General features: G+C 61.7%; 41 protein-coding genes, 1 tRNA gene, 3 rRNA genes and 1 pseudogene (1 of these 46 running past the window's edge). 33 read left to right on the top strand and 13 right to left on the bottom strand.

What is annotated here, in order from left to right; translation table 11 throughout:
• The 16 genes from WJ16_RS00225 to WJ16_RS00150 form a co-directional block, all read left to right on the top strand.
• Positions 1-460 carry the 3' portion of an LrgB family protein gene (locus WJ16_RS00225; RefSeq protein WP_069255372.1) on the top strand. The gene continues 263 nt to the left of window position 1, outside the view, so only the last 460 of its 723 coding nucleotides appear in the window; its start codon lies beyond the left edge, outside the window; the stop codon is at positions 458-460.
• A gap of 235 nt (positions 461-695) precedes the next feature.
• On the top strand, positions 696-1,232 hold the full coding sequence (gene fliL / locus WJ16_RS00220; RefSeq protein ID WP_069255371.1) for a flagellar basal body-associated protein FliL: 537 nt from the start codon (positions 696-698) through the stop codon (positions 1,230-1,232).
• Positions 1,233-1,254: 22 nt separating this feature from the next.
• A complete protein-coding gene (gene fliM / locus WJ16_RS00215) occupies positions 1,255-2,253 on the top strand; it encodes a flagellar motor switch protein FliM (RefSeq protein WP_069255370.1) in 999 nt (332 codons plus the stop codon).
• Positions 2,246-2,737, top strand: coding sequence for a flagellar motor switch protein FliN (fliN, locus tag WJ16_RS00210; protein ID WP_069255369.1), 492 nt, complete (start codon positions 2,246-2,248; stop codon positions 2,735-2,737). The genes fliM and fliN overlap by 8 nt, the downstream gene beginning before the upstream one ends.
• Positions 2,734-3,315 carry a flagellar biosynthetic protein FliO gene (fliO, locus tag WJ16_RS00205; protein WP_069255368.1) on the top strand — a complete coding sequence of 194 codons (582 nt, stop codon included), beginning with the start codon at positions 2,734-2,736 and terminating at the stop codon, positions 3,313-3,315. The genes fliN and fliO overlap by 4 nt, the downstream gene beginning before the upstream one ends.
• 36 nt (positions 3,316-3,351) lie before the next feature.
• Positions 3,352-4,113 carry a flagellar type III secretion system pore protein FliP gene (gene fliP, locus WJ16_RS00200; RefSeq protein WP_069255367.1) on the top strand — a complete coding sequence of 254 codons (762 nt, stop codon included), beginning with the start codon at positions 3,352-3,354 and terminating at the stop codon, positions 4,111-4,113.
• A gap of 20 nt (positions 4,114-4,133) precedes the next feature.
• Positions 4,134-4,406 (top strand): flagellar biosynthesis protein FliQ, encoded by a 273-nt coding sequence (gene fliQ / locus WJ16_RS00195; RefSeq protein ID WP_006491272.1) that lies wholly within the window; start codon positions 4,134-4,136, stop codon positions 4,404-4,406.
• Between the two features lie 28 nt (positions 4,407-4,434).
• Positions 4,435-5,217, top strand: a complete 783-nt coding sequence (gene fliR, locus WJ16_RS00190; RefSeq protein ID WP_069255366.1) for a flagellar biosynthetic protein FliR — start codon at positions 4,435-4,437, stop codon at positions 5,215-5,217.
• 296 nt (positions 5,218-5,513) lie between these two features.
• Complete coding sequence (locus tag WJ16_RS00185; protein WP_069257901.1) at positions 5,514-6,518, top strand: ABC transporter substrate-binding protein; 1,005 nt, start codon at positions 5,514-5,516, stop codon at positions 6,516-6,518.
• Positions 6,519-6,639: 121 nt separating this feature from the next.
• Complete coding sequence (locus WJ16_RS00180) at positions 6,640-7,437, top strand: ABC transporter ATP-binding protein (protein WP_048247995.1); 798 nt, start codon at positions 6,640-6,642, stop codon at positions 7,435-7,437.
• A 38-nt stretch (positions 7,438-7,475) separates the two neighbouring features.
• Positions 7,476-8,333 carry an ABC transporter permease gene (locus WJ16_RS00175; protein ID WP_107310438.1) on the top strand — a complete coding sequence of 286 codons (858 nt, stop codon included), beginning with the start codon at positions 7,476-7,478 and terminating at the stop codon, positions 8,331-8,333.
• Between the two features lie 88 nt (positions 8,334-8,421).
• Positions 8,422-9,789 carry a sensor histidine kinase gene (locus WJ16_RS00170; RefSeq protein WP_069257899.1) on the top strand — a complete coding sequence of 456 codons (1,368 nt, stop codon included), beginning with the start codon at positions 8,422-8,424 and terminating at the stop codon, positions 9,787-9,789.
• A gap of 12 nt (positions 9,790-9,801) precedes the next feature.
• Complete coding sequence (locus tag WJ16_RS00165; RefSeq protein WP_069255365.1) at positions 9,802-10,479, top strand: response regulator; 678 nt, start codon at positions 9,802-9,804, stop codon at positions 10,477-10,479.
• Positions 10,480-10,761: 282 nt separating this feature from the next.
• Positions 10,762-11,892: a porin gene (locus tag WJ16_RS00160; protein WP_069255364.1), complete on the top strand. Its 1,131-nt coding sequence runs from the start codon at positions 10,762-10,764 to the stop codon at positions 11,890-11,892.
• A 348-nt stretch (positions 11,893-12,240) separates the two neighbouring features.
• On the top strand, positions 12,241-14,259 hold the full coding sequence (locus WJ16_RS00155) for a site-specific DNA-methyltransferase (protein ID WP_069255363.1): 2,019 nt from the start codon (positions 12,241-12,243) through the stop codon (positions 14,257-14,259).
• Positions 14,259-17,285 carry a type III restriction-modification system endonuclease gene (locus tag WJ16_RS00150; protein ID WP_069255362.1) on the top strand — a complete coding sequence of 1,009 codons (3,027 nt, stop codon included), beginning with the start codon at positions 14,259-14,261 and terminating at the stop codon, positions 17,283-17,285. Before WJ16_RS00155 ends, WJ16_RS00150 begins: the two co-directional genes overlap by 1 nt.
• Before the next feature lie 54 nt (positions 17,286-17,339).
• Here the strand turns inward: WJ16_RS00150 and WJ16_RS00145 are convergent, their stop codons facing one another.
• From WJ16_RS00145 to egtB, 4 genes are all read right to left on the bottom strand, one after another.
• Complete coding sequence (locus WJ16_RS00145; protein ID WP_069255361.1) at positions 17,340-17,591, bottom strand: hypothetical protein; 252 nt, start codon at positions 17,589-17,591, stop codon at positions 17,340-17,342.
• Between the two features lie 37 nt (positions 17,592-17,628).
• Positions 17,629-17,919, bottom strand: coding sequence for a hypothetical protein (locus WJ16_RS00140; RefSeq protein WP_069255360.1), 291 nt, complete (start codon positions 17,917-17,919; stop codon positions 17,629-17,631).
• Positions 17,920-18,222: 303 nt separating this feature from the next.
• Entirely contained in the window at positions 18,223-19,236 is a 1,014-nt protein-coding gene (gene egtD, locus WJ16_RS00135; RefSeq protein ID WP_069255359.1) for an L-histidine N(alpha)-methyltransferase, read from the bottom strand.
• Positions 19,220-20,443, bottom strand: coding sequence for an ergothioneine biosynthesis protein EgtB (gene egtB, locus WJ16_RS00130; protein ID WP_069255358.1), 1,224 nt, complete (start codon positions 20,441-20,443; stop codon positions 19,220-19,222). Before egtB ends, egtD begins: the two co-directional genes overlap by 17 nt.
• Before the next feature lie 580 nt (positions 20,444-21,023).
• Between egtB and WJ16_RS00125 the strand changes: the two genes are divergently transcribed.
• Both WJ16_RS00125 and WJ16_RS00120 read left to right on the top strand, forming a co-directional pair.
• Positions 21,024-21,500 (top strand): carboxymuconolactone decarboxylase family protein, encoded by a 477-nt coding sequence (locus tag WJ16_RS00125; RefSeq protein ID WP_069255357.1) that lies wholly within the window; start codon positions 21,024-21,026, stop codon positions 21,498-21,500.
• Positions 21,500-22,381 (top strand): sigma-70 family RNA polymerase sigma factor, encoded by an 882-nt coding sequence (locus WJ16_RS00120; RefSeq protein WP_069255356.1) that lies wholly within the window; start codon positions 21,500-21,502, stop codon positions 22,379-22,381. The genes WJ16_RS00125 and WJ16_RS00120 overlap by 1 nt, the downstream gene beginning before the upstream one ends.
• A gap of 135 nt (positions 22,382-22,516) precedes the next feature.
• Here the strand turns inward: WJ16_RS00120 and WJ16_RS00115 are convergent, their stop codons facing one another.
• Together WJ16_RS00115 and WJ16_RS00110 are read right to left on the bottom strand one after the other, a co-directional pair.
• Positions 22,517-23,020: a DUF2628 domain-containing protein gene (locus WJ16_RS00115; protein WP_069257898.1), complete on the bottom strand. Its 504-nt coding sequence runs from the start codon at positions 23,018-23,020 to the stop codon at positions 22,517-22,519.
• 309 nt (positions 23,021-23,329) lie between these two features.
• Positions 23,330-23,406, bottom strand: a tRNA-Val gene (locus tag WJ16_RS00110).
• A 597-nt stretch (positions 23,407-24,003) separates the two neighbouring features.
• Here WJ16_RS00110 and WJ16_RS35470 point away from each other — a divergent pair.
• The 6 genes from WJ16_RS35470 (at position 24,004) to WJ16_RS00080 (ending at position 33,936) form a co-directional block, all read left to right on the top strand.
• The gene (locus WJ16_RS35470; RefSeq protein WP_236858168.1) at positions 24,004-24,156 is read left to right on the top strand and encodes a hypothetical protein; all 153 of its coding nucleotides are present in this window, start codon (positions 24,004-24,006) and stop codon (positions 24,154-24,156) included.
• A 417-nt stretch (positions 24,157-24,573) separates the two neighbouring features.
• The gene (gene tssI / locus WJ16_RS00100) at positions 24,574-27,729 is read left to right on the top strand and encodes a type VI secretion system Vgr family protein (protein WP_069255355.1); all 3,156 of its coding nucleotides are present in this window, start codon (positions 24,574-24,576) and stop codon (positions 27,727-27,729) included.
• A gap of 50 nt (positions 27,730-27,779) precedes the next feature.
• Entirely contained in the window at positions 27,780-32,525 is a 4,746-nt protein-coding gene (locus WJ16_RS00095; protein WP_069255354.1) for an RHS repeat-associated core domain-containing protein, read from the top strand.
• The gene (locus tag WJ16_RS00090; protein ID WP_335622438.1) at positions 32,522-32,887 is read left to right on the top strand and encodes a hypothetical protein; all 366 of its coding nucleotides are present in this window, start codon (positions 32,522-32,524) and stop codon (positions 32,885-32,887) included. Before WJ16_RS00095 ends, WJ16_RS00090 begins: the two co-directional genes overlap by 4 nt.
• 160 nt (positions 32,888-33,047) lie before the next feature.
• Positions 33,048-33,491 carry a hypothetical protein gene (locus WJ16_RS35465; protein WP_236858166.1) on the top strand — a complete coding sequence of 148 codons (444 nt, stop codon included), beginning with the start codon at positions 33,048-33,050 and terminating at the stop codon, positions 33,489-33,491.
• A gap of 163 nt (positions 33,492-33,654) precedes the next feature.
• A complete protein-coding gene (locus WJ16_RS00080) occupies positions 33,655-33,936 on the top strand; it encodes a hypothetical protein (RefSeq protein ID WP_069255352.1) in 282 nt (93 codons plus the stop codon).
• An 824-nt stretch (positions 33,937-34,760) separates the two neighbouring features.
• On the opposite strand, the gene WJ16_RS00075 is transcribed toward WJ16_RS00080, so the two are convergent.
• Positions 34,761-35,519: an anti-sigma factor family protein gene (locus WJ16_RS00075; protein WP_069255351.1), complete on the bottom strand. Its 759-nt coding sequence runs from the start codon at positions 35,517-35,519 to the stop codon at positions 34,761-34,763.
• Positions 35,516-36,037 carry a sigma-70 family RNA polymerase sigma factor gene (locus WJ16_RS00070; RefSeq protein WP_069255350.1) on the bottom strand — a complete coding sequence of 174 codons (522 nt, stop codon included), beginning with the start codon at positions 36,035-36,037 and terminating at the stop codon, positions 35,516-35,518. Before WJ16_RS00070 ends, WJ16_RS00075 begins: the two co-directional genes overlap by 4 nt.
• A 157-nt stretch (positions 36,038-36,194) precedes the next feature.
• Here WJ16_RS00070 and WJ16_RS00065 point away from each other — a divergent pair, with 157 nt between their 5' ends.
• The 5 genes from WJ16_RS00065 (at position 36,195) to rrf (ending at position 43,437) form a co-directional block, all read left to right on the top strand.
• Positions 36,195-37,289, top strand: a complete 1,095-nt coding sequence (locus tag WJ16_RS00065) for a catalase family peroxidase (RefSeq protein ID WP_069255349.1) — start codon at positions 36,195-36,197, stop codon at positions 37,287-37,289.
• Positions 37,289-37,819 (top strand): cytochrome b, encoded by a 531-nt coding sequence (locus WJ16_RS00060; RefSeq protein WP_069255348.1) that lies wholly within the window; start codon positions 37,289-37,291, stop codon positions 37,817-37,819. The genes WJ16_RS00065 and WJ16_RS00060 overlap by 1 nt, the downstream gene beginning before the upstream one ends.
• Positions 37,820-38,394: 575 nt before the next feature.
• Positions 38,395-39,927 (top strand): 16S ribosomal RNA (locus WJ16_RS00055).
• Positions 39,928-40,311: 384 nt separating this feature from the next.
• Positions 40,312-43,193 (top strand): 23S ribosomal RNA (locus tag WJ16_RS00050).
• A gap of 131 nt (positions 43,194-43,324) precedes the next feature.
• Positions 43,325-43,437 (top strand): 5S ribosomal RNA (gene rrf, locus WJ16_RS00045).
• Together the 16S, 23S and 5S rRNA genes form the textbook arrangement of a ribosomal RNA operon.
• 241 nt (positions 43,438-43,678) lie before the next feature.
• Here rrf and WJ16_RS00040 read toward each other — a convergent pair.
• Entirely contained in the window at positions 43,679-44,011 is a 333-nt protein-coding gene (locus WJ16_RS00040) for a hypothetical protein (RefSeq protein WP_069255347.1), read from the bottom strand.
• 216 nt (positions 44,012-44,227) lie between these two features.
• A pseudogene (locus WJ16_RS34565) lies at positions 44,228-45,124 on the bottom strand (transposase); the annotation flags it as partial.
• A gap of 403 nt (positions 45,125-45,527) precedes the next feature.
• Between WJ16_RS34565 and WJ16_RS00030 the strand changes: the two are divergent.
• The 4 genes from WJ16_RS00030 to WJ16_RS32600 are packed head-to-tail and all read left to right on the top strand — an operon-like array spanning position 45,528 to position 51,857.
• Complete coding sequence (locus WJ16_RS00030) at positions 45,528-46,664, top strand: DNA cytosine methyltransferase (RefSeq protein WP_236858164.1); 1,137 nt, start codon at positions 45,528-45,530, stop codon at positions 46,662-46,664.
• The gene (locus tag WJ16_RS00025; RefSeq protein WP_069257896.1) at positions 46,661-49,633 is read left to right on the top strand and encodes an ATP-binding protein; all 2,973 of its coding nucleotides are present in this window, start codon (positions 46,661-46,663) and stop codon (positions 49,631-49,633) included. The genes WJ16_RS00030 and WJ16_RS00025 overlap by 4 nt, the downstream gene beginning before the upstream one ends.
• Complete coding sequence (locus tag WJ16_RS34560; protein ID WP_157126700.1) at positions 49,626-51,428, top strand: response regulator receiver domain; 1,803 nt, start codon at positions 49,626-49,628, stop codon at positions 51,426-51,428. The genes WJ16_RS00025 and WJ16_RS34560 overlap by 8 nt, the downstream gene beginning before the upstream one ends.
• Positions 51,429-51,467: 39 nt before the next feature.
• Entirely contained in the window at positions 51,468-51,857 is a 390-nt protein-coding gene (locus WJ16_RS32600) for a very short patch repair endonuclease (RefSeq protein WP_236858219.1), read from the top strand.
• Between the two features lie 299 nt (positions 51,858-52,156).
• Here WJ16_RS32600 and gyrB read toward each other — a convergent pair whose 3' ends face one another.
• The 3 genes from gyrB to dnaA all read right to left on the bottom strand — a co-directional run bounded on the left by gyrB (position 52,157) and on the right by dnaA (position 57,671).
• On the bottom strand, positions 52,157-54,631 hold the full coding sequence (gene gyrB, locus WJ16_RS00015; protein WP_069255343.1) for a DNA topoisomerase (ATP-hydrolyzing) subunit B: 2,475 nt from the start codon (positions 54,629-54,631) through the stop codon (positions 52,157-52,159).
• Positions 54,632-54,824: 193 nt separating this feature from the next.
• The gene (gene dnaN / locus WJ16_RS00010) at positions 54,825-55,931 is read right to left on the bottom strand and encodes a DNA polymerase III subunit beta (protein ID WP_006756934.1); all 1,107 of its coding nucleotides are present in this window, start codon (positions 55,929-55,931) and stop codon (positions 54,825-54,827) included.
• Positions 55,932-56,099: 168 nt separating this feature from the next.
• Positions 56,100-57,671, bottom strand: a complete 1,572-nt coding sequence (dnaA, locus tag WJ16_RS00005) for a chromosomal replication initiator protein DnaA (protein WP_069255342.1) — start codon at positions 57,669-57,671, stop codon at positions 56,100-56,102.

The raw sequence follows: 57,671 nt of genomic DNA, 5'->3' as shown, positions 1-57,671 counted from the left end.
GCCGATCTACGACTATCGCGACCTGATCCGCCGCCACTGGCTGTCGCTGTCGGTGGGCGTCGCGGTCGGGATCGGCGCGGGCGTGTGCGGGTCGCTGCTGCTCGCGAAGCTGCTGCATCTGTCGCCCGAGCTGCAGCGCTCGCTGATGACGCGCTCGGTGTCGACGCCGTTCGCGCTCGCCGTGTCGGACAAGATCCACGCGCCGAAGGATCTCACCGCGCTGTTCGTGATCGCGACCGGCATCTGCGGGATGCTGCTCGGCGAACTGGTGCTCGCGCTGGTGCCGCTGCGCACGCGGCTCGCGCGCGGTGCGCTGTTCGGCGCGGCCGCCCACGGCGTGGGCACGGCGAAGGCGCGCGAGATCGGCAGCGAGGAAGGTGTCGTGTCGAGCCTCACGATGATGATCGCGGGCGTCGCGATGGTGCTGATCGCGCCGCTGCTCACGCTGTTGCCGATCTGACCGCGCGGCCGGCGCGCGGCGAGCGCCGGCGCGGCACGAAGCGAACGTGCCGCCCGCGATCGGCGCGGCCCACTCCGCCCGTTCCCGCCTGCCCGGCAGCCTTTGCGCACCCGGCATGACCGCCCGCCCCCGCCCCACTAACCTGCATCGGGCCGACACCCGGCCGACAATCGGCTGAGATAGCCGCAAATCCCCCCTCTTTTCCGCCCATCGGGCTCGGCCCGGATGCCGAACAATGCATGCTACGAGACATCACGCACGCATTCACATGGCCTCCACAACCGCAAACCCGCCCGCCGACAAGCCGGCTTCGTCCGGCAAGTTCAAGCGCATCGCGCTCCTCGCCGTCATCGCGCTGGGCGCGGCCGCCGCTGCCGCCGGCGGCATGTACGTGTTTCTGAGCAAGGCGGGCGTCGGCCATGCGAGCGCGCCCGCCGAGCCGGCGCCGCTTGCCGCGCCGGTGTTTTTCCCGCTCGACCCGCTGACCGTGAACCTGCAGTCGGACGACGGCGCGCAGCACTACCTGCGCGTCGGCCTGTCGCTGAAGCTCACCGACCCGAAGGCGCAGGAGCAACTGACCGCGCGGATGCCGGAGATCCGCAGCCGGATCCTGCTCGCGCTGTCGAACAAGCATCCCGAGGATCTCGCGACGCCGGACGGCAAACGTTCGCTCGCGAAGGAACTGCGGGAGCTGATCGAACAGCCGACGCAGCCGGGCAACCAGCGCGCGAAGGTCGACGACGTGCTGTTCACCGAGTTCGTCGTCCAGTAACGCGGCCGAGAAAGGAGCGCGTATGGGTCACCAGGAGTTCATGTCCCAGGAGGAGGTCGATGCCCTCCTCAAGGGCGTCACGGGCGAAGCCGATTCGGTCGACGAGCAGCGCGACACGTCGGGCGTGCGCCCCTACAACATCGCGACGCAGGAGCGGATCGTCCGCGGCCGGATGCCCGGTCTCGAGATCATCAACGACCGCTTCGCGCGCCTCTTGCGGATCGGCATCTTCAACTTCATGCGGCGTACGGCGGAAATCTCCGTCAGCCAGGTGAAGGTGCAGAAGTACAGCGAGTTCACCCGCAACCTGCCGATCCCGACGAACCTGAACCTGGTGCACGTGAAGCCGCTGCGCGGCACGTCGCTGTTCGTGTTCGATCCGAACCTCGTGTTCTTCGTCGTCGACAACCTGTTCGGCGGCGACGGGCGATTCCACACGCGCGTCGAAGGCCGCGACTTCACGGCCACCGAGCAGCGGATCATCGGCAAGCTGCTGAACCTCGTGTTCGAGCACTACACGAGCGCGTGGAAGAGCGTGCGGCCGCTGCAGTTCGAATTCGTGCGCTCGGAGATGCACACGCAGTTCGCGAACGTCGCGACGCCGAACGAGATCGTGATCGTCACGCAGTTCTCGATCGAGTTCGGGCCGACGGGCGGCACGCTGCACATCTGCATGCCGTATTCGATGATCGAGCCGATCCGCGACGTGCTCAGCTCGCCGATCCAGGGCGAGGCGCTCGAAGTCGACCGCCGCTGGGTGCGCGTGCTGTCGCAGCAGGTGCAGGCCGCCGAGGTCGAGCTGACCGCGAATCTCGCCGAGATCTCGTCGACGTTCGAGAAGATCCTGAACCTGCGCGCCGGCGACGTGCTGCCGCTGGAGATCGACGACACGATCGTCGCGAAGGTCGACGGCGTGCCGGTCATGGAATGCGGCTACGGAATTTTCAATGGTCAATATGCATTGCGCGTGCAGAAGATGATCGGCGCGGGCGATGCGATGAAGGAAGGTGGATATGAGTGAGCTGAACCAGACGCCCGACGACGACATGCAGGCGATGGCCGACGCGGCCCTCGCGGCGTCGGCCGCCACCGCGCAGGCGGCGCCGGCTGCAGCGGAGGAGGATCCGGGCATGGACGACTGGGCGGCCGCGCTCGCCGAGCAGAACCAGCAGCCGGTGCAGGCGGGCGCGACGGGCGCTGGCGTGTTCCAGCCGCTGTCGAAGGCCGCGGCCACCTCGACACACAATGACATCGAGATGATCCTCGACATCCCGGTCAAGATGACCGTGGAGCTCGGCCGCACGAAGATCGCGATCCGCAACCTGCTGCAGCTCGCGCAGGGCTCGGTCGTCGAGCTCGACGGCCTCGCCGGCGAGCCGATGGACGTGCTCGTGAACGGCTGCCTGATCGCGCAGGGCGAAGTCGTGGTCGTCAACGACAAGTTCGGCATTCGCCTGACCGACATCATCACGCCGGCCGAACGCATCCGGAAGCTCAACCGATGAACGTGGCGACGCCCGGCCGCCGCGCATGCAACGCGACGGCAGCGGCGGCGCTGGCCGTCGCCGCATCGCTCGCGTGCGCGCCGGCCGGCGCCGCCGACATGAACGCGGTGAACCGTCCGGGCTCGATCGCATCGAGCGTGGTGGTCGGTTCGGCCGCGCCGTCGCTCGGCATCGGCGCGGTGCTGCAGACGCTCGTCGGGCTCGCGGTCGTGATCGGTCTCGTGTTCGCCTGCGCGTGGCTCGCGCGCCGTTTCGGCTTCCAGCATGCACGCGGCGGCGGCCCGCTGAAGGTCGTGTCCAGTGTCGCGGTCGGCGGGAAGGAGAGCGCGACGATCGTCGAGATCGGCGACACCTGGCTCGTGCTCGGCGTCGCGCCGGGCAACGTGCGATTGCTGCACACGCTGCCGGCCGGTTCGGCCTCGGCTGCCGCGACGGCGGCTTCGGCTTCGGCCTCGGGCGACACGCCCGCCGGCCCCGCTTCTTCCGAAAGCGGCCTGCCCGGCACGTTCGGCTCGCGGTTTCGCGACGCGCTCGCGGGCGAAGCCGCGAAGCGCCTCGGTCGCGGCAAGGACCGCTGACATGGCGCCGCGCCTTCTTTCCGACTCCGCATTCCGATGAAATACGCATTCCTGCATCGCGCGGCGCGCTTCGCGCCCGTGCTGATCCTCTGCCTCGCCCCCGCGCTCGCGTACGCGCAGGCGAACGGCCTGCCCGCGTTCAACGCGAGCCCGGGCCCGCACGGCGGCACCACCTATTCGCTGAGCGTGCAGACGATGCTGCTGCTCACGATGCTGTCGTTCCTGCCGGCGATGCTGCTGATGATGACGAGCTTCACGCGCATCATCATCGTGCTGTCGCTGCTGCGCCAGGCGCTCGGCACCGCGACGACGCCGCCGAATCAGGTGCTCGTCGGCCTCGCGATGTTCCTCACCTTCTTCGTGATGTCGCCGGTGCTCGACCGCGCGTACAACGACGGCTACAAGCCGTTCTCCGACGGCTCGATGCCGATGGAGCAGGCCGTGCAGCGCGGCGTCGCGCCGTTCAAGACCTTCATGCTGAAGCAGACCCGCGAGACCGATCTCGCGCTGTTCGCGAAGATCTCGAAGGCCGCGCCGATGCAGGGGCCCGAGGACGTGCCGCTGTCGCTGCTGGTGCCCGCGTTCGTCACGAGCGAGCTGAAGACGGGCTTCCAGATCGGCTTCACGGTGTTCATCCCGTTCCTGATCATCGACATGGTCGTCGCGAGCGTGCTGATGTCGATGGGGATGATGATGGTGTCGCCGTCCACCGTGTCGCTGCCGTTCAAGCTGATGCTGTTCGTGCTGGTCGACGGCTGGCAGCTGCTGATCGGCTCGCTCGCGCAGAGCTTCACGTAAGCCGCGGAGGAACACGCACGATGACGCCCGAACAGGTGATGACGCTCGCGCACCAGGCAATGATGGTCGGCCTGCTGCTCGCCGCCCCGCTGCTGCTGGTCGCGCTCGCGGTCGGCCTCGTCGTGAGCCTGTTCCAGGCCGCGACGCAGATCAACGAAGCGACGCTGTCGTTCATCCCGAAGCTGCTCGCGGTGGCCGCGACGCTCGTGATCGCCGGCCCGTGGATGCTGACGACGATGCTCGACTACCTGCGGCAGACGCTGCTGCACGTCGCGACGCTCGGCGTCGGCTGAGCCGCGCGCCCGGCGCCCTTCCACCGCGATGTTCTCGCTTACCTACGCGCAGCTCAACGGCTGGCTCACGGCGTTCCTGTGGCCGTTCGTGCGGATGCTCGCGCTCGTCGCGACGGCACCCGTCGTCGGGCATGCGGCGGTGCCCGTGCGCGTGAAGATCGGGCTCGCCGCATTCATGGCGCTGGTCGTCGCGCCCACGCTCGGCGCGATGCCGGACGTCACCGTATTCTCCGCGCAGGGCATCTGGATCCTCGTCACGCAGTTCCTGATCGGCGTCGCGATGGGTTTCACGATGCAGCTCGTGTTCGCGGCCGTCGAGGCGGCCGGCGATTTCATCGGACTGTCGATGGGGCTCGGCTTCGCGACGTTCTTCGATCCGCATACGAGCGGCGCGACGCCCGCGATGGGCCGCTTCCTGAACGCGGTCGCGATGCTCGCGTTCCTCGCGGTGGACGGCCACCTGCAGGTGTTCGCCGCGCTCGCCGCGTCGTTCCAGTCGCTGCCGGTGTCGGCCGACCTGCTGCACGCGAGCGGCTGGCGCACGCTCGCCGCGTTCGGCACGACCGTGTTCGAGATGGGGCTGCTGCTCGCGCTGCCGGTGGTCGCGGCGCTGCTGATCGCGAACCTCGCGCTCGGCATCCTGAACCGCGCGGCGCCGCAGATCGGCGTGTTCCAGGTCGGCTTTCCGGTGACGATGCTGGTCGGGCTGTTGCTCGTGCAACTGATGATCCCGAACCTCGTGCCGTTCGTGTCGCACCTGTTCGACATGGGGCTCGACGCGATGGGGCGCGTGCTGATCGGGTGGCGCTGAGGCGGCGATGCCTGGCAGGCGTGCGGGATATTCGCGCTGCCCCCTTGCTTTTCGAGCCACACCGGACGGAAATCCGGCGCGCATCGACGTCAGCGGCCTTGCTCCGTTTTGACCCACCGGCCGCGCCACACGACGCCTTCTGCCTCCCGCCCCAGGCCGCCGCAAGGAAATTGCTGGAAAACCCCTAAACGAACCGCCCCCCCGCGAAAGGTAGCGGAAGGCTTCGCGTCCCTATACTCGTCGTGACGATGCAGCAAGCATCGCGCCACACGAATACAACGAACGGAGACGACCCGATGCGACCCATCCTGCGCACCCTCGCCGTGGCAGCCAGCCTGAGCTGCACGCTTGCCGCTCATCCCGCTTTCGCCGACGACGGCGGCAAGATCACGATCATGGTCGGCGGGATCGCGAAGCTGATCTACCTGCCCGCGCGGCTCACGCAGGAGCTCGGCAACTTCAAGGCCGAAGGGCTCGACGTCGAGCTGCTGTCGCAGCCGGCCGGCGTCGACGCCGAGAACGAGCTGCTCGCGGGCGCCGTGCAAGGCGTGGTCGGCTTCTACGACCACACGATCGACCTGCAGAGCAAGGGCAAGGACGTGAAGGCAATCGCCGTGTTCGGCCAGGTGCCGGGCGAAGTCGAGATGGTGTCGACCAAGGCCGCGCCGACCTTCAAGTCGATGGCCGACGCGAAGGGCAAGACGCTCGGCGTCACGGGCCTCGGCTCGTCGACGAGCTTCCTCACGCAATACCTCGCGCTCGCGCACGGCGTGCCGTCGACGCAGTACACGATGCTGCCGGTCGGCGCCGATGCGAGCTTCATCGCCGCGATCAAGCAGGGCCGCATCGACGCCGGGATGACGACCGAGCCGACGGTGTCCGCGCTCGAGAAGATGGGCGACGCGAAGGTGCTGGTCGACATGCGCACGCTGGAAGGCACGCGCGCCGCGCTCGGCGGCACCTACCCGGCCGCGAGCCTGTACGTGCAATCGGCGTGGGCCGATTCGCACAAGGAGCAGGCGGTCAAACTCGCGCACGCGTTCGCGAAGACGATGCAGTTCATCCATACGCACAGCGCCGAGGAGATCGCCGCGAAGATGCCGGCCGACTACCAGAAGGACAAGGCGCTGTACGTGAGCGCGCTGAAGGCGTCGCTGCCGATGTTCACCGCCGACGCGAAGATGCCGGCCGACGGCCCGGCGACGGTGCTGAAGGTGCTGTCGGCGTTCAACCCGTCGGTGAAGGGCAAGCACATCGACCTGGCGCGCACCTACACGAACGATTTCGTGAACGCGAAGTAGTCGATTCCGGTAGCGGCGCCGGCGGCGGCGATCCCGCCGCCGTGCGTGCCCCGTTCCGGCCCGGTTGACCGGCCCGGCGTCGCCACGATGCGGCGCCCTCCTCACCCGCAGGACGAATGCGATGAACCAGGCAGTTTCTCCGAGCACACCGGCGATCGAGTTTCGCAATGTGTCGTGCCGCTTCATTTCGCCGGAAGGCAAGGCCACCGTCGCGCTGCGCGACTTCAGCATGAGCGTCGCGCGCGGCGAATTCATCGCGATCGTCGGGCCGACCGGCTGCGGCAAGTCGACGACGCTGAACCTGATCACCGGGCTGCTCAAGCCGGTGTCGGGCGAAGTACGCGTGATGGGCCGCCCGGTCGACGGGATCGACCCGCGCATCGGCTTCGTGTTCCAGGCCGACGCCGTGTTTCCGTGGCGCAACGTGATCGACAACGTCGCGGCCGGCCCGCTGTTTCGCGGCCGCTCGAAGGACGTCGCGTATGCGCAGGCCGAGGAATGGATCCGCAAGGTCGGCCTCGACAAGTTCACGAAGCACTACCCGCACCAGCTTTCCGGCGGGATGAGAAAGCGCGTCGCGCTCGCTCAGACCTTCATCAACCAGCCGGAAATCCTGCTGATGGACGAGCCGTTCTCCGCGCTCGACATGCAGACGCGCACGCTGATGCAGGACGAACTGCTGCAGCTGTGGTCAGCGAACAAGGGCTCGGTCGTGTTCGTCACGCACGATCTCGAGGAAGCGATCGCGCTGGCCGACCGCGTGTTCGTGCTGACCGCCCGCCCCGCCACGCTCAAGCGCGTGTACGAGATCGACCTGCCGCGCCCGCGTGTCACGTCGGAAATTCGCTACGACCCGCGCTTCATCGAAATTTCCAAGGACATCTGGCACGACCTGCGCGAAGAAGTGCAGATCGGCTGACGCGTACGCCGCACGGCAAGAACAGCAAGGACAGGAGCATGACCGACATGACGCTTCCCCCCACCGCCCTTCCGGCGACGACGCTCGAGGACGACGAGCGCGCCGCGCAACGCCGGCTGCGCCGCCGGCGCAACCTGATCGTCACGCTGCGGATCGCCGTGCTCGTGATCGTGCTGGGCGGGTGGGAACTCGCCGCACGGCTCAAGTGGATCGATCCGTTCTTCTTCTCGATGCCGTCGCTGATCTTCGCGCAGATCCAGGACTGGTTCGTGAACGGCACGTCGCAGGGCCCGCTGCTCACGCAGGTATGGGTCACGCTCGAGGAAACCGGGATCGGCTTCATCATCGGCTCGGTCGCCGGCGTGATCTGCGGGATCGTGCTCGGCCGCAACAAGCTGATGGCCGACGTGTTCGGCCTGTATATCCAGATCGCGAACTCGATTCCGCGCGTCGTGCTCGGCTCGATCTTCGTGATCGCGCTCGGCCTCGGGATGGCGTCGAAGATCGCGCTGGCCGTCGTGATGGTGTTCTTCGTCGTGTTCGGCAACGCGTTCCAGGGCGTGCGCGAAGCCGACCGCTACCTGATCGCGAACGCGCAGATCCTCGGCGCGTCGCGCCGGCAGATCACCACGGCGGTCGTAATCCCGTCCGCGCTGAGCTGGATTCTCGCGAGCCTGCACGTGAGCTTCGGCTTCGCGCTGGTCGGTGCGGTGGTCGGCGAATTCCTGGGTTCCAAGCAAGGCATCGGGCTGCTAATCTCCACCGCCCAGGGCGCGTTCAACGCGAGCGGCGTGTTCGCGGCGATGATCGTGCTGGCCGTGGTCGCGCTGGCCGCCGACTACCTGCTGACCTGGCTCGAGAAGCGGCTCTTGAAGTGGCGCCCCGCGGCGTTCTGAACGCGGCGTCCGGACGCCTGACATGACACTCCCGACCGCGCCGGCGACCCCGGCGCGGTTCGGCATTTCGAAGAAGGAGCGCAACCGGATGGCGCACAGCCTGCGCGGACGGCTGCTGTGGTGGCTGCTGCTGCCGCTCGCGGTGTTCGTGCTGATCGCCGGCGCGATGTCGTACGACACCGCGCGGACCACGGCCGGGCTCGTGCAGGACAGCGCGCTCGTCGCGTCCGCGCGCACGATCGGCGAGGACATCGAATGGCGCAACGGCCTGCCGGTTGCCGACGTGCCGCCGGCCGCGCTGGAGATTTTCGAGTCGCCGGCGGGCGATTCGGTGTTCTACAAGGTGGTCGACGGCCACGCCCGCCTGCTCGCCGGCAATCCGGCGCTCGACCTGCCCGCGCGGCACGGCATCGAGCCGACGCTGTACGACACGTCGCTCGACGACGTACCGCTGCGCGCGGTGGCCTACGATCGTCAGCTGTACGACGAGGGGCAGGTCGAAACGGTCACGGTGGTCGTCGCGAAGACGACGCGGTCGTACGGCGCGATGATCGCGACGATCTGGCGGCCGCAGCTCGTGCGCCTGTCGCTGATGCTGGCGCTCGCGATGGTGCTCGTCTATCTCGGCCTCACGTTCGAGCTGCGTCCGCTGATGAAGCTGAAGGACGACGTGGCCGACCGCGGGCCGATGGAACTCGAGCCGATCCGCCCCGAACGGCTGCAGCACGAGCTGCGGCCGATCGTCGACGCGATCAACCAGTGCATCGCGCGGCTCAACACGCATACGGCCACGCAGCGGCGCTTCATCGCGGATGCCGCGCACCAGTTGCGCACGCCGATCGCGGTGCTCGACACGCAGATCCAGTACGCGCAGCGGCGCGGGCACGACGACGCGGAACTCGCGTCGGTGCTCGACAGCATGCAGCGCAGCAGCCGCAAGATGGCCGACGTGACCGACAAGCTGCTGCTGCTCGCGCATGCGGAAGCGACGCCGTCGACGCTGCTGACCCATCGCGTCGATCTCGCGGCCGTGGTGTCGAGCGTGCTGGAGGAAACGATCGTGCTCGCGCAGCGGCGCGATATCGACCTCGGCGCCGACCTCGGCGAGCGGCTCGACGTCGCGGGCAGCGACAGCCTGCTGACCGCGCTGGTGATGAACCTCGTCGACAACGCGGTGCGCTATACGCAGCCGGGCGGCTGCGTGACGGTCGCCGCGCGGCGCGACGGCGACGCGATCGTGCTCGACGTGGTCGACAACGGCCCGGGCATTCCGGCCGAGGCTCGGCCGCACGTGTTCAAGCGGTTCTACCGCGTGTCGGCCGACACCGAAGGCTCGGGCCTCGGCCTCGCGATCGTCCGCGAGATCGCGCAGGCGCACGGCGGCAGCGTGTCGCTCGCGCCGGGGCCCGGCAATCGCGGTATTGTCGTGACGGTACGGCTGCCCGCCTACGATTGAAGAGATGTCGCCATGAAACTCCTGCTGGTCGAAGACAACGCCGAACTCGCGCACTGGATCGTGAACCTGCTGCGCGGCGAGGATTTCGCGGTCGACTGCGTCGGCGACGGCGAGCGCGCCGACACGGTGCTGAAGACCGAACGCTACGACGCGGTGCTGCTCGACATGCGGCTGCCCGGCATCAGCGGCAAGGAGGTGCTCGCGCGGCTGCGGCGCCGCAACGACAACGTGCCGGTGCTGATGCTGACCGCGCACGGCTCGGTCGACGACAAGGTCGACTGCTTCGGCGCGGGCGCCGACGACTACGTCGTGAAGCCGTTCGAATCGCGCGAGCTGGTCGCCCGGATTCGCGCGCTGATCCGCCGGCAGGCCGGCGTCGGCACGACGCAGCTCGTGTGCGGCGATCTCGTCTACGCGTTCGGCACGCGCGAATTCCGCTGCGGCGAAACGGTGCTGACGCTGCGCCGCCGCGAGCACGCGATCCTCGAAACGCTGATGCTGCAGCAGAACAAGACGGTGTCGAAGGCGCGGCTGATGGACAGCGTGTTCGCGCTCGACGACGAGCCGAGCGCCGACGCGATCGACATCTACATTCACCGGCTGCGCAAGCATCTCGCGGGTAGCACGGCCGAGATCATCACGCTGCGCGGGCTCGGCTATATCCTGCGCGCGAAGAGCACGCAGGACTGACGGGCGCGCCTGCGTCACCGCCGAACATCGATTCGTATCACGAAACGCATCGACCGCCTGCCGGTTGGCGGCGTGGCGCGTCTCCGCACGCGCTGCCGATCCGTGACGATTGCGCGTTCGGTGTTTTCACCGATCCGGTTCTTTCCTCCGGGAAAGCGGCGTGAAGGATTGCACCCTCTACGATGCTACGCGTCGGCCCTCTCGCTGTGGCCGGCAAGAGTCGGCATACATTACGTACTGCCAACGACAGAATTTCAATGCGGCAGCTCGGAGGAGACGATCTTGAAACGAAAAACCCTTGCCCTTTCCATCGCGGCGGCCGGCCTGTGCGCCGGTACCCAGGCGCACGCGCAATCGAGCGTGCAGCTCTATGGCCTGATGGACCTGAGCTTTCCGACCTACCGGACCCACGCCGACGCGAACGGCAAACACGTGATCGGGATGGGCAACGACGGCGAGCCGTGGTTCAGCGGCAGCCGCTGGGGCCTGAAAGGCGCCGAAGACATCGGCGGCGGCACGAAGATCATCTTCCGCCTCGAGAGCGAATTCGTGGTCGCGAACGGCCAGATGGAAGACAGCGGCCAGATTTTCGACCGCGATGCGTGGGTCGGCGTCGAGGACGAGCGCTTCGGCAAGCTGACGGCCGGCTTCCAGAACACGATCGCGCGCGACGCGGCGACGATCTACGGCGATCCGTACGGCTCCGCGAAGCTTTCGACCGAGGAAGGCGGCTGGACCAACTCGAACAACTTCAAGCAGATGATCTTCTACGCGGCCGGCCCGACCGGCACGCGCTACAACAACGGCATCGCGTGGAAGAAGCTGTTCGCCAACGGCATCTTCGCGAGCGCCGGCTACCAGTTCAGCAACTCGACGCAGTTCGCGACCGGCTCCGCGTACCAGGCCGCGCTCGGCTACAACGGCGGGCCGTTCAACGTGTCGGGCTTCTACAGCCACGTGAACAACGGCGGCTTCAGGAACCAGACGTTCTCGGTCGGCGGCAACTACACGTTCAGCATCGTGCGCCTGAATGCCGGCTACTTCCGCTACAACGGCGACCAGGGCTCGCTCGGCCAGCGCCACGACGATTCGTGGACGGTGTCGATGAAGATCGCCCCGAAGGGCGCGCTCGACTACGAGCTCGGCTACCAGCAGATGCGCGTGAAGAACGCCGCGAACAACGCGGACGGCTTCACGCCGAATGCCAACCTCGGCGCATTCAGCCTGACCAACGGCGTCGCCAACGGCTTCAAGGAGACGATCTACGGGTCGGTGTTCTACCACCTGAGCAAGCGCACCGAGGTGTACCTGGCCGGCGACTACATGAAGCTGCACGGCGGTTACACGGTGTCGTCGACGTTCGGCGCGAAGAACCAGCTCGAACTGACGTCGGGCATCCGCACGCGGTTCTGACCGCGGGGCGCCATCCGGGCGGCGCCCACCGGGCTCCGTCCCCTCCATCCGGGATTCTCCATGCGGGCACGCCGGCGCACTGCGCCGACCGTGCCCTTTTTTTCGTCGGCGCCGCCGGTTGGCCGGAGCGCCCGGCAAGCCGGCGCCGGCCGGCCCCGGGCGCGACGCCGCCGGAAGCCGCTTGCGGCCCGTCCGGTGGCCGACGAGCGGCCGAAACCCGCCCGATCGCCTCACATCGGCGCTTGACCTGCGCCGATCGACTCGCTAGCGTTTCGGGTTTGCCCGGGCGGCCATTGCCGCCGGTGCCGTGAGCGCGCCCGACGTCCTGGCGCGCACGGCCGGGCTCCGATGGAAAAGACGATGCAGAAACTCGATGCGGCCAGCCCGCAGGCGATGTCGACGGATTTCACCGCCGACAACGTCGCGCGCCTGAAGGCGCTGTTCCCCGAACTCGTGACCGAAGGCCCCGCCGGCGCGTCGGTCGACGTCGACGTGCTGAAGGCGCTGATCGGCGAACGCACGGTCGGCGACGCCGACGAGCGCTACGGTTTTCACTGGCACGGCAAGCGCAGCGCGCGCCAGGCCGCGCTCACGCCGTCGACGGGCACGCTGCGCCCCTGCCCCGACGACAGCGTCGCGTGGGACGACACGCGCCATCTCGTGATCGAGGGCGACAACCTCGACGTGATGAAGCTGCTGCACAAGAGCTATGCGGGCAAGGTGAAGCTCGTCTACATCGATCCGCCGTACAACACGGGCAGCGATTTCGTCTATCCGGACGACTTCAGCGACAGCATCCGCCACTACCTGGCGATGACGGGCCAGACCGAAGGCGGCGTGAAGCGCAGCACCAACACCGAGGCAAACGGTCGGTTCCACACCGACTGGCTGAACATGATGTATCCGCGCCTGAAGCTCGCGCATGCGCTGCTGTCCGACGAAGGGCTGATCGCCGTGCACATCGACGAGCACGAAGTGCATGCGCTCGTGCTGATGCTGCGCGAGATCTTCGGCGAGGAGAACGAGCTCGGCGTGGCCGTGTGGGACAAGCGCAATCCGAAGGGCGACGCCCGCGGCATCGCGTACCAGCACGAATCGCTGGTGCTGTTCGCGCGCAACGCCGAGACGCTGCTCGAACAGGCGCCGCTCAAGCGGCCGAAGCGCAACGCGCAGCGCATGCTCGACGCCGCTCATGACGCCGTCTACCGCAGCGGCAACGCGAAGGACGCGCAGAAGGCGTACCGCGCATGGTTGAAGGCGCAGACCAACCTGTCCGGCGGCGAAGTGATGTACGACCGGCTGTCGGAAGACGGCCGCGTGTACCGCCTCGTGTCGATGGCCTGGCCGAACAAGAAGAAGGCGCCGGACGAGTATTTCACGCCGCTGATCCACCCGGTCACCGGCAAGCCGTGCGCGATGCCGGCGCGCGGCTGGCGCAACCGGCCCGCGACGATGCAGGCGCTGATCGAGCGCGGCCAGATCGAATTCGGCGCGGACGAAACCACGCAGCCGCAGCGGATCTACTACCTCGACGAGAACATGTACGAGAACGTGCCGTCGGTGCTGCCGTTCGCCGGCTCCGACGACGCGCTGCTCAAGGCGCTCGGCATCCCGTTCGACCTGCCGAAGCCGGTCGATTTCGCGGCGGCCGTGATCGGCTGGTGCACGCGCGGCGACGACATCGTGCTCGACTGCTTCGCGGGCTCCGGCTCGACCGGCCACGCGGTGATGCAGGTGAACGCGACCGACGGCGGCGCGCGCCGCTACATCCTCGTGCAGCTGCCCGAGGCGCTCGACCGCCGCGACAAGACGCAGCAGGCGGCCGCCGATTTCTGCGCAAAGCTGAAAAAACCGCTGACGCTCGCGGAAATCACGAAGGAACGCCTGCGCCGCGCCGCGCAGCAGGTCGCGCGCGACTACCCCGAAAGCTATGGCGACCTCGGCTTTCGCGTGTACCGGCTCGACACGACCAACGTGATCGAGTGGGACCCGCGCCGCGACGACTTCGACCACGCCCTCTTCGCGTCCGTCGAGCACGTGAAGACCGGCCGCACCGAGGATGACCTGCTCGCCGAGCTGACGCTGAAGCTCGGCCTCGACCTGTGCACGCCGGTCGAACATCACACGATCGCCGGCAAGACCGTGCACCTGATCGGCCGCTCGATCGTCGCGTGCTTCGATGCGCGCATCGCGCGCGACGACGCGGGCCCGCTCGCCGACGGCATCGTCGACCTGCTCGACGCGAGCGGCGCGACACGCGACGTCACGTGCCTGTTCCGCGACAGCGGCTTCGTCGACGACGTCGCGAAGCTCAATCTCGCCGCGCTGCTCGAACAGCACGGCGTGAAGCGCGTGCGGAGCCTGTGATGCGGCTGCATTTCGAAGCGGATCTCGACTATCAGCGCGAGGCAATCGACGCCGTCTGCGACCTGTTTCGCGGGCAGGAGTCGTATCGCGGCGACTTCAGCGTGCTCGCGAACGCCGCGCCCGGCACGACGGCCGCGGCGCAAGGCTCGCTCGGCTTCGCGGTGTCGGAGCAAGGCGTCGGCAACCGGCTGTCGCTGACCGACGACGCGCTCGCGCGCAATCTCGCCGACGTGCAGCTGCGCGGCGGGCTGCCGCCGTCCGGCCTGCCCGGCTCGCGCGACTTCACCGTCGAGATGGAAACCGGCACCGGCAAGACCTACGTGTACCTGCGCACGATCTTCGAGCTGAACCGCCGCTACGGCTTCACGAAGTTCGTGATCGTCGTGCCGTCGATCGCGATCAAGGAAGGCGTGCACAAGACGCTCGCGATCACCGAGGATCACTTCCGCGCGCTGTACGCGGGCGTGCCGTACGACTACTTCCTGTACGACTCCGCGAAGCTCGGCCAGGTGCGCCACTTCGCGGCGAGCGCCGCGATCCAGATCATGGTGATGACGGTCGCCGCGATCAACAAGAAGGAGATCAACAATCTCTACAAGGACAGCGAGAAGACCGGCGGCGAGAAGCCGATCGACCTGATCCGCGCGACGCGCCCGATCGTGATCGTCGACGAGCCGCAGAGCGTCGACGGCGGCCTCGAAGGCCGCGGGCGCGAAGCGCTGGCCGCGATGGCGCCGCTCTGCACGCTGCGCTATTCGGCCACGCACGTCGACCGTCACCACATGGTGTACCGGCTCGACGCGGTCGACGCGTACGAGCGCAAGCTCGTCAAGCAGATCGAGATCGCATCGGCGATCGTCGAGGATGCGCACAACAAGCCGTACGTGCGGCTCGTCGGCGTGTCGAACCGGCGCGGCGCGATCAGCGCGCGCATCGAACTCGACGTCGCGACGGCGGCCGGCGTGAAGCGCCAGATCGTGTCGGCCACCGACGGCGACGATCTCGAACGCCTGACCAGGCGCGCGCTGTACGCGGGGCTGCGGATCGGCGAAGTCCACGCGGTGAAGGGCGCCGAATACGTCGAGCTGCGCCATCCGGAAGGCGAGGCGTTCCTGTCGCTCGGCGAGGCGTTCGGCGACATCGACACGCTCGCCGTGCAGCGCGAGATGATCCGCCGCACGATCCGCGAACATCTCGACAAGGAATTGCGCCTGGCCGAGCGCGGCGTGAAGGTGCTGTCGCTGTTCTTCGTCGATTCGGTCGAACGCTATCGCCGCTACGACGAGAACGGAATGCCCGTGAAAGGCGACTACGCGCTGATCTTCGAAGAGGAATATGCGCGCGCGGCCCGCGTGCCGGCCTACCGCGCGCTGTTCGACGGCGTGGACGTGGCCCTCGAAGTCGAGCGTGCGCACAACGGCTACTTCTCGATCGACCGCAAGGGCGGCTGGACCGACACGAGCGAAAGCAGCGCGGCCGCCCGCGAGAACGCGGAGCGCGCGTACGGCCTGATCATGCGCGAGAAGGAAGCGCTGCTGTCGTTCGACACGCCGCTGAAGTTCATCTTCTCGCACTCGGCGCTGAAGGAAGGCTGGGACAACCCGAACGTGTTCCAGATCTGCACGCTGCGCGACATCCAGACCGAACGCGAGCGCCGCCAGACGCTCGGCCGCGGGCTGCGCCTCGCCGTCGACCAGGACGGCGAACGCGTGCGCGATCCGGGCGTGAACACGCTCACCGTGATCGCGACCGAGCGCTACGAATCGTTCGCGGAGAACCTGCAGAAGGAAATCGAGGCCGACACGGGCATCCGTTTCGGCATCGTCGAGCAACACCAGTTCGCGGCGCTGCCGGTGCAGGAAGGCGACGGGCCCGCGCATGCGCTCGGCATCGAGCTGTCGCGCGTGCTGTGGAACCACCTGCACGAGCAGGGCTACGTCGACGCGCAGGGCAAGGTGCTCGACCGGCTCAAGGATGCGCTGCGCCAGAGCGCGCTGGTGCTTCCGGGCGCGTTCGAGATGCTGCGCGCGCCGATCGTCGCGACGCTGCGCAAGCTGTCGGGCCGCTTCGCGGTGCGCAACGCCGACGAGCGCCGCGCGATCGCGTTGCGGCGCGATGCGTCGGGCAAGGCCGTCGTGTTCGGCGAGGATTTCCGCGCGCTGTGGGATCGCATTCGTCATCGCACCGTGTACCGCGTCGAGTTCGACAACGCGAAGCTCGTCCGCGACTGCACAGCCGCGTTGCGCGACGCACCGGACATCGCGCGTGCGCGGCTGCAGTGGCGCAAGGCCGAGATCGACATCGGCAAGGCCGGCATCGAGGCGATCGAGGTGAGCGGCGCCGGCACGGTGCTGCTCGACGAAGGCGAGCTGCCGCTGCCCGACCTGCTCACCGAGCTGCAGGACCGCACGCAGCTCACGCGCCGTTCGCTCGCGACGATCCTGGCCGACAGCGGCCGGCTCGACGATTTCCGCGTGAATCCGCAGCAGTTCATCGCGGTCGCGGCCGACGCGATCAATCGCTGCAAGCGGCTCGCGCTCGTCGCGGGCATCGCGTACCGCAAGCTCGGCGAGCGCCACGTGCATGCGCTCGAATCGTTCGAGAGCGAGGCACTGACCGGCTACCTGCGCAACCTGCGGCCCGATGCGCGGAAGTCGATCCACGAAGCGGTCGTGTGCGAGACGGATGCGGAGCGCGCGTTCGCCGATGCGCTCGAGGCGCACGACGGCGTGAAGCTGTACGCGAAGCTGCCCGCGTGGTTCCGCGTGCAGACGCCGCTCGGCAGCTATCATCCGGACTGGGCTGTGCTCGCGGAGCAGGACGGCGGCGAGCGGCTGTACTTCGTCGTCGATACGCCGAATGCGGACGGCCACGTGCCGAGCGAACACGAGCGCGCGAAGCTCGCGTGCGGCGAAGCGCATTTCCGCGCGCTGGTGGACGGCGACGATGCGGCGCGCTTCGTGCGCGTCAGGCAGGCCGATGCATTGTTCGAGCCGGCGGTACCGCCGGCGAGCGCCGGGCGATAAGACGAAGGGCGGCATCGAGCCGCCCTTTTTTCATGGAACGCCGCGCGCGCGAGGCTATTGCGCCGGCTGCCCGCCCTGCACCGCGGCCTTGTGCTGCGCGGCCTGCTCCTGCGCCTGCTTCTTCGCCATGTGGTGGCCGACGATACAGCCGCCGACCGCCCCGACGACCGCGTGGTGCCCGGCGTAGTGGCCGGCTACGCCGCCGACCACCGCGCCCTTCATGCAGCCCGCCGCGTGCGCGCTGCCGATCGTTGCGAGCGCAACGACGGCGGCGGCGCACAGCCTGATGTGTCGAATGGGCATCATATCTTCATGCTCCTCTTGTCGCGATCAGCGGAACCGCTCAGTTCCAGCGGTCGCCGTGCCAGCCGCCGCGGTCGTGGTCGCGCCACTCGTGCTCGCGCCATTCACGGCGACGCCACTCGTGTTCGCGCCACTGACGCGCGCGCCAGTCGTCGTAGCGGTAGCCGACCGGCGCATACGCGACCGGCGGCGGAGCCACGTAGACGGGCGCCGGCGCCGCGTAGGCCGGCACGCCGATGCCGACCGACAGGTCGACGTGGGCCGATGCGACGCCCGAGGCTGCCAGCGCCGCTACACCGAGAACTGCACCGAGAATAAGTTTCTTGCTCATCTCGCGACTCCCTGCACGTGTCGTGCGTCTTGTGAATACGGTTTGGAGTCTAGGCACCGGACACTGACACAGGTGAAACGGGTCTGCGAGACAGGTAACGGACGTTTACAGGCGCCCGCAAAGCCTTGCCGGGCAAGGGAGAGCGCACACTCCAGACACCGTTGCAACGGTGCATCGGGCCGGTAAAAAAGGGTTGTCGGCGCGAATCGGGGCGATTCGATCGCGCTCGCCGGCGTGCACGAGCGTGCACCGGAGACGGAACCGCCCGCCCGCTTCGGCGCGAGCGGTTCGCAGCGGCGCGCGTTACGCGCGGATATCGTCGACGCTGCGCAGCCAGTGCACGCTGAACAGGTTGTCGGCGTCGGTCCATACCGTATCGGGCTCGAATCCCGCGCGGCGCGCGATCGCATGGAAGCCGTCGATCGTGAACTTGTGCGAGTTCTCCGTGTGGATGTGCTCGCCGGCGTCGAAGCGGAACGTATGGCCGCGCACGTGCACGGTCTGCGCGACGTCGCTGATGAGATGCATCTCGATGCGCTGCCGCTCGCGGTCGTAGAACGCGCAATGCGAGAACGCGTCGACGTCGAAATCGGCGCCGAGCTCGGCATTCGCGCGCACGAGCAGGTTCAGGTTGAACTGCGCGGTCACGCCCTGCGCGTCGTTGTACGCGTCGTGCAGCGTGCGCTCGTCCTTCACGAGATCGGCGCCGACCAGCAGGCCGCCGCCGCGCAGCAGCCGTGCGGCATCGCGCAGGAACGCATCGGCTTCTTCCGGCGAGAAATTGCCGATCGTCGAGCCGGGAAAGAAGCCGATCCGCCGCCGCGGCGTGTCGGTCAGCGCGGCCAGCTGCTCGGCCTTCGTGTAGTCGGCCGCGAGCGGCGCGACGTCGAGCCACGGATAGGCCGAACGCAGCCGCGCGGCCGCGCCGTGCAGGTAGTCGGCCGAGATGTCGACCGGGATGTAGCGCGCCGGCGCGTTCGCGTAGTTGCCCGCGAATGCGTCGAGCAGCACGCGGATCTTCTCGAGCGAGCCCGCGCCGAATTCGACGATGTCCGCATGCGGGCCGACGCGCTGCACGATCTCGGCCGCGCGATCGCGCAGGATGCCGAGTTCGGTGCGCGTCGGGTAATACTCCGGCAGCTCGCAGATGCGGTCGAACAGCGCGGAGCCGGCCGCATCGTAGAAGTATTTCGGCGAAATGCTGCGCGATGGGCGCGACAGTCCGTCGATCAGGTCGCGCTCGAACGCGCTCGGCCGCGAATCGCGGGCGGGTTGCTGGCCACCGCTCGTGGCCGTCTGGTCAGACGTCTCGCGCAAGTCGCACTCCCGTGAATTGCCAGCGTGCCGCCGGCGGAAAGAAATTGCGGTACGTCGGCCGTTCGTGCCCGGGCGGCGTCGCGATGCTGCTGCCGCGCAGGACCTGCTGGCCGACCATGAACTTGCCGTTGTATTCGGCCGCGACGCCCGCGAGCGGCCGGAAGCCCGGATACGGCTCGTAGGACGAACGCGTCCACTGCCAGACGTGCCCGAGCATCTGCCGGATGCCGTCGGCGGTGAACGCGGTTTCCCATTCGAATTCGGTCGGCAGCCGCGCGCCGGCCCATTCCGCATATGCGGCCGCTTCGTAGAAGCTCACGTGGCATACCGGCGCATCGGGTGCGAGCGGCTCGACGCCGTGCAGACCGAACGTGCGCCGCACACGCGTGCCGGCCACATCGTCGTCGTCGGGCATCCAGTACGCGGGCCCTTGCCACCCTTCCCGCTGCACCGTCGCCCAGCCGTCCGACAGCCAGAACTCTGGGCGCGTATACCCGCCGTCGGCGATGAACGCCGCGAATTCCGCGTTCGTCACGAGACGGTTCGCGATCTCGTACGGCCGCACGAGCGCCGTATGGCGCGGCCGTTCGTTGTCGAACGAGAACGCGTCGCCGTCGTGGCCGATCTCGACGAGCCCGCCCGGCTGGTGCAGCCAGCGCAGCTCGCCGGCGTCGCCCGCGGCCATCGCATCGCCGTCCATCCCGTTGCGCGGCCGGAACGCCGGCTTCAGCGGGTTGCACGAGAACGCATGCAGCATGTCCGTGACGATCAGCTCCTGGTGCTGCTGCTCGTGATTCAGGCCGAGCACGACCTCGGGCGCCATCGCGTCGAGCAAGGCCGCATCGGCGCCGGCCAGCGCGCGCAGCATCGCGTCGTCGACGTATTGCCGGTACGCATGCACTTCGTCGAGCGACGGACGCGTGAGCAGCCCGCGCTGCGGCCGCGGATGGCGCGGGCCGAGCGCTTCGTAATACGAATTGAAGAGGAACTGGAATGCCGTGTCGAACGGCGCGTAGCCGGGCACGCGACGCATCAGCACGACGGTTTCGAAGAACCAGGTCGTATGCGCGAGATGCCATTTGGTCGGACTCGCGTCGGGCATCGACTGCACGGCCTGGTCTTCGGCGGACAGCGTCGCGGTCAGTGCGACGCTATGGGTGCGCACGTCCTGGTAACGGCGCTGAAGCTGTGATGCAAGGAGGCTCATCGGTTTACCGTCCACGTCGCGATTCGCTGCGTTGCGTTGCCGGAAAAGGGAAAGCCTTGCGCTCGGGATGCGCGCGGCTGACGTGCGACCTGCTGCTGCGTCGTCGGGCAGCCGGCGCGCGCGCCGGGCCGCGGATGCGGCGTCACTTCGTCTGCCCGTGCAGAACAGTATGGGCCAGAAATGTGAACGTCGCGAATCGGATTTCGGGTGAAACGATTGCGAAAGAAAAATGAAAGCATCGGGCCGTGCCTGTCGCAGATGGGGCAAACCGCCGGCTCCTGCCGCGGCGGGGATGGCCGAGCGACGCAATGCGCATGCCCGGACCTGCACGCTACTGACGCCCCGTGACAGCCGTCCGGCGCGCACGAAAGGAGTCCGGCACGGATTCGTCGGAGAAACGGTGTCATACAGCCGATGTGTGCGCGGGTATCGCGGTCGTCGGCGCCCCGCCCCGCCGCACTGCCCGCCGCTCGTCGCCGCGCGCTTTTTCGGGTGTTCGAAAAATTTTTTGCATCGATGTCACACGCGCGGGGGGCTCGCTCGTCATATCACCGGAACCCACACGAAAGGAGAAGGAACCATGACTGCGAAACTCAATCCGTTTGCCGCCGCTCCCGCGCTGATGAAGAACTGGATGACCGTGTCGGTCGCCGTTGCCGGAAGCCTCGAGCCGACGCTGGTCGAGCTGGTCAAGATCCGCGCGTCGCAGATCAACGCGTGCGCGAACTGCATTAACACGCACACCGCCGAGGCGCGCGGGCAAGGCGAGACCGAGCAGCGCATCTACCTGCTGTCGGCATGGCGCGAAGCGGCCTGCTACACCGACCGCGAACGCGCGGCGCTCGGCTGGACCGAGGCGCTCACGCGGCTGTCGGAAGGCCATGCGGCGCACGAAGCGGCCTACGCGGCGCTGAACGACCACTTCAGCCAGGAGGAACAGGTGAAGCTCACGCTGATGATCAACGTGATCAACGGCTGGAACCGGCTCGCGGTCGGCTTCGGGCTGTGGATCGAGCCGGCCGATGCGAAGGCCGCCGCCGCGAAGATGGTGGCCTGATGACGAACCTCGACCCGGCCAAGGGCAGCGCCGAAGCGCGGGCCGACGCGGCGGCGAGCTTCGACCCGCTGCGTCGCACGCTGATCCGCGTCGCGTACCGGATGCTCGGTTCCGTCGCGGATGCCGAGGACATGGTGCAGGACGCGTTCATCCGCTGGATGGACGTCGAGCGCACCGAGGTACGCGTGCCCGAGGCGTTCCTGCGCCGCATGGTGATGCGCATGTGCCTCGACCAACTGAAGTCCGCGCGGCACCAGCGCGAGACCTATATCGGCCCGTGGCTGCCCGAGCCGGTCGTCGAGGAAGACGAACAGGAAGACGTCACGCTGCCGCTGCTGCTCGCGCTCGAACGGCTGTCGCCGCTCGAACGCGCGGCGTTCCTGCTGCACGACGTGTTCGGCCTCGAGTTCGACGAAGTGGCCACGACGATCCAGCGCGAGCCGGCCGCGTGCCGGCAACTCGCCGCGCGGGCCCGTACGCACGTGCGCGACGCGCGGCCGCGGTTTCATGTCGAGAAGCAGCGCGGAATCGAACTGGCGGAGGCGTTCTTCGCGGCGTCACGCAGCGGCGACATGCGCGCGCTCGGCGCGATGCTCGCCGAGGACGTGAGCCTGCATTCCGATGGCGGCGGCAAGCGCACGGCGGCCGGCAAGCCGGTGTTCGGCTTCGAGCCCGTGATGAAGGTGCACGAGTATCTGGCCGGGCTGTTCGCCACACATGCGTCGAAGCTCGTGCGGGCGTGCTTCATCAACGGACTGCCGGGTTTCGTTACGCTGGAATCGGATGGCGAGCTGCAGACGACGGCGCTCGAGATCGAGGACGGGAAGATCGTCGCGATCTATGTCGTGCGGAATCCTGACAAATTGAAGCACCTGCATTGACGGTGGCGGGAGCCCGCGCTGCATGCCGTGCGTACGCATGGCGGCGGTGCGCCCTGCCCGATTCTTCGTGTCGTTTGTTCGTATCGTTACGTCCGGCTTCGCCTGTTATCGGTTGGCCGTTGCCGGTCGTCGCGATCAATACGGCCCGTGCAACATCATCATCAGGACGCCGAGCAACGGCGTCGCGACCGCGAAACCGGCCGCCGCGAGCCAGTTCGTGCCGCCCTGCGCTTCCAGCAGCGCGAGAAACGATTCACGGGACGTCGCGTTCGGACGCAGCTTGTCGATCCTGCGTTCGACGTGCGTCCGGTAGAGGCTGTTGCCGCACCAGCCGATCGCGACCGCGATCCCGATCGTGACCGGATCGATCGTGCTCGATTCGAAGTATGTCGGGAAGTACAGCAATTCGACCAGCGTGATGCCGAGCGTCGCACCGAGCACGGCGGCCGCCTGCCAGTACATGCCGCGATACGCCATCCAGACCGGGCCCAGGACGCACGCGGCCCAGTTCCAGGACTGCCGGTTCTTTCGCGACGCGGCGATCGCCCATTTCTTCTCGAACCAGTCGGCTTTCTTGCCGACGTAAGCGGCGATCTCGTCGTTGCTCGCGGACGATGTGGCGGTCGTGACGTCGGACATGGTCGTGTGCTCTCGGTCGCGCGGATCGCGCGTCATTGTTTTGACGGGTTGGCAATCGGGCGACGGTCGGAACAGCCGCTTGGATGCGCACACGATTCTACGCGCGGCGCAGTGCCCGTTGTGTGGCGGACTGAAGTGTCGGTGAAAAAGGATGCGATGCCGTGGATCGCGCAACGCTTCGGGGCAGCATGCGTTGTTTCGGCAGGAAAAAGAAAAACGCCACGCGAAGTTGCCGCGTGGCGTTTGTATGTTGGCGAGCCGCATTGCCTGTAGGCAAGTTGTGCTGCCAGACCCCTTCATTTTGTTCGTTGGTAGGCTCGATTGGATTCGAACCAACGACCCCCACCATGTCAAGGTGGTGCTCTAACCAACTGAGCTACGAGCCTAAGAAGCCGCGAATTATAGAGAGGGTTTTTGAGGAGCACAAGCCCCTTCGTGAAAATTTTTTGAATCGCGGTGCGCGGAGGTCGACGATCGATGTTGCGTGGCGATGCCGCGTACGTTGATCTCGCCGCTTCGCGTCACAGCAAAACGCGTCGATGCACTGTGGTGTTATCCACATTGCCCTCTGGATAACCATCCGGCAGGCCTCTGGATTCACAGTGGAACGATTGAGGATATGTCGCCGCGGCTGTGAATCGACGAAAAGTTGTTCTGTGCTGCGCTGAGCTGTTCACGTCGCGCACCCAGGGTTATGCATTCGGCTTCCTGTCGCGAATTCATGGGCTTAGGGACGTTATCCACTGTGAGGCACAGGGTTTGTTAACTATCACTACGTATGTATACGAACTCTGTTAACACCTTTGGATAAGCACAGTCCGTCGACTGTGATCTGCGCAGGATATGCACTGCGTGCGGGGATCAAATGAACGAAGCCGAAGACTGTGGAGGGCATCGGCCGATGCTCGTGCCAACCCCTCTGTAGAATTGCCGTCATCCCTGACGAGCGGTCCCGTGATGACTGATGTATGCGAGATAAGGCGATGACATACGAGGTTCTGACGGTGTTGCGCGGTGCGATTGATCTGTCCGATGGCGAGCACATCGTTCCGGTGTCGGGCGAAGCGTTGCTGCCCGTCGCGAACCATGGTCCGGCATTCGTCGTCTACGTCGGTTCGATGAAGTACATCGCGTAGAGGCACGATGGCGAGACGATCGACGATGTCACGCGACAGGCTGTGATCTCGGCGATTACCGCTCATTTCTCGTCACGACGGTCGACCGTCGACTTCGAATCGTGAACGGGCAAGGATGAAACCGAAAAAGGAAGAGCGTGGTGTTCGCGCACCGAGGCGGTGATAGGGCCGATCGTTTGCCATCGTGCCGGAGACGTTGAACCCCAGGGGCCTGGGTGACGATGGCGAGCCGGCCTGAACCGAACGATGCGACAACGGCAGACACGATCCGCATGACGGAGCGAGCGGGGGGTGTTTCGGTCACGTCCCGTTTCATGGTCCGACGATTAACATTGATGCACTGATTAAACGGTAAAATCTCGCCCGACTAAGTCACAGACACCATCCGAGGGTGCTGAAATAAAAAAGGGCCGCATCATGAACATGCCGGACATCGCCGCCGCGCTTCGCGGCGGCTTGCTTCAGCAGGATCGTTTGCTCAAGTTGGACACCCCTCTGGGCGGCAACGCACTTGCCGTACAGCGCGCGGTTGGCCGATCGCGGATCGGCAGGGACTACTCATTCACGCTCGATGTCGTATCGAGCAATGACAGCCTTGAACTCAAGAAACTGATCGCTCAGCCTGCGACGCTCTGGATTCAGCTCGAGAACAATGCGTACCGGCCTGTCAGCGGTTATCTTTATACCGCGCGCCGGCTGGGCGCGAACGGCGGCCTGACGACCTATCAGCTGGAGCTACGTGCCTGGATGCATGTGCTTCGGTTTCGCCGCGACGAGAAGATCTGGATCGACAAGAACGTCGAGGAAATCATTTCCGACGTGCTAGGCATGCATCCGGAAGCGCGCGGGCGGTTCCGCTTTGCGTTGTCGCAACCTTTGGCGAACCGTTCGTACACGCGGCAGAGCGAAACGGACTGGGACCTCGTGCACCGGCTGATGGAGAGCGAAGGGCTGTACTGTGCATGGCAGCAGGCCGACGACGGCAAGTCGCATACGCTCGTCATCACCGACAACCTGCAGGCATTCGCTCCACTGTCGCCGGAAACCGTGCACTTCTACCGCGGCGGCACGGCAGGCGAAGCCGACGCGTTCACGCAATGGTCAGGCACGCGCACGCTGCAGAGCGCGACGCTCACGACACGCACGTTCGACTACAAGAATCCTTCGCAGCCATCGAACCCGAAGGGCACGTCGTTGCCGACGATGGGTGGCCAGGGCGAGTTGCCGGATCAGCTCGAAGTCTACGAGTACACAGGCGCCTACACGTATCCCGACCAGACGCGCGGCGATCATCTGACGAAGGTCAAGATGGAGGAGTGGGAGTCGCGCGCGAAGCGTTTCCATGGTTCCGGCGGGGTTCGCGCTATCGATGCCGGCCGGCGTTTCGCGCTGGCCGACCATCCGCTGCATGATCGCGACGCGGCCGACCAGCGGGAGTTCGCCGCGATCGAGGTGGCCTGGTGGATCGAGAACAACTTGCCCGTACCCGATAGTGATTCGGATTTCCCGCATAGCTTGAAACGCTCGCTCGACCGGATGCGAGCGCGATACGAAAACACGCCTGGGCTTCAGGTATCACATGACGATGGTTCGGTCGGCTTCTATCTCGTCGAAGTCGAGGCGCAACGCGTGAGCGTGCCGTACCGCAGCCCGTTCGAGCATAAAAAACCGGAGATGCATCTCGAAACGGCAATCGTCGTCGGGCCGCAGGGCGAGGAGGTCTATACCGACTCGTTGAACCGGATCCGTGTGCAGTTCGTGTGGGACCGGTTGAATCCGGGCAACGAGAATGCGTCGTGCTGGGTGCGCGTCGTGCAGTCGGATACGGGCGGCGGCTACGGCGGCGTACACGTGCCGCGTATCGGCGAGGAAGTGCTGATCGACTACGTCGGCGGCGACTGCGATCGGCCGCTGGCCGTCGGGCGCGTGTACAACGGCGCGAACCAGCCGCAGTGGCATAGCGACGGGATCCTGTCCGGCTACAGGTCGAAGGAGTATTCGGGCGGCGGCTACAACCAGCTCGTGATGGACGACGCGACCGGGCAGAACCGCGTGCAGCTGATGAGCAGCAGCGCGAACAGCCTGCTGCATCTGGGCTACATCATCGACCAGAACGGCAATTCGCGAGGATCTTATCTCGGCAGCGGGTTCGATCTGCGATCGGATGCGTATGGCGCGGTGCGCGCGAGCCAGGGCCTGTACGTGACGACGCACCCGAAGGCGGCGAACAGCCAGCCGCTCGACGTGAAGGAGGCGCAGCAGCAGCTCGTGACGGGCGAGAGCCTCATCGAGGCGATGTCGGGCGTGAGCGAGCAGCATCAGGCGGAGAGCCTGAAGGATGCGCAGGACACGATGCGCACGTTCACGGATGCGACGCAGGACAGCGCATCGGGCAGCGCGTCCGGCGGGCGCACGGCAGGCGGCGGCACGGGTAATGCGAACGCGTTCAAGGAACCGGTGATGCTGTTCGGCAGCCCGTCGGGAATCGGGATGTCGACGCAGCAGTCGGTGCACATGGTCGCGAACGATCATGTGAACGTGGCGAGCGGGCAGAGCGTGCACGTCGCGGCGGGCAAGTCGCTGATCGGCAGCATCGGGCAGAAGCTGAGCCTGTTCGTGCAGAACGCGGGGATGAAGCTGTTCGCGGGCAAGGGCAAGGTGGAGATCCAGGCGCAGTCGGACAACATCGAGGTGACCGCGCAGAAGGCGGTGAAGGTGGTATCGGCGACGGACCGCATTGAGATTGCGGCCGATCAGGGGATCCTGCTGACGAGCGGCGGGGCCTACATCCGGATCAAGGATGGCAATGTCGAGGTTCATGCGCCCGGAAAGATCGACGTGAAGGGCGCGTCGCATACGTTCGCGGGGCCGGCGAGCATGGGCTATCCGTTGCCGAGCCCACGGCCGGATCAGCCGGGGCAGCTGGAGTTGCTGCACCAGTACGCGAACGGCGAGGGTTTCAAGGGCGGCAAGTTCACGGTGCTGGACGCCAGCGGCGGCGTGTTGCGGGAAGGCGCGCTGGATGCGAACGGACATACGATCGTGAGCGGCTTGCCGGCCGGTGCTGCGCAGGTCCAGTTCGGTGAGGATCCGCGCAATCAGTACGATCCGTCGAGCGTATTCAAGACGGCGCAATGGCCTGCGAAGCCGATGCAGGAAGGGAATGCGGCTGCGACGGCGATGTCGCAACTGGGCGGCCTGCTGCCGCCCGGTGCACTACCGGCTCCGACGAAGTTGGCGGCCGTCGCGGGGCAGGCCGCACAAGACGGCATCGGGAAGGCGTTGAGCGGACAGGCGATGGGGCTCGCGCAGGGCGCGCTCGCGAACGTGGTGCCGTCGGGCGCGATGGGCGCGGTGTCGGGGGCGACCCAACTGGCCGGCATGGCGGGGCAGGTTGCCCAGGGAGGTGTTGGTCAGGCGATGAGCCTCGCCAAAGGTGCCCTTGCCAGCGCGTTACCGTCTGGTGCCGGTGCGGCCCTTTCGCAGGCCAGCCAACTCGGCGCCGCAGCCCAGCAGGTCGGTGCGCTAGCCCAAGCCGCGCGAAGTGCCGTGCCTGCGCTGAAGGTTCTCTGAGTATCCGCTCGCGCAAGGCGCGACCCATCACTTTCGAATAAAGAACAACCATGACCGCTTCTTCGGGCGTCGTTCTTCCCAAGCCGACTGAGGTCTACGTCGCGCCGTTGCTGCAGATCGAGACCATCGATGTAAAGGCCGGCGTCAAGGCTTGTGACCGATGGTTGCGTGCCATCAGCCACGACTTCATCACCATCGAGCGGCTCGAGATGGTTGCCAACGCGCTACCGGTGGTGGCGAATATCATGGCAGCCGTCGATCTCGTGCTCGATATCAAGGACATGATCGAGCATGGACAGAGCGGCAAGCATCCCGATGTGTTCGATTATCTGAACCTCGGTCTGGACCTGATCGGCATCATCCCGATTCCACCCGGTACTGCCGAATTCCGGATGGGTGTGCGTCCGGTGATGAAGCTCGTGCGACAGAAGGTCGTCGAAAGCGGCAAGGCACTCGGTGAAGCGACATTGCAGGTCATGCAGACCGCACTGCTGCAGGCACTCATCGACAGTCTGAGCGAGCAATTCGCCGGCCGTATTCAGAGTTTCGTCGATGGCGTGAAGAAAGAGCTGGACAACCTGCTCAGGACCTGCGCCGATTACATCGAGAAATTCATGGTCGGCTTCGCGCGCCTGTTCGAGGAGGTGGCGGGCGAGAAGCAATTGAGCGTCGCGCACAATGTGCGAGCGGTTGGGCAGCATGCGGGGCAGGTTGCATCTGGCTTCGCGGCGCATGATGCACGCAAGACGTTTGCGGGGCTCGGTCATTTGATCGTCGACTTTGTGAAGATCGAAGCAAAGGAGCTCATCAACACGGGGACGCAGGCGGCGAAAGTGCTCGATCTCAAGTATCGCGAGCCGCTGCTGAACATGGCGAAGACGTTGCGCACCTTGGTGCCGGTGATCAAGGAAAAAATCCTTGCGCTCGGCGGCGTAGACGCGGGCAAGATCGGTTGGCTGATCAATCTTATCCAGGTCGCCATCGACAAGAAGCGCGACTTTTTGCATCGTCAGCGCAAACACCAGACCGGAATCAAGGAGCAAGGCAGCACGAAGGTGCACCGCCAGGAGGGGGAGGGCCAGAAGGAATCGGTCCGGCATACGGAAGAGGCGGAGCATCCCGGCCCGAACGACTGCAAGCTCGGATGTCCGGCGTCGACGCCCGCGGCGGCGACGAGACGTTCAGTCGGGTTTGCTCTGGGCGACGAACGGGTGACCCATCAGGATTTCGTCCTCCCCGGCGTGATGCCGATCATATGGAGCCGCACCTATCGGTCTTTCTTCGACGCAAATGACGTGCATGGTGAACTCGGCGCCCGATGGATCACATCATTGACGACGCGCATCGACATGCATGCATCGAAGCTCGTATATCACGATGCGACCGGTCGCAGCATCGACTATCCGCTGCTTTCCCCGGGCGACGCGCACGATGATCGCGGCGAAGGATTGACCTTGTTGCGGCTGGACGAGTCGTGGATGACTGTCACGCGAGGCCACGAATTGCTTGAAGCATACGAGAAGCGTGGCGACGCGTTTCGTCTCGCATTCATCAAGGATCGCTCCGGCAATCAGCTGACACTCGACTACGACGCGCAGCAACGCCTCTCTCGGATCATCGCGCCACAAGCGATTGTTGCGTTTGCATACGACGACAAGCATCGCATCGCCGAGGTGCTGCATCACGATAGCGAAGGAACACGGGTCGGCACGCTTGCGCGTTACGAATACAGCGAGGACAACGATCTCGTCGCGGCAACGGATCGCAATGGCAACCGCCGTGAATATGCGTACCGTCACCACCTGATCACGCGCTATACGGACCGCACCGGTCGTGGCACCAACCTTGAATGGAACGGAACCGGACCGAAGGCGAAATGTGTTCGCGAATACGCGGATGGTGGCAGCGATGAGACGCGCTTCGCGTGGCACCCCGACTTCCGGATGGTGAGCGTGACCGATGCGCTCGGCAACGTCACGCGACACTACTACGACCGTTATGGCTATCCGTTCAGAATCATCTATCCGGAAGGCAGCGAGGAGTGGATGTATCGCGATGTGCACCACAATCTCGTGCAGCATACGTATCCGGATGGCGGCAACGAGAAGATGGCGTATGACGCCCGCGGCAATATGGTGCGCCACCAGCGTGTCGACGGCAGCGTGATCGAGATGGAATATGACGAGAAGGATCAGATGATTCGCATTGTCGATCCGCAGGGGCATGCATGGAAACGCGGCTATGACGAAGCGGGGAACGTCGTGCTGGAGACGGACCCGCTCGGCCACGAGACGAAATACAGCTACAACGCGCAGGGGCTGCCGAGTGAAGTGATCGATGCGAAGGGCGGCACGACGGTCATGGCATACGATGAGGCTGGACGACTGACTGCGCATACCGATTGTTCGGGCAAGACGACGCAGTGGAAATACGATGCGCAAGGTCGGTTGGTCGAAGCCACGGATGCGATGGGTATCGCGACAGCGTTCGGCTATGGCGCAAACGGCTGGCTGAATGAGGTGCGTACGCCAGCGGGCGTTGAACGCTTTCAATACGACGCCGAAGGGCGTCTGCTGAATTACACCGATCCAATGAACCGCACGACGCGCTACGGCTACGATGCGGCGGGCCGGTTGCATGCGCGCAGCGATGCCCTCGGCCACACGCTGAACTACGGCCACGATCGCCTCGGCCGGCTGGTCAGTCTGACCGATGCGAATCAGGCCAGCTATCGGTTCACCTATGACCCCGTCGGCCGGCTGCTCGAAACGGTCGATTTTGATGGGATAGTGACGCGTTACGGCTTCGATGACGAAACGAGTCGCCTGTCGACCATCGACGTTGCGGGAAAGGTCACACGGGTCGAATACGATCGAGCAGGCCGGCTGACACGCCGCGCAAGCGGCGATGCCGACGAGCGCTTTGCTTACGATGCGCTCGGTCGTCTGGCCGACGCGCAAAATGCATTCAGCCGCGTGCAGCATTTCTTCGATCCGGTCGGCAATCTGGTTCGCGAACATCATGCGTACGACTTGTTCGGTGTCAAGCGCAGCTACGTGTGGCATCACACGTATGACGAGCTGGGCAACCGCAAGCGGACGATCCGACCGGATGGCCACGCGGTCGACTGGTTGACCTACGGTTCCGGGCATGTCCATGGGATGCTGCTCGATGGCGACGAACGGATGCAGTTCGAGCGGGACGACCTGCACCGTGAGGTCCGGCGTGTGCTGCCGAGCAAACTGATCCAGAGCACGGGTTACGATTCGGCGGGCCTGATCCGCAGCCAGACTCTTCAGCGCGAACATGCGCCCGCACCGCTGAGCGGCAGACATTACCGCTACGATCTCGCGGGTCAGCTGACGCATGTCGAAGACAGTCGGCGCGGACTGAGCGACTATCGATATGATCCGATTGGACGATTGATCGAGTCGATCGGGCCCGGAGGCACGGAGCGGTTCGCGTTCGATCCGGCTAGCAATGTGATCGACGCACGGAGTCCTGATCATCCTCAGGCGCGCACGCCGGCGAGCCCGGTTCGGCCTGAAAGCACGTTGCCACCGCAGGTGTCGAAGGTGCTCGGCAACCTGCTTCGTGCGTATGCGGGCAAGCAACTCGAGTATGACGCGCAGGGTAACCTCGTCGAAACCCGAGCGGCGGGTAGCCTGCAGCGCTTCGAGTGGGACGGATTCAATCGACTGGCACGAGCCCTGACTGAAACCGAGGCACGCCGCAGCGAGGCACGTTACTTCTACGATGCGTTCGGGCGGCGAATCGCGAAGGAAGTCGATGGTGTTGTGACGACGTATGGCTGGGAAGGCAACGCGCTCGCATACGAAAGCGGCGCCACGAGCAGTACGCATTACGTGTACGAGGCTGATTCGTTCGTGCCGCTCGCCCAGTATGTCGGCGCGGCGGTCGAAGGTGTGGAAACGCCGAACCACGATGCCGCGATGCGTCATACGCCTGAGGATGATCCACTGCGGCGAATTCCGGAACCGAAGTCGAAGGCAGGGGTGTACTACTACCACTGCGATCAGATCGGCACGCCGCAGTTGTTGACCGACGAGCTTGGGGACGTGGTGTGGGAGGCCAGCTACAAGGCTTGGGGTGACGCGCGAGAAGTCATCGAGCGCGTATCGCGTGCCACGGGCTTGACGGTGCGCAATCCGATCCGGTTCCAGGGGCAGCAACTGGATGACGAGACCGGGCTTGCCTATAACCGGCATCGTTACTACGCTCCGGAGAGCGGACGTTTCATTTCGAAGGATCCTGTCGGCTTGCAGGGCGGACTGAATACGTATCGGTACGGCCCCAATCCCACGGGCTGGATCGATCCGTTGGGCACGACCTGCAAGAAGTTCAAGTCCGGCCGATTTGCGACGCCGGATGGTGCGGCAAAGGCCGCCTTGCTCCGATACAACGACAAGTCGATTCGCGACAACCTGGAATACGGTGGGCTCATCTATCGGACACCGGATGGTCGGTTCGACTATACGAAGGCGATCCGGGGCGATGGGGCTGAGGTTAATCCGTGGGATTCACGCGCGCCCCAACCTCCGAATTGCGCACAAGAGGTCGGTTACTGGCACACGCACGGCGACCACACAGATCGCCGCGGTAACAGAACGACAAGGAACAGGGACTCCTACGACAGCAACAATTTTTCGGATCAGGACAAGGCGGTGGCCGAGATGGGGCTGGGTGACGACCCAGACTACCGAGGTTACCTTGGCACGCCAAGTGATGGCCACAAGGGCTACCATGCCGCCACGAAAGCGGTCTATTCACTATGAAGCATATCGCCCCGCTTCTTCTATTGACGATTCCTGTGCTTGCCATGAGTAAAACAATTTTTGGTGATGCGGACAACGATCGCGTCACCCTCAATACCGCAACAGTCATCGGGCTGCGCTCGGCCTATGCCGACTTCGAAAAGAGCGAGCAGGACATCAATAATTTCGAAGTGTCCGTCTACGAACGAATGGCATCCAACGGCGAAGGTGTCGATGGAAAAGACGTCATTGGCGTATCGTTTACCGCAAAGCTCATCCCGGGAATGAAGGGCCTTGGTAACGCAAACCGGCTCGGGAAGTCGATCAACTACGTCATCTCGCCAGAGAACGGAGAGATCCTTGCGATCTATCTGGCGAGATAGTCGATTACGCAATCGGCTTTATACGGTCGACGAGTGGCGGGAACGAGCGGAGTGCGTTTCTCGCGGGCCGCTTTGAAGGATGCGCAAGCGGCAGAGCTGAACGAGGCCAGCAAGTGGGCTGACGCTGCAGAAGCGGCCGGAAGCGCACCCGGTCATCAGCTTGCCTGCCGAATCGACGATCGCCTGCGGCGTTCTGGTCGCGAGTCGAGTTGAGCGAAGGTCGGCCAGCAGCACAAAGAGGGGCGGGCGTGCTTCGACATGGCTTTTCTTCGCCATCGATACGAGTTGCATTCGCGAGACCAGATGTCAGGACAACGGAGGCTTGATGCCGTTAGTGTATTGGTCATATCACGGATGCTGCGGTGGCGAGCTTGTTACGCAAGCCGTGCGCCCTCTCGTCAATGATCGTCAGAACTGGAGGGGCGATGATGGCGTCGTGCCTTTGACGCTTGTTCGTGACGAGATCGAATATCCAGGTTTCATGCTCGAATCGGAGAGAGGGAATATCGTCGATTTGGGCGGCACGTACGAGGATGGTGATGTTTATCGCTTCGGCGACGACGAATCGATGGAGGCGGCGATCGGTTTATTGACAACGACCTGAAGCGCTTGCCTTCGTGAATTTAGGGCGCTGTCCGAGACGGGATACGTGATGCCAGCGCGCGACATGTGCTCGCGCGGCGCAAATACCCTGCAACGACTAAGCACCTGCGCGTTCTTTGACCGGTACATTCGCCGGATCTGGGGCCGATATTTCCAAGAGCGCGATGATCAAATGGAATTTTGGCTGGCTCAATCGCTGTTCCGTCCAGCCCAATACTGCGACGCTTCTCGGCCTGAAGGCCACCTACGAGGAATTTGCGAAAACCGGGGAGGACCTGCGCAACTTCGAGATCTGCATCGAGGACGCAGTCATCGGCGTAACGTTCCTGGCGAAGATGCCCCCTGGCATGCGCGGGCTTGGCAACGCGAGCCCGCTCGGGACGACAATGAAGTATGTCGTCTCTCCGGAAACCGGCGAGATTCTCAGGATTTATCTGACCAAGTGACTTTCGCGGTGGTGAAGGCGGTCAGTCTCAATATGTGGATAACCGCCACACAAAACGATACGAAACGCTGTGCCAGCATAAGGTGAGCATGCGTCCGGATCGCAAGCTGGGTGCGGATGCCGGCGAATTCTGACCGCGATGAGCCGATCAGCATGCCTGAGCATACGACTGGACGAAGAGCAGCAGGTCCTGCGACCTGAGCGCATGCGGAGTATGCATCGCGTCTAGTGTGCCGGTCGGTGCCCCGTATGTGGATAACGCCCACACCTAACCAGTCGTATCGCTGTGCATTGAACCGGTGAGCGCCTTGCGTTGGACCACACGAAACAGGCCGGATGCTTTGTCTGGCAAGGCTTTGCCGGAATAGAGCGGGTGATATGGAGAGTGCTCGCGCAATCCGCCGTTATCGAATGCCTTGTGGATATCGAGGAGCCAAGGTAGTCGAAATCCTGTGCATTCAGCGGGTGAAGGTGGGCGAATTCGGCGTAGATGTTCGCGTTATCTCGCGGGCTGTGGATATCACACGCCAAAACAACCCGAAACGCTGTGCAGACCCAAGGTGAGAGAACCGACCGATGCCCGCATGGAGCATAACCACGATGGATGTGGATATTCTGCTCCGCGGCGACTCGAAACCCTGTGATTCTAAAGGTGAGGGTACCGAACACGCTCTACCGATGTGGAAAACCAGCCGGCAAAGTCAGTTGGAACGCTGTGCAATCAACCGATGAGCGCAAGCGTACTCAAGTCCGCCGAGCCACACCGCATAAGGCCCTCCCGGCTACCACTGACCACCAGCCGGGCGCGCATCGTACCACCGCAACTCAAGTCTGCTGATCGAGCGCCTGCACGACGGCTTTCTCGGCGAGGCTCCCGGCCGGCCCGACCACCGCATAGTTGAGCCCGTTCACCGATCCATACCGCGCGAGCAGCGCACCATCCACGCGTTGCCCGGCCGGCAGCAGCCGACGTTCCGATTCCGCCGGCCGCAGATAGAAGCTCAGCGTCCGCCCGGCTGCGTCCTCATAGAGCACCATCGCAGCCGTGGCGCCACTGTCCGTCGTGAACAACCGTCCGCCGACGGGCCTGAACCCCGCCGCGCTCAAATCCGGCAGCTTCGCCGACGCGCCCACGCGCCGGGTGAGCCATCCCTGCAAATCGCCCGCACCCGTCGGCCGGTAATCGACCTTCGCCGTCTGATCGACCACCATCATCCGGTAAGCCTCGACCGCATCGCTCATCGGCGCGATGGGCGGCGGCGCGTTCCACCCGCGCGCCTGCCACCCGCCGAAGGTCCCCAGCCCGACGCAGAACACGAACGAAGCCGCCATCGCGAACCGCATCCGCGTGCGCTCCATGCGCCGTCCGCGAATCGCCGCCGGATCCAGCGCAGGGTTATCGGCCGGCATCCGCACGCTTTCCAGCGCGGCCCGCAACCGCTGCGCATCCTGCTGCCATTGCTTCACCTGTTCCGCGCGCTCCGGATGCAGCGCGAGATAGCGCTCGACCGCGACGCGCGCATCGTCGTCGAGCTGGCCGTCTACATAGGCGTGAAGGTCGTGTTCGTTCGGAGGCGTGTTCATTTCTTCATCAAGCGGAGAGAAGGAGCGGGAAGCTCGCCGTCGCTGAGCTGACGCAGCGCCTGGCGTGCGCGGGAGAGCCGCGACATCACGGTGCCGATCGGTACATCGAGCAGGTCGGCGACTTCCTGATAGGTGAAGCCTTCGACCGCGACGAGCAGCAGCAGGCTGCGCTGTTCATCGGAGAGCCGGCCGAACGCTTCGAGCGTCGCGCGCGCCGCGAATTCGCGTTCGGCGGACGGCCAGTGCGCTTCGTCGTCGTCGCGGATGCGCCCAAGCAGCCACGCGTAGCGCTTCGCGCTGCGTTTGCCGTCGAGAAACTGCCGATACAGGATCGTGAAGAGCCAGCTGCGCAGCGACGCATCGTCGCGACGGCTCGTCCAGCGCGACAGCGCGCGCTCGAGCGTCGACTGGACGAGGTCGTCGGCCGCGTGGACGTCGCGCGCGAGCCAGAGCGCGAAACGTCGCAGCCTGGGGATGAGTTCGCGCAGTGCGTTGTCGTCGAGGGCGGTGGAGGGCATGGCCGGGCCGGTTGCCGAAAGGGTCGAGATGCCGCGTAAGACGCCGGTCGGCGCCGCTTATTCCACCAGCATAGGGGAAAATTTTTTCGTGGAATAAAGCGGCACGGGCGGCGTCCTACGCGGGTTCGACAATGATCTGACGATCGGGAGCACATTCATGGAGCGATCTTCTTCCTCTTCTTCGCCGCAGCGCGGGCCCGGGCGCGGGTGGTGGCGCTGGGCCGCGATCGGCGGCGCGGTGGCCGGCGTGGCCGTGGCGTTCGGGTATGTCGGCGGGTGGCTCGCGCCGGCGCGTCTGACCCCGCACCGCGTCGTCGATGCGTTGCAGACGGCCGGCGGCGGCATTCATCCGGGCTTCCGGCGCAATCACGCGAAGGGCGTGTGCGTGACCGGTTACTTCGAAGGCAACGGTGCCGCGAGCGCGTATTCGGTCGCGCCGTTCTTCAAGGCGGTGCGCACGCCGGTGGTCGGGCGCTTCGCGTTGCCGGGCGGGAATCCGTATGCGCCCGACAGCAGCGTGCCGATCCGCAGCCTCGCGCTGAAGCTCACCGCGCCCGATGGCGAGCAATGGCGAACCGGGATGAACGCGATGCCGGTGTTTCCGGTCGCGACGCCGCAGGCGTTCTACGCGCAATTGCTGGCGACCCGGCCCGATCCGAAGACGGGCAAGCCCGATCCGGCGAAGGTGAAGGCGTTTTTCGGCGCGCACCCGGAGACGGCTGCGTTCCTGCAGTGGATCAAAGGTGCGAAGCCGAGCGCGAGTTACGTCACCGAGAGCTATTACGGCTTGAACGCGTTCTACTTCGTCGATGCGGCGGGCAAGCGCCAGGCGGTGCGATGGCGCGTCGTGCCGGAGCAGACGGCCGGCGCCGGCAGCGTCGCAACGGCCGCGGATCCGAACGTGCTGCAGCAGGACGTGACGCAGCGCATCGCGGCCGGTGCGCAGAAGTGGAAGTTGCTGGTCACCCTGGCGGAGCCGGGCGATCCGGTGGACGACGCGACGAAGGTCTGGCCCGCGCAGCGCACGACGATCGACGCGGGCACGCTCGTGCTCGACCGCGTGGAGGCGCAGGACAGCGGGCCGTGCCGCGACGTGAATTACGACCCGACGGTGCTGCCGCAGGGGATTCAGGTGTCGGGGGATCCGTTGCTGGCGGCGCGCTCGGCTGCCTACGCGGATTCGTATCTGCGCAGGACGAGTGAAGAGGCCGGGGTGGCGGGCGTGGCCAGGTTGAGTTCGGAGGGACGGTGATGAAGACTTCTGCGACGTTTGGTTTGCCGGCGAGGGTGCTGCACTGGGTGATGGCCGCGATGATCATCGCGATGCTGTTCATCGGGGTGGGGATGGTGGCGTCTGTCTCTGAGCGGCATGCGCTTCTGGTGTCGATTCACAAGCCGCTGGGCATTGCCGTGCTGGTGCTCGTGTGCGTGCGTATCGTGGTGCGGGTTCTGTCGAAGCCGCCGGCGTTGCCGGAGGATCTGCCGTGGTGGCAGAAGGTTGCCGCGCACGGGTCGCATCTCGTGCTGTATGCGCTGATGCTCGCGATGCCGCTGATCGGCTGGGCGATGCTGTCGGCGGGCGGGTATCCGGTGACGTTGGGCGGTGGTGTGCAGCTGCCGGCGATCGTGGCGGCGGATCCGGTGGCGTTTGCCTGGCTCCGGGTCGCGCACCGGGTGCTGGCCTATCTGTTCTTCGCGACGTTCCTCGCGCACTTTGCCGCAGCGCTGTATCACGGGCTGATTCGACGGGACGGCGTGGTGAGGGCGATGGTGGGCCGGTGAGCGGCGGAGGATTGCGCTCGATGCGGCGGGGCGGTTCACGGGCAACCGGGCCTGCTCCTGCCGTGTCGCATATATCTGACCGTAGGACAGGTTCGGAGACCCCCGCTACCACATGTCAAAATAATTTCAAAAAAGGGGTTGCGGAGACCGGGACAGGTGCTTAGAATCACGCCTCTTTCGCGCTAACGGAAACGCAGCGCGGGGGAAGAAGGGAAGCGGTGCTGTTGATGTCGGTTTTAACGACTCCAGTGCACATGGAATTAAACCGCAGTCGTCGCAACGAAGTAGTTAAAAAAGTTGTTGACGGATTTAAAAAAACGGTTAATAATCTCGCTTCTCTGCTGCTGAAAACGCAGCGCTGCCGGGAAACTTCAGGTTTCTCGCAGAAATGCTCTTTAAAAATTAACAGCCGATAAGTGTGGGCGCTTGATGAAAGCGAGCTGATCCTCGGATCAGATAGCGAAAGTATCAAGAGTCTCACACTAAAGTAAGTCAGGTTTATGAAGCAATTCATATTCCTGTCAGCTTTGAGTGAGCGACCGGTTCTTAACCGAACCGAAAACAGTAACAGGTTTAAACTGAAGAGTTTGATCCTGGCTCAGATTGAACGCTGGCGGCATGCCTTACACATGCAAGTCGAACGGCAGCACGGGTGCTTGCACCTGGTGGCGAGTGGCGAACGGGTGAGTAATACATCGGAACATGTCCTGTAGTGGGGGATAGCCCGGCGAAAGCCGGATTAATACCGCATACGATCTACGGATGAAAGCGGGGGACCTTCGGGCCTCGCGCTATAGGGTTGGCCGATGGCTGATTAGCTAGTTGGTGGGGTAAAGGCCTACCAAGGCGACGATCAGTAGCTGGTCTGAGAGGACGACCAGCCACACTGGGACTGAGACACGGCCCAGACTCCTACGGGAGGCAGCAGTGGGGAATTTTGGACAATGGGCGAAAGCCTGATCCAGCAATGCCGCGTGTGTGAAGAAGGCCTTCGGGTTGTAAAGCACTTTTGTCCGGAAAGAAATCCTTGGCTCTAATACAGTCGGGGGATGACGGTACCGGAAGAATAAGCACCGGCTAACTACGTGCCAGCAGCCGCGGTAATACGTAGGGTGCGAGCGTTAATCGGAATTACTGGGCGTAAAGCGTGCGCAGGCGGTTTGCTAAGACCGATGTGAAATCCCCGGGCTCAACCTGGGAACTGCATTGGTGACTGGCAGGCTAGAGTATGGCAGAGGGGGGTAGAATTCCACGTGTAGCAGTGAAATGCGTAGAGATGTGGAGGAATACCGATGGCGAAGGCAGCCCCCTGGGCCAATACTGACGCTCATGCACGAAAGCGTGGGGAGCAAACAGGATTAGATACCCTGGTAGTCCACGCCCTAAACGATGTCAACTAGTTGTTGGGGATTCATTTCCTTAGTAACGTAGCTAACGCGTGAAGTTGACCGCCTGGGGAGTACGGTCGCAAGATTAAAACTCAAAGGAATTGACGGGGACCCGCACAAGCGGTGGATGATGTGGATTAATTCGATGCAACGCGAAAAACCTTACCTACCCTTGACATGGTCGGAATCCTGCTGAGAGGTGGGAGTGCTCGAAAGAGAACCGGCGCACAGGTGCTGCATGGCTGTCGTCAGCTCGTGTCGTGAGATGTTGGGTTAAGTCCCGCAACGAGCGCAACCCTTGTCCTTAGTTGCTACGCAAGAGCACTCTAAGGAGACTGCCGGTGACAAACCGGAGGAAGGTGGGGATGACGTCAAGTCCTCATGGCCCTTATGGGTAGGGCTTCACACGTCATACAATGGTCGGAACAGAGGGTTGCCAACCCGCGAGGGGGAGCTAATCCCAGAAAACCGATCGTAGTCCGGATTGCACTCTGCAACTCGAGTGCATGAAGCTGGAATCGCTAGTAATCGCGGATCAGCATGCCGCGGTGAATACGTTCCCGGGTCTTGTACACACCGCCCGTCACACCATGGGAGTGGGTTTTACCAGAAGTGGCTAGTCTAACCGCAAGGAGGACGGTCACCACGGTAGGATTCATGACTGGGGTGAAGTCGTAACAAGGTAGCCGTATCGGAAGGTGCGGCTGGATCACCTCCTTTCCAGAGCTTCTCGCAAAGTTGAGCGCTCACGCTTATCGGCTGTTGATAAAGACAGAAAGACTGTCTGTTAGCGGTTTTGTCGGTTATAATGCCGGCCGCTTTCGATAATCCTCAATGATAAATATTCGAATGAAGTTCGATTCGAGTCTTTTTCATTGGCGATTGAGCCAGTCAGAGGATATCAACAGATATCGGCTGTCGTTCTTTAACAATCTGGAAGAAGCAAGTAATTTGGATAGCGGAAGCGTCTTGAGATGGACGTGAAAACTATCCGGGTTGTGATTGTATCGATGTATCTCAAGATGATTCGAACTCTATGTTTGACTCAATTGGAATACGGCACAACGCGAGAACTCAACCTGTAACGAGACAGACTCGTTATAGGGTCAAGCGAACAAGTGCATGTGGTGGATGCCTTGGCGATCACAGGCGATGAAGGACGCGGTAGCCTGCGAAAAGCTACGGGGAGCTGGCAAACGAGCTTTGATCCGTAGATGTCCGAATGGGGAAACCCACTCCTTTTGGAGTATCCATGGCTGAATACATAGGCCATGCGAAGCGAACGCGGTGAACTGAAACATCTAAGTAACCGCAGGAAAAGAAATCAACCGAGATTCCCAAAGTAGTGGCGAGCGAAATGGGATGAGCCTTGCACTCTTTATTTGTATTGTTAGCCGAACGCTCTGGAAAGTGCGGCCATAGCAGGTGATAGCCCTGTAGGCGAAAACAGTATGAAAGAACTAGGTGTGCGACAAGTAGGGCGGGACACGTGAAATCCTGTCTGAAGATGGGGGGACCATCCTCCAAGGCTAAATACTCGTGATCGACCGATAGTGAACCAGTACCGTGAGGGAAAGGCGAAAAGAACCCCGGGAGGGGAGTGAAATAGATCCTGAAACCGCATGCATACAAACAGTCGGAGCCTCGTAAGGGGTGACGGCGTACCTTTTGTATAATGGGTCAGCGACTTACGTTCAGTAGCAAGCTTAACCGTATAGGGCAGGCGTAGCGAAAGCGAGTCCGAATAGGGCGTTCAGTTGCTGGGCGTAGACCCGAAACCAGGTGATCTATCCATGGCCAGGATGAAGGTGCGGTAACACGTACTGGAGGTCCGAACCCACTAACGTTGAAAAGTTAGGGGATGAGCTGTGGATAGGGGTGAAAGGCTAAACAAACCTGGAAATAGCTGGTTCTCTCCGAAAACTATTTAGGTAGTGCCTCGTGTCTCACCTTCGGGGGTAGAGCACTGTCATGGTTGGGGGGTCTATTGCAGATTACCCCGCCATAGCAAACTCCGAATACCGAAGAGTGCAATCACGGGAGACAGACATCGGGTGCTAACGTCCGGTGTCAAGAGGGAAACAACCCAGACCGCCAGCTAAGGTCCCCAAATATAGCTAAGTGGGAAACGAAGTGGGAAGGCTAAAACAGTCAGGAGGTTGGCTTAGAAGCAGCCACCCTTTAAAGAAAGCGTAATAGCTCACTGATCGAGTCGTCCTGCGCGGAAGATGTAACGGGGCTAAGCTATATACCGAAGCTGCGGATGCGAGCTTTGCTCGCATGGTAGGAGAGCGTTCCGTAAGCCTGCGAAGGTGCCTTGTAAAGGGTGCTGGAGGTATCGGAAGTGCGAATGCTGACATGAGTAGCGATAAAGGGGGTGAAAGGCCCCCTCGCCGTAAGCCCAAGGTTTCCTACGCAACGTTCATCGGCGTAGGGTGAGTCGGCCCCTAAGGCGAGGCAGAAATGCGTAGCTGATGGGAAGCAGGTCAATATTCCTGCACCATTGTTAGATGCGATGGGGGGACGGATCGCGGAAGGTTGTCCGGGTGTTGGAAGTCCCGGTCGCTGCATTGGAGAAGGCACTTAGGCAAATCCGGGTGCGCAATTCAAGGGTGTGGCGCGAGCTCCTTCGGGAGCGAAGCAATTGGAAGTGGTTCCAAGAAAAGCCTCTAAGCTTCAGTCTAACGATGACCGTACCGCAAACCGACACAGGTGGGCGAGATGAGTATTCTAAGGCGCTTGAGAGAACTCGGGAGAAGGAACTCGGCAAATTGGTACCGTAACTTCGGGATAAGGTACGCCCTTGTAGCTTGACTGGCCTGCGCCAGGAGGGTGAAGGGGTTGCAATAAACTGGTGGCTGCGACTGTTTAATAAAAACACAGCACTCTGCAAACACGAAAGTGGACGTATAGGGTGTGACGCCTGCCCGGTGCCGGAAGATTAAATGATGGGGTGCAAGCTCTTGATTGAAGTCCCGGTAAACGGCGGCCGTAACTATAACGGTCCTAAGGTAGCGAAATTCCTTGTCGGGTAAGTTCCGACCTGCACGAATGGCGTAACGATGGCCACACTGTCTCCTCCCGAGACTCAGCGAAGTTGAAGTGTTTGTGATGATGCAATCTACCCGCGGCTAGACGGAAAGACCCCATGAACCTTTACTGTAGCTTTGCATTGGACTTTGAACCGATCTGTGTAGGATAGGTGGGAGGCTATGAAACCGGAACGCTAGTTTCGGTGGAGCCGTCCTTGAAATACCACCCTGGTTTGTTTGAGGTTCTAACCTTGGCCCGTGATCCGGGTCGGGGACAGTGCATGGTAGGCAGTTTGACTGGGGCGGTCTCCTCCCAAAGCGTAACGGAGGAGTACGAAGGTACGCTAGGTACGGTCGGAAATCGTGCTGATAGTGCAATGGCATAAGCGTGCTTAACTGCGAGACCGACAAGTCGAGCAGGTGCGAAAGCAGGTCATAGTGATCCGGTGGTTCTGTATGGAAGGGCCATCGCTCAACGGATAAAAGGTACTCTGGGGATAACAGGCTGATACCGCCCAAGAGTTCATATCGACGGCGGTGTTTGGCACCTCGATGTCGGCTCATCTCATCCTGGGGCTGTAGCCGGTCCCAAGGGTATGGCTGTTCGCCATTTAAAGAGGTACGTGAGCTGGGTTTAAAACGTCGTGAGACAGTTTGGTCCCTATCTGCCGTGGGCGTTGGATATTTGAAGGGGGCTGCTCCTAGTACGAGAGGACCGGAGTGGACGAACCTCTGGTGTACCGGTTGTCACGCCAGTGGCATCGCCGGGTAGCTATGTTCGGAAGAGATAACCGCTGAAAGCATCTAAGCGGGAAACTCGCCTTAAGATGAGATATCCCTGGAGGCTAGACCTCCTTGAAGGGTCGTTCGAGACCAGGACGTTGATAGGTCAGGTGTGTAAGCGCAGTAATGCGTTCAGCTAACTGATACTAATTGCCCGTAAGGCTTGATCCTATAACAAGTCTGTCTCGCGCTGAGAACAGCGCGTCGGACTGGTTGGATTCTCGTGTGTGATACACACAACCTCAATTACTGCTTCTTCCCAGATTGGTTGTGCTGCCAAGCCAGCACAACAACCCTCTTTGCCTGATGACCATAGCGAGTCGGTCCCACCCCTTCCCATCCCGAACAGGACCGTGAAACGACTCTACGCCGATGATAGTGCGGATTCCCGTGTGAAAGTAGGTAATCGTCAGGCTCCCTAAGCCAGAAACCCCCGCCCGAAAGGCGGGGGTTTTTGCATTGGCGCGGCAGAAATGCATGCGCGGGCACTCGGCATGGATGCTTGTCATGCTGCATGGGCTGATGCCTGCGATGCCGTCGAATGTCGAGAGCGCGGAACGCAACTTTTCGTCTGTTGTGACGGTTGTTGACGTTACTTGCAGCGCCGCCGCAGACCATTTGCATCAAGGTGCGTGCCGAAGCGCTTCCCGCCGGACTCACCAATCAATAGAGCGGCGCAAGGGCGCCAGCGCTGCGTATTCCTCATCCTTCTCCTCTTCTTGCGCAGCTGCACCATAGGGCTGCTCTCGCCAGTTCAGCGCGCTGTAGTCGGGCGTGATGATGACCCTTCGGGAATCAAAGCTGAACCGAAGATAGACGCGATCACCCGGCTTGAATCCGAACATCTCGAAATGCGCGTCAATGGCGCGCATCCATGGCATGTACGGTTGGCCTTCCTGGGGAAGGTCAGGCTTGTTGCCGAGGGTCAGCTCAACCTCGGGATGCTGTTTGAGCTTCTTGGGACGTGACTTACTATAGGCGTTAGCCATCTTCCGACTCCTGCATTGAGTTGGTTGTGGTCAGCGGGTCGTATGGGTGGCAGCCCATGCGGCCCGCGCTTTTTGCGGTGACGCCATTTCAGTTTAAGCGAAGAATGGTGTTCGTTGAGGCCCAAACATGCGAACTAGCCGAACGGTATAGAAAGACTTAGTTGTCTCAAAATTTGTGCTGTTCGAACCGTGACGCGCGGCGGAATAGACCCGCAAGGAAGTGAGTCTGGTTTCGATATTATTGGAATCCTGCCAGCTCGACGGACCGTGGCTGGAGATTGGTAGTGATGTGGGCCGTGGGGGCGGCGCTCGCTATAGCACGGCCGCCGGCGTTCGATGAGCACCTTGGCCTCGGCACGGCTGTGGAGCCACTCGCAGTTCAGCCATTCGTCGCGTAGCTTGCCGTTGAAGCTATAGATGAACCCGCCTGGTCACGCGGACCGCCAGCGCGGTGGCCGCCGGGTCGATCGCAGCATCCAGCCGCGAGAGCATAAACTTGGCAGTGGTGAATTCGGCACCGTTGTCCGACCGTATGAGCGCGGGATTGCCGCATCCCCACATTTGTCGCGACAGACTTAGGATCACATCGTGTGATCGCGGGCTGACACCGACCTCGATCACCAGGCACTCGCGGGTGTATTTAGCGATCACGTGTGGCATCTTCAACGCTAGACTATCCGCAAGTCAGTCGTGCACGAAGTCATAGCTCCAGACCGAATTGGGCTGCGTGGTGCCTCGCAGGCGTATGTCGTTGCAGTAACGACGCTGGCGGGGACGTCTCCGCGGAATGCTGAGCTGCAACACTCGCCACGTTTGCCGCACGCGCGATTCGCTCAACACGAGCTAAGCTAACATACGACGATAGCCAGCGCGGCACGTCTTGCGCGGCTGCAATCAGCAGATCGCCCAGACTCAGATCCCTCTCCGGTTGCATGAGCGTATAGGTCGCTACTAGGCGGCTCCGTCGCAGCTAGCGACATGCCTTGCGTTGCTAGAGCTCTCTGCTGACTTAGGATTTCCAGCACCTCGCGCAGGTCCATCGGGATGGTAATTTCGTCGATTGAATTCCTTCAGACCATCGATTATCAGCATCTGCCCGGCGATCAGGCGCTTGCATAGTTACCGACATCCCGGCTCTCGGTTTCGCGCAAGATGCGGAGGATCGGTTCGCCGGTAAATCGCTTCTTCATCGAGTTCTCCTTGTCTCCAGGGCAAAAGAGAACTCACATGCCGGATGGCAATAAGAATCGTCTCGTCTCGGGTCAGATCCAAGTGCCACTGTCGCCGGGTCAATCCCGGTCCTCTTGTTGAGGAGCAAACTGAGCGAAACTTAGTTGCGTCCTTAGATTCACCGATAGGACGCCGAGCCGGCTTACTTACTACTATAATGATGCGTTCCCCGTGGTTTAATTTTAGCCACTTTAGTGTTTTGTTGCTGTTCGACACCCACCAAGATGTAAGGTGGCCGACGAGCGATAGTGAAGCTCTTCGCAATATTAAAGAATCTAGATAAATTGTGTATAACGATCGTTCAAAAGAAATCGACCATAATCGGCATTGCGAAATGACGTGCGTTGATCTTTTCGCCGGGGCTGGTGGGTTTTCGTTGGCGGCAAAAAATGCCGGATTTAATGTTGTTGCTGCTGTTGAGTTGAATAAAAATGCATGTTTGACATATAGAATTAATTTGGCCGATAAATTCGGCACCGATCTTTACGAGAGCGATATTTTAAAATTATCTCCGAAAAAGGTCGTGGAGAGAAATTTTCCCAATGGTCGAGAGTGCGATGTGCTTCTTGGTGGGCCGCCATGTCAAGGGTTCTCGGTTCATAGAATAAATAATGCGGGAGTTTCTGATCCAAGAAATAAATTAATACTCCGTTATTTTAAATTTGTTGCGACGCTGCGGCCTAAGGTTTTCCTAATGGAAAATGTTCCGGGATTGCTGTGGGAGCGGCATAAATCGTTCCTTGACGCTTTCTACCGCGCAGGAAAAAAATCGGGATATCGAGTAATGGATCCTGTGGTCATAGACGCACGCGATTACGGACTGCCTCAACGTCGAAAGAGGGTTTTTATTCTCGGAGTGCGCCCTGATGTTGAATTGGATGTGGAGTGGCCGCCCGCTCCAACTCACGGAAGCGAAACGAATCGACTCCGAAATCCGGATCTGAAGTCCTGGCAACCATCTAGTTTAGTGTTTGATCGTCCGATACTTTCAGGCGACGAGAACGATATCCACATGCATCATTCAGAAGCACTTGTCGAGGTATTTAAGTCGACCCCTCTGAACGGGGGTAGTAGGCACGAATCTAAGCGCACACTTCCATGCCACGCAGAACATAATGGGCACACGGACGTCTACGGCAGAATTGACCCTACTGTTCCTGCGCCAACGATGACAACAGCATGCATTAACCCGTCCAAAGGGCGCTTCGTTCATCCAACTGAGCATCACGGAATTACAGCTCGGCAAGCAGCTCGTTTTCAGACATTCCCGGATTGGTTTGTGTTCAAAGGTGGATTAATGTCTATCGGAGAGCAAATTGGGAATGCGGTTCCCGTTGAACTCGGGGAGAAGTTGCTTAATCCGATTAGAGATGCATTGAATAATTCAAAGACTAATATTCTAGGAATAAGGGGGCGTAAATGATAGATGCAGTATCATTCAAAACCCGTGCACGTACGATCGACCATCTTGGACGCGAGCAGATCGCCGACTGTCCGACCGCGATTTCAGAACTGTGGAAAAACGCTTATGATGCATATGCCCGGGAAGTGGCTCTGCATATTTATCATGGCACACCTCCTATTGCAGCACTCGTAGACGACGGCCATGGGATGAATTTGTCAGAGTTTCTTGATAAATGGCTTGTGGTTGGAACCGAGTCCAAGACAGGGAAAGAAGAATCGGAAGAGAGAGATCGTAAAGGGCTCCGGCCGAGACCGCGTCAAGGGCAAAAGGGGATTGGACGACTTTCCGCTGCGGCTCTAGGTCCCCTTCTACTCTTCGTATCGAAGCGAGTTGACTCCAACTTCGTTGTTGCGCTAATTGATTGGAGATTATTCGAAAATCCTTTCCTATTGCTGGATGATGTGGAAATTCCAGTCATTGAAGCAATGGCGAAAGATGACGTATTAGCTGCTTTACCTGAGATGTTCAACCGACTGATGGGGAACGTATGGGGCAGTGGGTTGGACCCGGATCGAGACTCGAGAATCGTCAAAGCTTGGAGTCGATTTGATGAAATGGAAAAGGTCCTGGGGAGCGCTACTACAAAATCCCAAATCGAAAGCGTCCTCATCGATACAACCTTTGAGGAACGTCACTTCACTCAATGGGCTCCATGGAATGATCCAACAACTTCAGGTACAGCGCTTCTGGTATCTGACGTCTCGTTTGATCTTCAGGCGCAACTTAGCGTTACCTCTCTGTCGTCCCAAGAACAACCGGAACACCAAGCAAGAAGTAAGCTGTTTCAGACATTATCAAATTTCACTGATCCTTTCGTTAGTGCGGAAGACTACGCTCATGGTAACGCGATCACAGATTTTGAATACTCGGTGATCGCGTGGCATGGTGATCTGAAAACATCAGTAATTTCAAAAGATAAATCTTTCGGTTATGAGAATCTCGAAAATCTCGAGCATGTTATTGAAGGTGATTTTGATGAGCTAGGAGTTTTTCGAGGTCGTGTCAAGGTATTCGGAAAATGGATAGATGAGACTGTAGTCGTTACGCCGAAATCCCCCGGTGGTGGTCGTGTAGATACCCGAGTGGGTCCCTTTCGTCTCCGGATCGGTACTTTCGAACAAACGTTAGAAAATTCATCTCATCCGGAGGAGATATGGGCGAAGTTGTTAGAGCAAGCAAATCTGTACGCCGGATTTATGGTGTACCGAGACGGATTGCGTGTGATGCCGTATGGCCGAGAGGATAACGATTTCTTTGAAATTGAGAAAAGACGGTCTAGTCACGCTGGACGAGAATTTTGGTCATATCGCCGGATATTCGGACGAGTAGCTATTGCGCGAGACGATAATCCAAATTTAAAGGATAAGGCGGGGCGAGAAGGAATTATTGATAATAAGGCAGCTAAGATATTTAGGGATTTGGTTGAGAATTTATTGATGACTTCGGCGCGCCGATATTTTGGTACCGATTCGAAAATAAGAAAAGATGCTCTACCGGAAATTCGCGAAAATCGGGAGCAAGAGAAGGCCGAGCAAGCACAGAAAAGCGTTCGAGCTCGGCAGAGGCGTGAATTTAGGCAAAACCTAGCTGAGTTCCTGCCAGTCGTAGAATATATCTGTAACGAGTTGGAGCAAATGGCGGAGTCTGCTCGCCAAGGCAACTTGCCGGCAGATGAGACATCGTTGATAAAAATGCGGTCAGAAGTTGCCGAACTACAAGGGCGGCGAAGTGAGCTGACCTTCGGGGCGGTGCCGACGACATTGGGATCTCTGGCGTCTGATTATCGGCAATTTAGAAAGTCGTTCAATAGATCTAGTGAGCTTATCGCGAAGCTTAATGAATCGATATTGGCAGAGATCGAGAGAATTCGACCAAAATCAGCTCGTGATATAGCGTATGCTGAATTGAGTCGAAACGCCAATTTTTTGCATACCCGGCTTCGAAAATGGAATGTAGAGGCGCGCCAGCTCCTTGCTGGTGAGATGGAGCGATTGGCTAACATACTCGAAGAACGAAATAAAAAATATCACGCTGCGTGTTTGCCATTGTTGGATGGTATGCAGGAAGGAGATTCGTCGCTGCCGCGAGTTTTAGCTGCTCTCGCTGACGAGCGCGAGCGGATCGATGTTGAAAATAGCGAGATTTTTTTGGCCTACATTTCCACTCTTCGAAGTTTGCGCGAAAGTGTAGATATTGATGCTCTTGTGTCGTTTTCCATGGCCCGTTACGAAGAAGCTAGCAAGGAAATTGCAAGACTTAATTCTCTCGCGCAGCTCGGGGTAACGGTGGAAATAATAGGGCATGAGATGGATGGGCTCGAATTAACTATTTCCGAAGCGCTGCGTGAATCCCCGCAAGATTTTAAAGAAACGAGGCAGTTTAAGTCCATAAAGCGAGCGCATGAGGAGCTTTCTCATCGGCTAAGATTTTTGTCGCCATTGAAGTTGTCTGGTGAAAAGTCGAGGGGCTGGATCAGTGGTCAGGATATATTTGATTATTCAAATGATTTTTTGCATCGCTCACTCGAGTCGTCAGGAGTGATTTTATCGGCGACTTTGGAGTTTAGGCGATTTTCTGTTTTCGAGCAGCGGGAGAGAATATTTCCCGTATTTATTAATTTAATTAATAATTCGATATACTGGGCCGGAAATCGGGATGGACAATGCGGGGAAATATTGCTCGATGTTGTAAACGATCAGATTGTCGTGTCAGATAACGGACCAGGGGTGGATCCGGAGGACGTAGATAGATTGTTTACTCTATTCTTCACTACGAAGGTAAGAGGGGGGCGAGGAGTTGGTCTCTATCTCTGTCGAGCTAACTTGGCCATTGGTGGTCACACTATCGCTTACGCGACAGCTCCGGAGCAGCGCCTTTTGCCGGGTGCAAATTTCATAATTAATTTCAAGGGGGCCAAATATGAGTAATCTTGCAGTGGACGAATCGCGGGTGGCGCGACTTGCTGAAAGTTACGATGAATTCATCAAACGCGCATACATTGATCCGATTCGAACTGTGATCGTGGTCGATGACGAATTTCCATCACTGGATGGATTAATCGAAAAAGAATTAAAAGGTGCGCGTCCGTGGGCGGGTCTTGAGGAGGATGCTAAACGAGTGAGGGAAATTCTTAGTTTTTGCCGCACAAAGCAACGTCCATGGCTGGTTGACGTTCACGATGGACGGGAGGTTTCAATTGCTGGTGAAGAAAAGATTGCTCCTTATCTTCATCATAGTGATCTCATGATACTTGATTACCATCTCGCTGGGGATGCGGGAACCGGTGACCACGCGATAAAGATTCTTAGAGATTTGGCTAGTAATGACCATTTCAATATGGTCATTGTGTATACCAAAGGCGAAAATGGAAGCATCGAGTCAGTCTTCCGGCAGATCGCGATTGGATTGACTTGTGCGGATTCGAAGCTGGCTCTGGCGGATATACCGCGAAGAGAAGTCGATAATGTCATCGCCAAGCTGGAGGATGATGATCCAGAGATCGTCGATAAGCTTCTTAAATTGGTTAGCAACGATGCCTATTTGTCGATCAGGCGTCTTGACAATCCGCGGGCGCTCACGGAATTGCCGGACTGGGATGCCATTCGAGAACAGCTGGCGGTGCACGCCGATACGAAGTCTGTCTCAGATGCCCTCTGGTCTCGTTGGCTGATCGAACAAACGCAAGAGAGAATTGCAGGTCAGTTGTCGCAAGTAGATCTTGGTAAAATTGCATATAGCTGGGATAACGAATTCAATTGGATAAGAACGGATAGTCTCTTTGTTACGGTAGTGAGTAAATCTCATCATCCGCATGAGCTCCCCGAAAAGCTGTTGTCAGCTATCCGAAATTGGTGTCCCTCACCTCATCAGCTCCTAATGGCGAAGATGCGTGCTCAGATGGACGAGAGGGGAGTTTTAGCGGAGTCTGGCGTGCTTCGAGATCGATTTCTTCAAGCAGGCTGGATGCAGCAGCTATTTGCTGGAGCAGTGGTCGATAAGAAGCAAACTTTAAAAAATACCGTCGATCGACACTGGGAGGCGCTCGGCGATAATTTGCGTGCGGATATTGATTTATTTGCCGGAGAGCTTGCCGAGCATCTAGAAAGTCTCGGGCGTGACGAGGTATTTAGAAAATTCATTCGTATTGACTGGAGTGAGAACGAGGCATCGATTCTAAAGCGGCTTAATATCTATGCAAATCTAAAAACTACGTTTGAACATTCACACCTTATGACTGGTCACTTGCTTAAGTTCGAGAATGGTGAGTTGTGGGCTTGCCTTTCGCCAGCATGTGATCTTGTTCCAGGGCAAAAAGAGGGAGGGTGGTTTCGTAGACTAGGTGATCATATGCCTTTTATGGCCGTGTTGCTCCATAAGGTAGGTGATGAGATTGCGCTCTCTCTGGCAAATCAAAATATCTTTGTCTTCGGAACGAGTAAAGATGACGAGGATTGTTATTCGTTTTGCCCCGGTGGTAAGATACAAAATAACCCGCAATGGGAGCAAATGTTTGCTGCTAATGGTGGGCGCTTTTCTGATTCGGTTGGAAGTATATCGATCGGTCGATTGGCGCAGGGGGCTGCAGGAATTGAGTTTAAAAGTAATTCGGTGCGTGTCGTGGGGCAGTTAAGGTATGAGTATGCTTTGAATTTGCTGCAGCGTCTTGGAACTAATTTTTCTCGCATTGGGTTGGATTTTCACGCGCCTCCTAAGGTTGATTAGCCTGTGGACTCTCTGTCAAAGGCAAAACGCTCGGAGAACATGCGAGCCGTTAGGAGTCGAAACACCAAGCCTGAGGTTTTGGTGCGTCGCACACTTCATCGGCTCGGATTTCGATTCCGGCTTCATCGGAAGGACCTTCCGGGGAGTCCGGATGTGGTTTTGCCGAAGTACCGCCTTTGTATATTTGTCCACGGTTGTTTTTGGCATCGACATAGTGGTTGTTCTCGAGCGTCTATGCCAAAAACAAATAAAGCGTTTTGGATTTCGAAGTTTTCCAAGAATGTTGCGCGTGATAATGCAGCCCGGGAGGCTTTGTTTCGTCTTGGATGGGATGTGCTAATTATCTGGGAATGTGAAGTGAAAAATCCCGAAAAACTAGAATTAATTATTCGATCTATATCAGAAAAAATCCCCGCTCATCTGAATTGAATTTCTTGGAATGAGTGCTGGAATTGGTTGTCGATCATTTTTGAATACAAGAGGGCTACTTTTCGTCGGACTGGCATGGACTTAGCTATGTTGCGAAGTGCGTCGGTGATGTCTGGGTAAGGAGGGCGGCCGGGACGGATGAGATATTTGTTCTTGGAAAGGAGGGTTTTGAGTGTTATTAAAAAACGCCCATTATTCTGGGCGTTTTTTGTTTCCGGGGCTTACTTGGACGTTTCTCCGATTTACATAGATGCTTTTCGATCCGCAGCAGTCTTTTTACCTGTTGTGTGCGACAGACATTAAACGTCAATATTCCCCGCCCGCAACGCATTCGACTCGATAAACGCTCTCCGCGGCTCGACATCATCCCCCATGAGCGTAGTAAAGATCCCATCCGCAGCAATCGCGTCTTCGATCTGCACACGCAGCAACCGCCGCACGGCCGGATCCATCGTCGTTTCCCACAGCTGCCCGGGGTTCATCTCCCCGAGCCCCTTATACCGCTGCTTCGAAACGTTCCGCTCGGCATCCGCGAGCAGCCACTTCATCGCGCTCTTGAAGTCGGTAACAGCCATGCTGCGCTCACCACGCTTGATAACCGCCCCTTCCCCAATAAGCCCCGTGAACGTATTCGCCGTAGCCACAAGCTGCTGATAATCCGCCGTGTGCTGGAACTCCTGGTCGATAACCGAAACCCGCACATTCCCGTGATGGGTACGTTCGACATGCAGCGACCGCTGTTCCCGAACCGCGTCATACGCAGGCACCACACGCACTTCGTTCTTCAAAGCCTCGTCATGCAATGCAGCGTGAAGAGCCTTCGCCGAAGCCTCCGTCGAAGCCTCGTTGGAAAGATCGATCGACACGCCATCCATGATCGCCTCGAGCGCCGCCGGGTCATACAACCGGCTCAACCGATCGATCACGCTCTGCGACAGCAGATACGACCGCGCCAGCTCCCCGAGCGCATCGCCGGAAATCGCCGCCGCATTCTCCCCAGGCACCAGCTCCGACCCTTGCAGCGCCAACCGCAGCATATGCGCGTTCAGCTCCACGTCATCCTTCAGATACCGCTCGTCCTTGCCCGCCTTGATCTTGTAAAGCGGCGGCTGCGCGATATACACATACCCGCGCTCGATCATGTCCGGCATTTGGCGATAGAGGAACGTGAGCAGCAGCGTCCGGATGTGCGCACCGTCGACGTCCGCGTCGGTCATGATGATGATGCGGTGATAGCGCAGCTTGTCGAGGTTGTAATCGTCCTTGCCGATCCCGCACCCGAGGGCGGTCACGAGCGTGACGATCTGCTCCGACGACAGCAGCTTGTCGTAGCGTGCCTTCTCGACGTTCAGCACCTTGCCGCGCAGCGGCAGGATCGCCTGGAACTTCCGGTCACGCCCTTGCTTGGCCGACCCGCCTGCCGAGTCACCCTCGACGATGTAGATTTCGCACTTCGCCGGGTCTTTCTCCTGGCAGTCCGCGAGCTTGCCCGGCAGGCCGACGCCGTCGAGCACGCCCTTGCGGCGCGTCATCTCACGCGCCTTCCGAGCCGCATCACGCGCACGCGCGGCTTCGACGATCTTCCCGCAGATGATCTTCGCGTCGAGCGGCGTTTCGAGCAGGAACTCTTCCAGCGCCTTCGCGACGACTTCCTCGACCGGCGCACGAACCTCGGAAGAAACCAGCTTGTCCTTCGTCTGCGAGCTGAACTTCGGCTCCGGCACCTTCACGGACAGCACGCACGACAGCCCTTCGCGCATGTCGTCGCCGGTCGTCTCGACCTTCGCCTTCTTCGCGATTTCGTTGTCGGTGATGTACTTGTTGATGACGCGCGTCATCGCGGCCCGCAGGCCGGTCAGGTGCGTGCCGCCGTCGCGCTGCGGAATGTTGTTCGTGAAGCACAGCACGTTCTCGTTGTAGCTGTCGTTCCACTGCATCGCGACTTCGACGCCCACGCCGTCCTTCTCGCCGTTGGCGAAGAACACCGTCGGGTGCAGGTTGGTCTTCGTCTTGTTGATGTACTCGACGAAGCCCTTCACACCGCCGGCGAACGCGAAATCGTCTTCCTTGCCCGAACGCAGATCGGTGAGACGAATGCGCACACCATTGTTCAGGAACGAAAGCTCGCGCATCCGCTTCGCGAGGATGTCGTAGTGATACTCGACCGTGCCGAAAATCGTCGGATCGGCCATGAAATGCACTTCGGTGCCGCGGTTCTCGGTGTCGCCGGTCACGAGCATCGGCGACACTTCCACGCCGTCCACCTTCTCGAGCACGCGGTCCTGCGCGATGCCGCGATGGAACTCCATGAAATGCTTCTTGCCGTTGCGGCGCACGGTGAGGCGCAGCCAGCTCGACAGCGCGTTCACGCACGACACGCCCACGCCGTGCAGGCCGCCCGACACCTTGTAGCTGTTCTGGTCGAACTTGCCGCCGGCATGCAGCTCGGTCATCACGATTTCCGCGGCGCTGCGCTTCGGCTCGTGCTTGTCGTTCATCTTCACGTCGGTCGGAATCCCGCGGCCGTTGTCGGTCACGGAAATCGAGTTGTCGGCGTGAATCGTCACGTGGATGTCGTTGCAGTACCCGGCCAACGCTTCGTCGATCGAGTTGTCGAGCACCTCGAACACGAGGTGGTGCAGACCGGTGCCGTCCGACGTGTCGCCGATGTACATCCCGGGGCGCTTGCGCACCGCTTCCAGCCCTTCGAGGATCTGGATCGACGAGGCGCCGTAGCTGCTGTTATCGGGTTGCGAATTGTGCTGTTCACTCATGGATATCTTCCGGTTCTGCGAGGCCACTCTCGTGGCGGCGCGGTGCGTTTCAGCGAGAGAAATCGCCGGGCCGCTCCAGTTTCCTGGCCCGTCCGAGGTGCCGTCAGGGCACCAAAGGGACGGGTTGTCGGTTCGCCATAAAAACGCCAAAGGGGCTTGCCGCCCCCTGGTGTGTGTCGCGATGTCGAGCGCGTCAGATGCGCATCGGCATCACGACATACTTGAACTCGTCGTTCTCGGGCACGGTAATCAGCGCGCTCGAGCTGGCGTCGCCGAGGCTCACCTGCACGGTGTCGACCTTCAGGTTCGCGAGCACGTCGAGCAGATACGTGACGTTGAAGCCGATGTCGACGGTATCGCCCTGGTACGCGATTTCCAGTTCTTCCTGCGCCTCTTCCTGATCGGCGTTGGTCGACATGATCTTCAGCTGGCCCGGCGCGATGATGCAGCGCACGCCCTTGAATTTGTCCGAGGTCAGGATCGCCGCGCGCTGCAGCGAGCGCTGCAGTTCTTCACGGCCGATCTCGAACGTGTTCTTGTGCGCCTTCGGGATCACGCGCTGGAAGTCGGGGAACTTGCCCTCGACGAGTTTCGACACGAGCTCGACCTGGCCGAACGTGAACTTGGCCTGGGTTTGCGCGATGTCGATGGTGACGGTGTCGTCGATGTCTTCGAGCAGGCGTTGCAGCTCGAGAATCGTCTTGCGCGGCACGATGACTTCCTGGCGGCCGAACGTGCCGCCTTCGAGCTTCATCGACGAGAACGCGAGGCGGTGGCCGTCGGTGGCCACGGCCATCAGCTGGTCGCCGTCGACGACGAGCAGCATGCCGTTCAGGTAGTAGCGGATGTCCTGCTGCGCCATCGCGAAGTGCACCATGCCGAGCAGCTGGCGGAACGACTTCTGCGGGACGGTCAGGGTTGCGCCGAAATCCTTCGCCTGCGCGACGGTCGGGAACTCGTCGGCCGCCAGCGTCTGCAGTGCGAAACGGCTCTTGCCCGATTGAACGGTGAGGCGCTTGTCGGCGAGCGACAGCGTGACCTGGCCGTCAGGCATCGCGCGCAGGATGTCGAGCAGCTTGCGCGCTGCGACGGTGGTCGCGACCTGGTCGCCGCCGACGCCGAAATCGGCGCGCGTGGTGATCTGCAGCTCCAGGTCGGTCGACAGGAATGAAACGTCCGGGCCGTTCTTGGTGATCAGCAGGTTGGCGAGGATCGGCAACGTATGGCGGCGTTCGACGATGCCGCTGACCGTTTGCAGCGGCCTGAGGAGGGTGTCTCGTTCGGTCTTGACCAGTTGCATAGAGTTCCTTCGTTGAGTAACGGCCTGCAGCGCAGCAGCCTCGCAGCGCCCCGCCAGCCGGGCTCTTGGCCCGCCACCACCGGGGCGGTCAAACCAGTATTGTGCCTCAAAACCGAACCGCCCCCCTTAAATTGGGGCGGAGGCCGAATTATCAAGCGCGCCGCGCGCTCAGCCCTTCAGCGTCTGCTCCAGCACGTGCAGCTCGTGGTTGAGCTGCGCGTCCTTGCTGCGCTCGTCGGCGATCTTGCGCACCGCGTGCAGCACGGTGGTGTGATCGCGCCCGCCGAACAGCTCGCCGATTTCCGGCAGGCTCTTCTGCGTGAGTTCCTTCGCGAGATACATCGCGATCTGCCGCGGCCGCGCGATGTTCGCGGGACGCTTCTTCGAATACATGTCGGCGACCTTGATGTTGTAGAAGTCGGCGACGGTCTTCTGGATGTTTTCGACCGAAATCTGCCGGTTCTGCACGGTCAGCAGGTCCTTCAGCGCTTCCTTGGTCAGCTCGATCGAGATCTCGCGGCCGTGGAACTTCGAATACGCGAGGATCTTGCGCAGCGCGCCCTCGAGCTCGCGCACGTTCGAGCGCAGGTGCTTCGCGACGAAGAACGCGACGTCTTCCGACAGGTTCACGCCTTCCGACTGCGCCTTGCGCATCAGGATCGCGACGCGCATTTCCAGCTCGGGCGGCTCGATCGCGACGGTGAGGCCCGAGTCGAAGCGCGAGATCAGCCGATCGTCGATGCCCGAGATTTCCTTCGGATACGTGTCGCTGGTGATGATCACCTGCGCCTTGTTCGCGACCAGCGCCTCGAACGCGTAGAAGAATTCCTCTTGCGTGCGCGACTTGCCGGAGAAGAACTGGATATCGTCGATCAGCAGCAGGTCGAGCGAGTGGTAGTAGCGCTTGAAGTCGTCGAACGCCTTGCGCTGGTATGCCTTCACCACGTCGGACACGTACTGCTCGGCGTGGATGTAGCGGATTCGCGCGCCGGCCTTGTCGAGCAGCAGCTGGTTGCCGATCGCGTGGATCAGGTGGGTCTTGCCGAGGCCGACGCCGCCGTACAGGAACAGCGGGTTGTACGAGATGCCCGGGTTGTCCGCGACCTGGATCGCGGCGGCGCGCGCGAGCTGGTTCGCCTTGCCGGTCACGAAGTTGTCGAACGTGAGCACCGGGTTCAGCTTCGAGCGTTCGTACATCGAATCGGCTTCGCCGCCGTTCGCGGGCGCCGCACCGGGGCCCGGCCGCCACGTGCGGCGGCCGGCGGCCGCTTCGTGCGCGGGCAGGCTCGGCAGGTCGATGTCGGCGTCGTCGGCGTTCAGGTGATGCGCGGCGGCTGCCGACGGCGTCATCGGCACGTCGGCCGGCGCGGCGGGCGCCGCCGCGGCATTCGCGGTCAGGTTCGCGGCGATCGCGGCCACCGTGGCGGCCGGGCCGCCCGGTTGCAGCGGCGCACGCGGCGCGCCTGCACTCGGTGCGGCGCTGCGCATGCCGGCCTTCGGATCGAGGACGAACTGGACTTCGATCGGCGTGTTCCAGAATTCACGGGCCAGATCGGAGATCCGACCCGAAAACTGGCTCTTGACCCAGTCCAGCTTGAAACGGTTCGGCGCGGCGATGGACAGCGTGTTCGCCGACGCATCGAAGGCCACCGGGGCCAAGGGTTTGATCCACGTCACGTACTGCTGGGGCGTCAGCTCGCGCTCCAGCAGTGCGGAACAGTGTTGCCAGAAATCGTTCAT

Origin of the sequence: Burkholderia metallica (genome assembly GCF_001718555.1) — a bacterium.
Taxonomy (GTDB): Bacteria; Pseudomonadota; Gammaproteobacteria; order Burkholderiales; family Burkholderiaceae; genus Burkholderia; species Burkholderia metallica.
The sequence above is the reverse complement of the archived record's forward strand: the minus strand, read 5'-3'. Positions and strand labels throughout refer to the sequence as shown.

Excerpts from the sequence above, each read along its gene's own strand:
- fliL (WP_069255371.1), top strand. The coding sequence starts at position 696 with ATGCATGCTACGAGACATCACGCACGCATTCACATGGCCTCCACAACC.
- fliM (WP_069255370.1), top strand. The coding sequence starts at position 1,255 with ATGGGTCACCAGGAGTTCATGTCCCAGGAGGAGGTCGATGCCCTCCTC.
- fliN (WP_069255369.1), top strand. The coding sequence starts at position 2,246 with ATGAGTGAGCTGAACCAGACGCCCGACGACGACATGCAGGCGATGGCC.
- fliO (WP_069255368.1), top strand. The coding sequence starts at position 2,734 with ATGAACGTGGCGACGCCCGGCCGCCGCGCATGCAACGCGACGGCAGCG.
- fliP (WP_069255367.1), top strand. The coding sequence starts at position 3,352 with ATGAAATACGCATTCCTGCATCGCGCGGCGCGCTTCGCGCCCGTGCTG.
- fliQ (WP_006491272.1), top strand. The coding sequence starts at position 4,134 with ATGACGCCCGAACAGGTGATGACGCTCGCGCACCAGGCAATGATGGTC.
- fliR (WP_069255366.1), top strand. The coding sequence starts at position 4,435 with ATGTTCTCGCTTACCTACGCGCAGCTCAACGGCTGGCTCACGGCGTTC.
- WJ16_RS00185 (WP_069257901.1), top strand. The coding sequence starts at position 5,514 with ATGCGACCCATCCTGCGCACCCTCGCCGTGGCAGCCAGCCTGAGCTGC.
- WJ16_RS00180 (WP_048247995.1), top strand. The coding sequence starts at position 6,640 with ATGAACCAGGCAGTTTCTCCGAGCACACCGGCGATCGAGTTTCGCAAT.
- WJ16_RS00175 (WP_107310438.1), top strand. The coding sequence starts at position 7,476 with ATGACCGACATGACGCTTCCCCCCACCGCCCTTCCGGCGACGACGCTC.
- WJ16_RS00170 (WP_069257899.1), top strand. The coding sequence starts at position 8,422 with ATGGCGCACAGCCTGCGCGGACGGCTGCTGTGGTGGCTGCTGCTGCCG.
- WJ16_RS00165 (WP_069255365.1), top strand. The coding sequence starts at position 9,802 with ATGAAACTCCTGCTGGTCGAAGACAACGCCGAACTCGCGCACTGGATC.
- WJ16_RS00155 (WP_069255363.1), top strand. The coding sequence starts at position 12,241 with ATGGAAAAGACGATGCAGAAACTCGATGCGGCCAGCCCGCAGGCGATG.
- WJ16_RS00150 (WP_069255362.1), top strand. The coding sequence starts at position 14,259 with ATGCGGCTGCATTTCGAAGCGGATCTCGACTATCAGCGCGAGGCAATC.
- WJ16_RS00145 (WP_069255361.1), bottom strand. The coding sequence starts at position 17,591 with ATGATGCCCATTCGACACATCAGGCTGTGCGCCGCCGCCGTCGTTGCG.
- WJ16_RS00140 (WP_069255360.1), bottom strand. The coding sequence starts at position 17,919 with ATGAGCAAGAAACTTATTCTCGGTGCAGTTCTCGGTGTAGCGGCGCTG.
- egtB (WP_069255358.1), bottom strand. The coding sequence starts at position 20,443 with ATGAGCCTCCTTGCATCACAGCTTCAGCGCCGTTACCAGGACGTGCGC.
- WJ16_RS00125 (WP_069255357.1), top strand. The coding sequence starts at position 21,024 with ATGACTGCGAAACTCAATCCGTTTGCCGCCGCTCCCGCGCTGATGAAG.
- WJ16_RS00120 (WP_069255356.1), top strand. The coding sequence starts at position 21,500 with ATGACGAACCTCGACCCGGCCAAGGGCAGCGCCGAAGCGCGGGCCGAC.
- WJ16_RS00115 (WP_069257898.1), bottom strand. The coding sequence starts at position 23,020 with ATGTCCGACGTCACGACCGCCACATCGTCCGCGAGCAACGACGAGATC.
- WJ16_RS35470 (WP_236858168.1), top strand. The coding sequence starts at position 24,004 with ATGACATACGAGGTTCTGACGGTGTTGCGCGGTGCGATTGATCTGTCC.
- tssI (WP_069255355.1), top strand. The coding sequence starts at position 24,574 with ATGAACATGCCGGACATCGCCGCCGCGCTTCGCGGCGGCTTGCTTCAG.
- WJ16_RS00095 (WP_069255354.1), top strand. The coding sequence starts at position 27,780 with ATGACCGCTTCTTCGGGCGTCGTTCTTCCCAAGCCGACTGAGGTCTAC.
- WJ16_RS00090 (WP_335622438.1), top strand. The coding sequence starts at position 32,522 with ATGAAGCATATCGCCCCGCTTCTTCTATTGACGATTCCTGTGCTTGCC.
- WJ16_RS00080 (WP_069255352.1), top strand. The coding sequence starts at position 33,655 with ATGATCAAATGGAATTTTGGCTGGCTCAATCGCTGTTCCGTCCAGCCC.
- WJ16_RS00075 (WP_069255351.1), bottom strand. The coding sequence starts at position 35,519 with ATGAACACGCCTCCGAACGAACACGACCTTCACGCCTATGTAGACGGC.
- WJ16_RS00070 (WP_069255350.1), bottom strand. The coding sequence starts at position 36,037 with ATGCCCTCCACCGCCCTCGACGACAACGCACTGCGCGAACTCATCCCC.
- WJ16_RS00065 (WP_069255349.1), top strand. The coding sequence starts at position 36,195 with ATGGAGCGATCTTCTTCCTCTTCTTCGCCGCAGCGCGGGCCCGGGCGC.
- WJ16_RS00060 (WP_069255348.1), top strand. The coding sequence starts at position 37,289 with ATGAAGACTTCTGCGACGTTTGGTTTGCCGGCGAGGGTGCTGCACTGG.
- WJ16_RS00040 (WP_069255347.1), bottom strand. The coding sequence starts at position 44,011 with ATGGCTAACGCCTATAGTAAGTCACGTCCCAAGAAGCTCAAACAGCAT.
- WJ16_RS00025 (WP_069257896.1), top strand. The coding sequence starts at position 46,661 with ATGATAGATGCAGTATCATTCAAAACCCGTGCACGTACGATCGACCAT.
- WJ16_RS34560 (WP_157126700.1), top strand. The coding sequence starts at position 49,626 with ATGAGTAATCTTGCAGTGGACGAATCGCGGGTGGCGCGACTTGCTGAA.
- WJ16_RS32600 (WP_236858219.1), top strand. The coding sequence starts at position 51,468 with ATGCGAGCCGTTAGGAGTCGAAACACCAAGCCTGAGGTTTTGGTGCGT.
- gyrB (WP_069255343.1), bottom strand. The coding sequence starts at position 54,631 with ATGAGTGAACAGCACAATTCGCAACCCGATAACAGCAGCTACGGCGCC.
- dnaN (WP_006756934.1), bottom strand. The coding sequence starts at position 55,931 with ATGCAACTGGTCAAGACCGAACGAGACACCCTCCTCAGGCCGCTGCAA.
- dnaA (WP_069255342.1), bottom strand. The coding sequence starts at position 57,671 with ATGAACGATTTCTGGCAACACTGTTCCGCACTGCTGGAGCGCGAGCTG.